Source organism: Acinetobacter sp. V116_7 (assembly GCF_056735735.1).
Genome location: NZ_JBWZIF010000023.1, coordinates 1 through 57671 on the forward strand (window position 1 = coordinate 1; position 57671 = coordinate 57671).

The 57671-nt window shown below is 39.3% G+C and carries 50 protein-coding genes and 2 pseudogenes (1 of these 52 running past the window's edge); 21 read left to right on the forward strand and 31 right to left on the reverse strand.

All coding sequences use genetic code 11. From position 1 onward, the window contains the following. The 4 genes from AC1PJP_RS09500 to AC1PJP_RS09515 all read right to left on the reverse strand — a co-directional run. On the reverse strand, window positions 1-3189 hold a 3189-nt coding region (locus AC1PJP_RS09500), incomplete at its 3' end, for an Ig-like domain-containing protein (protein WP_479766886.1). Window positions 3190-3645: 456 nt separating this feature from the next. Then, window positions 3646-5148 carry a cation:proton antiporter gene (locus tag AC1PJP_RS09505; protein WP_004789435.1) on the reverse strand — a complete coding sequence of 501 codons (1503 nt, stop codon included), beginning with the start codon at window positions 5146-5148 and terminating at the stop codon, window positions 3646-3648. A gap of 239 nt (window positions 5149-5387) precedes the next feature. Then, window positions 5388-6287: a KPN_02809 family neutral zinc metallopeptidase gene (ypfJ, locus tag AC1PJP_RS09510; protein ID WP_005310083.1), complete on the reverse strand. Its 900-nt coding sequence runs from the start codon at window positions 6285-6287 to the stop codon at window positions 5388-5390. A gap of 26 nt (window positions 6288-6313) precedes the next feature. Next, window positions 6314-7243: a DUF808 domain-containing protein gene (locus AC1PJP_RS09515; RefSeq protein ID WP_013196985.1), complete on the reverse strand. Its 930-nt coding sequence runs from the start codon at window positions 7241-7243 to the stop codon at window positions 6314-6316. A gap of 207 nt (window positions 7244-7450) precedes the next feature. Between AC1PJP_RS09515 and trpS the strand changes: the two genes are divergently transcribed. Together trpS and AC1PJP_RS09525 are read left to right on the forward strand one after the other, a co-directional pair. Next, window positions 7451-8464 carry a tryptophan--tRNA ligase gene (gene trpS / locus AC1PJP_RS09520; RefSeq protein ID WP_004789430.1) on the forward strand — a complete coding sequence of 338 codons (1014 nt, stop codon included), beginning with the start codon at window positions 7451-7453 and terminating at the stop codon, window positions 8462-8464. Window positions 8465-8807: 343 nt separating this feature from the next. Next, a pseudogene (locus AC1PJP_RS09525) lies at window positions 8808-8969 on the forward strand (flotillin domain-containing protein); the annotation flags it as partial. A 276-nt stretch (window positions 8970-9245) separates the two neighbouring features. On the opposite strand, the gene AC1PJP_RS09530 reads toward AC1PJP_RS09525, so the two are convergent. From AC1PJP_RS09530 to sdhC, 11 genes are all read right to left on the reverse strand, one after another. Further along, window positions 9246-9977 (reverse strand): hypothetical protein, encoded by a 732-nt coding sequence (locus AC1PJP_RS09530; RefSeq protein ID WP_479766887.1) that lies wholly within the window; start codon window positions 9975-9977, stop codon window positions 9246-9248. A gap of 377 nt (window positions 9978-10354) precedes the next feature. Continuing rightward, entirely contained in the window at window positions 10355-11245 is an 891-nt protein-coding gene (gene sucD / locus AC1PJP_RS09535; protein WP_003655479.1) for a succinate--CoA ligase subunit alpha, read from the reverse strand. Between the two features lie 14 nt (window positions 11246-11259). Continuing rightward, window positions 11260-12426: an ADP-forming succinate--CoA ligase subunit beta gene (sucC, locus tag AC1PJP_RS09540; protein WP_003655470.1), complete on the reverse strand. Its 1167-nt coding sequence runs from the start codon at window positions 12424-12426 to the stop codon at window positions 11260-11262. A 147-nt stretch (window positions 12427-12573) separates the two neighbouring features. Further along, the gene (gene lpdA, locus AC1PJP_RS09545) at window positions 12574-14007 is read right to left on the reverse strand and encodes a dihydrolipoyl dehydrogenase (protein WP_005310073.1); all 1434 of its coding nucleotides are present in this window, start codon (window positions 14005-14007) and stop codon (window positions 12574-12576) included. Window positions 14008-14068: 61 nt separating this feature from the next. Further along, entirely contained in the window at window positions 14069-15259 is a 1191-nt protein-coding gene (gene odhB, locus AC1PJP_RS09550) for a 2-oxoglutarate dehydrogenase complex dihydrolipoyllysine-residue succinyltransferase (protein ID WP_004789424.1), read from the reverse strand. Beyond that, on the reverse strand, window positions 15259-18099 hold the full coding sequence (locus tag AC1PJP_RS09555) for a 2-oxoglutarate dehydrogenase E1 component (RefSeq protein ID WP_479766908.1): 2841 nt from the start codon (window positions 18097-18099) through the stop codon (window positions 15259-15261). The genes odhB and AC1PJP_RS09555 overlap by 1 nt, the downstream gene beginning before the upstream one ends. 157 nt (window positions 18100-18256) lie before the next feature. Beyond that, a complete protein-coding gene (locus AC1PJP_RS09560; protein ID WP_002116082.1) occupies window positions 18257-18385 on the reverse strand; it encodes a hypothetical protein in 129 nt (42 codons plus the stop codon). A 283-nt stretch (window positions 18386-18668) separates the two neighbouring features. Next, entirely contained in the window at window positions 18669-19379 is a 711-nt protein-coding gene (locus AC1PJP_RS09565) for a succinate dehydrogenase iron-sulfur subunit (protein WP_005310066.1), read from the reverse strand. A gap of 14 nt (window positions 19380-19393) precedes the next feature. Beyond that, on the reverse strand, window positions 19394-21229 hold the full coding sequence (gene sdhA / locus AC1PJP_RS09570) for a succinate dehydrogenase flavoprotein subunit (RefSeq protein WP_199988263.1): 1836 nt from the start codon (window positions 21227-21229) through the stop codon (window positions 19394-19396). Between the two features lie 12 nt (window positions 21230-21241). Then, window positions 21242-21607 carry a succinate dehydrogenase, hydrophobic membrane anchor protein gene (gene sdhD / locus AC1PJP_RS09575; RefSeq protein ID WP_003655454.1) on the reverse strand — a complete coding sequence of 122 codons (366 nt, stop codon included), beginning with the start codon at window positions 21605-21607 and terminating at the stop codon, window positions 21242-21244. Next, complete coding sequence (sdhC, locus tag AC1PJP_RS09580) at window positions 21607-22008, reverse strand: succinate dehydrogenase, cytochrome b556 subunit (protein WP_081399112.1); 402 nt, start codon at window positions 22006-22008, stop codon at window positions 21607-21609. The genes sdhD and sdhC overlap by 1 nt, the downstream gene beginning before the upstream one ends. A gap of 497 nt (window positions 22009-22505) precedes the next feature. Between sdhC and AC1PJP_RS09585 the strand changes: the two are divergent. Beyond that, window positions 22506-22586: pseudogene (locus AC1PJP_RS09585) on the forward strand (hypothetical protein); the annotation flags it as partial. 364 nt (window positions 22587-22950) lie between these two features. Beyond that, window positions 22951-24225, forward strand: coding sequence for a citrate synthase (gene gltA / locus AC1PJP_RS09590; protein WP_004789414.1), 1275 nt, complete (start codon window positions 22951-22953; stop codon window positions 24223-24225). A gap of 80 nt (window positions 24226-24305) precedes the next feature. On the opposite strand, the gene AC1PJP_RS09595 is transcribed toward gltA, so the two are convergent. Next, a complete protein-coding gene (locus AC1PJP_RS09595; protein ID WP_199988262.1) occupies window positions 24306-24791 on the reverse strand; it encodes a DUF1289 domain-containing protein in 486 nt (161 codons plus the stop codon). A gap of 111 nt (window positions 24792-24902) precedes the next feature. On the opposite strand from AC1PJP_RS09595, the gene trhO reads away from it, so the two are divergent. Continuing rightward, the gene (gene trhO, locus AC1PJP_RS09600; RefSeq protein WP_049838014.1) at window positions 24903-25835 is read left to right on the forward strand and encodes an oxygen-dependent tRNA uridine(34) hydroxylase TrhO; all 933 of its coding nucleotides are present in this window, start codon (window positions 24903-24905) and stop codon (window positions 25833-25835) included. A 296-nt stretch (window positions 25836-26131) separates the two neighbouring features. On the opposite strand, the gene AC1PJP_RS09605 is transcribed toward trhO, so the two are convergent. Further along, window positions 26132-26656, reverse strand: a complete 525-nt coding sequence (locus tag AC1PJP_RS09605) for a YecA/YgfB family protein (RefSeq protein WP_004789407.1) — start codon at window positions 26654-26656, stop codon at window positions 26132-26134. Window positions 26657-26730: 74 nt separating this feature from the next. Continuing rightward, the gene (locus tag AC1PJP_RS09610; RefSeq protein ID WP_002116495.1) at window positions 26731-26937 is read right to left on the reverse strand and encodes a PA3496 family putative envelope integrity protein; all 207 of its coding nucleotides are present in this window, start codon (window positions 26935-26937) and stop codon (window positions 26731-26733) included. Window positions 26938-27295: 358 nt separating this feature from the next. Here AC1PJP_RS09610 and rpoD point away from each other — a divergent pair, with 358 nt between their 5' ends. The 6 genes from rpoD to AC1PJP_RS09640 all read left to right on the forward strand — a co-directional run bounded on the left by rpoD (window position 27296) and on the right by AC1PJP_RS09640 (window position 33876). Next, the gene (rpoD, locus tag AC1PJP_RS09615) at window positions 27296-29179 is read left to right on the forward strand and encodes an RNA polymerase sigma factor RpoD (protein ID WP_005310050.1); all 1884 of its coding nucleotides are present in this window, start codon (window positions 27296-27298) and stop codon (window positions 29177-29179) included. A 97-nt stretch (window positions 29180-29276) separates the two neighbouring features. Next, on the forward strand, window positions 29277-29564 hold the full coding sequence (locus tag AC1PJP_RS09620; RefSeq protein WP_002116017.1) for a YbeD family protein: 288 nt from the start codon (window positions 29277-29279) through the stop codon (window positions 29562-29564). Window positions 29565-29769: 205 nt separating this feature from the next. After that, on the forward strand, window positions 29770-30423 hold the full coding sequence (gene lipB / locus AC1PJP_RS09625) for a lipoyl(octanoyl) transferase LipB (protein WP_199988261.1): 654 nt from the start codon (window positions 29770-29772) through the stop codon (window positions 30421-30423). An 81-nt stretch (window positions 30424-30504) separates the two neighbouring features. Continuing rightward, a complete protein-coding gene (locus AC1PJP_RS09630) occupies window positions 30505-31038 on the forward strand; it encodes a hypothetical protein (RefSeq protein WP_004789401.1) in 534 nt (177 codons plus the stop codon). A 1-nt stretch (window position 31039) separates the two neighbouring features. Further along, window positions 31040-32224, forward strand: coding sequence for an iron-containing alcohol dehydrogenase (locus AC1PJP_RS09635; RefSeq protein WP_199988260.1), 1185 nt, complete (start codon window positions 31040-31042; stop codon window positions 32222-32224). A 266-nt stretch (window positions 32225-32490) separates the two neighbouring features. Beyond that, window positions 32491-33876, forward strand: coding sequence for an APC family permease (locus AC1PJP_RS09640; RefSeq protein ID WP_013196978.1), 1386 nt, complete (start codon window positions 32491-32493; stop codon window positions 33874-33876). Window positions 33877-33913: 37 nt separating this feature from the next. Here the strand turns inward: AC1PJP_RS09640 and AC1PJP_RS09645 are convergent, their stop codons facing one another. Further along, window positions 33914-34474: a flavodoxin family protein gene (locus tag AC1PJP_RS09645; protein WP_016143322.1), complete on the reverse strand. Its 561-nt coding sequence runs from the start codon at window positions 34472-34474 to the stop codon at window positions 33914-33916. A gap of 116 nt (window positions 34475-34590) precedes the next feature. Between AC1PJP_RS09645 and AC1PJP_RS09650 the strand changes: the two genes are divergently transcribed. Continuing rightward, complete coding sequence (locus AC1PJP_RS09650) at window positions 34591-34971, forward strand: winged helix-turn-helix transcriptional regulator (protein WP_013196976.1); 381 nt, start codon at window positions 34591-34593, stop codon at window positions 34969-34971. Window positions 34972-35042: 71 nt separating this feature from the next. Here AC1PJP_RS09650 and AC1PJP_RS09655 read toward each other — a convergent pair whose 3' ends face one another. From AC1PJP_RS09655 to AC1PJP_RS09665, 3 genes are all read right to left on the reverse strand, one after another. Next, complete coding sequence (locus AC1PJP_RS09655; protein ID WP_013196975.1) at window positions 35043-35675, reverse strand: hypothetical protein; 633 nt, start codon at window positions 35673-35675, stop codon at window positions 35043-35045. A gap of 16 nt (window positions 35676-35691) precedes the next feature. Further along, the gene (locus AC1PJP_RS09660; RefSeq protein WP_013196974.1) at window positions 35692-36501 is read right to left on the reverse strand and encodes a DUF6502 family protein; all 810 of its coding nucleotides are present in this window, start codon (window positions 36499-36501) and stop codon (window positions 35692-35694) included. 85 nt (window positions 36502-36586) lie between these two features. Beyond that, window positions 36587-37777, reverse strand: a complete 1191-nt coding sequence (locus tag AC1PJP_RS09665) for a cupin-like domain-containing protein (RefSeq protein ID WP_199988259.1) — start codon at window positions 37775-37777, stop codon at window positions 36587-36589. A 101-nt stretch (window positions 37778-37878) separates the two neighbouring features. On the opposite strand from AC1PJP_RS09665, the gene AC1PJP_RS09670 reads away from it, so the two are divergent. Further along, a complete protein-coding gene (locus AC1PJP_RS09670) occupies window positions 37879-39420 on the forward strand; it encodes a PT dipeptide repeat lipoprotein (protein ID WP_479766888.1) in 1542 nt (513 codons plus the stop codon). Window positions 39421-39479: 59 nt separating this feature from the next. Here AC1PJP_RS09670 and AC1PJP_RS09675 read toward each other — a convergent pair whose 3' ends face one another. The 7 genes from AC1PJP_RS09675 to rplU all read right to left on the reverse strand — a co-directional run bounded on the left by AC1PJP_RS09675 (window position 39480) and on the right by rplU (window position 45268). Continuing rightward, a complete protein-coding gene (locus AC1PJP_RS09675; protein WP_002116042.1) occupies window positions 39480-39953 on the reverse strand; it encodes a tRNA (cytidine(34)-2'-O)-methyltransferase in 474 nt (157 codons plus the stop codon). 43 nt (window positions 39954-39996) lie between these two features. Next, entirely contained in the window at window positions 39997-41370 is a 1374-nt protein-coding gene (cysG, locus tag AC1PJP_RS09680) for a siroheme synthase CysG (protein ID WP_199987534.1), read from the reverse strand. Between the two features lie 67 nt (window positions 41371-41437). Continuing rightward, window positions 41438-42709 (reverse strand): serine--tRNA ligase, encoded by a 1272-nt coding sequence (serS, locus tag AC1PJP_RS09685; RefSeq protein WP_013196969.1) that lies wholly within the window; start codon window positions 42707-42709, stop codon window positions 41438-41440. A gap of 118 nt (window positions 42710-42827) precedes the next feature. Next, window positions 42828-43628, reverse strand: coding sequence for an RsiV family protein (locus AC1PJP_RS09690; RefSeq protein WP_199987533.1), 801 nt, complete (start codon window positions 43626-43628; stop codon window positions 42828-42830). Window positions 43629-43744: 116 nt separating this feature from the next. Next, window positions 43745-44440, reverse strand: a complete 696-nt coding sequence (gene lolA / locus AC1PJP_RS09695) for an outer membrane lipoprotein periplasmic chaperone LolA (protein ID WP_005310008.1) — start codon at window positions 44438-44440, stop codon at window positions 43745-43747. Window positions 44441-44680: 240 nt separating this feature from the next. After that, window positions 44681-44938, reverse strand: coding sequence for a 50S ribosomal protein L27 (gene rpmA / locus AC1PJP_RS09700; protein ID WP_002116037.1), 258 nt, complete (start codon window positions 44936-44938; stop codon window positions 44681-44683). Window positions 44939-44956: 18 nt separating this feature from the next. After that, on the reverse strand, window positions 44957-45268 hold the full coding sequence (rplU, locus tag AC1PJP_RS09705; RefSeq protein WP_004639133.1) for a 50S ribosomal protein L21: 312 nt from the start codon (window positions 45266-45268) through the stop codon (window positions 44957-44959). Between the two features lie 443 nt (window positions 45269-45711). Between rplU and sdsA the strand changes: the two genes are divergently transcribed. The 8 genes from sdsA (at window position 45712) to AC1PJP_RS09745 (ending at window position 56390) form a co-directional block, all read left to right on the forward strand. After that, window positions 45712-46689, forward strand: coding sequence for an All-trans-nonaprenyl-diphosphate synthase (gene sdsA / locus AC1PJP_RS09710; protein ID WP_005310003.1), 978 nt, complete (start codon window positions 45712-45714; stop codon window positions 46687-46689). 14 nt (window positions 46690-46703) lie between these two features. Next, window positions 46704-48764, forward strand: a complete 2061-nt coding sequence (locus AC1PJP_RS09715) for a site-specific recombinase (protein WP_199987541.1) — start codon at window positions 46704-46706, stop codon at window positions 48762-48764. Window positions 48765-48947: 183 nt separating this feature from the next. Beyond that, window positions 48948-49574, forward strand: a complete 627-nt coding sequence (locus AC1PJP_RS09720; RefSeq protein WP_199987532.1) for a phosphatase PAP2 family protein — start codon at window positions 48948-48950, stop codon at window positions 49572-49574. 23 nt (window positions 49575-49597) lie between these two features. Then, complete coding sequence (gene adeI, locus AC1PJP_RS09725; RefSeq protein ID WP_199987531.1) at window positions 49598-50845, forward strand: multidrug efflux RND transporter periplasmic adaptor subunit AdeI; 1248 nt, start codon at window positions 49598-49600, stop codon at window positions 50843-50845. A gap of 12 nt (window positions 50846-50857) precedes the next feature. Next, the gene (gene adeJ / locus AC1PJP_RS09730; protein ID WP_005309992.1) at window positions 50858-54034 is read left to right on the forward strand and encodes a multidrug efflux RND transporter permease subunit AdeJ; all 3177 of its coding nucleotides are present in this window, start codon (window positions 50858-50860) and stop codon (window positions 54032-54034) included. After that, a complete protein-coding gene (adeK, locus tag AC1PJP_RS09735) occupies window positions 54034-55488 on the forward strand; it encodes a multidrug efflux RND transporter outer membrane channel subunit AdeK (protein ID WP_049838025.1) in 1455 nt (484 codons plus the stop codon). Before adeJ ends, adeK begins: the two co-directional genes overlap by 1 nt. A 109-nt stretch (window positions 55489-55597) precedes the next feature. Beyond that, window positions 55598-55948: a YbjQ family protein gene (locus tag AC1PJP_RS09740; RefSeq protein ID WP_004789368.1), complete on the forward strand. Its 351-nt coding sequence runs from the start codon at window positions 55598-55600 to the stop codon at window positions 55946-55948. 7 nt (window positions 55949-55955) lie between these two features. Continuing rightward, window positions 55956-56390 (forward strand): YbjQ family protein, encoded by a 435-nt coding sequence (locus tag AC1PJP_RS09745; protein ID WP_416697487.1) that lies wholly within the window; start codon window positions 55956-55958, stop codon window positions 56388-56390. Here AC1PJP_RS09745 and AC1PJP_RS09750 read toward each other — a convergent pair. Further along, on the reverse strand, window positions 56387-56821 hold the full coding sequence (locus AC1PJP_RS09750) for a nuclear transport factor 2 family protein (protein WP_004789364.1): 435 nt from the start codon (window positions 56819-56821) through the stop codon (window positions 56387-56389). The genes AC1PJP_RS09745 and AC1PJP_RS09750 overlap by 4 nt on opposite strands. A gap of 54 nt (window positions 56822-56875) precedes the next feature. Next, window positions 56876-57671, reverse strand: the 3' portion of a protein-coding gene (locus AC1PJP_RS09755) for an SDR family NAD(P)-dependent oxidoreductase (RefSeq protein WP_013196962.1). The gene runs 11 nt beyond the window's last position; 796 of the gene's 807 nt are visible here — the last part of the coding sequence; the start codon falls outside the window, past its right edge; it ends in the stop codon at window positions 56876-56878.

Genomic DNA, 57671 nt, shown 5'->3' on the forward strand with positions numbered 1-57671 from the left:
TGGACCGTCTGTTAATACAGGCAGTGTATTGTCTGCAAGGGTCCAGGTACCGTCACCATTGTTGGTCGCTGGATAGTCTGTGCCATCAACATTCACCACCACAGTCGCAGTCGGATCGTTCACTGTACCGGTTAACTCAGGTGTACTGTCATTGGTCAATACATCGTTAAGTGCTACTGTCGGCGCAACCGCATCAACCACAGCTGTTGCTGGGCCTGATGTATTGCCAGCAGGATCTTGTGTTACTGCTGTTACCGTATCGCCATCATTTAAGCCTGGGTTTGGCACAGTCCAAGTACCATCCGGTCCTGCTACAACACTTGCTGTACTACCGTCAGGATAAGTCACTGTTACTGTTGAACCAGGTTCTGCTGTACCTGTAATTGGGTCTGTCCCGTTAACCGGGTCGATCACTGGTGCTGCTGGAGCAGCTGTATCAACTGTCACGACAGCTGTATCACTACCCACATTGCCTGCTGCATCTGTTGCAGTCACGGTAATGGTATGTGGGCCATCGGTTAATGCAGGCAGTGTATTGTCTGCAAGCGTCCAGGTGCCGTCACCATTGTTGACTGCCGGATAGTCTGTGCCATCAACATTCACCACCACAGTCGCAGTCGGATCGTTCACTGTACCGGTTAACTCAGGTGTACTGTCATTGGTCAATACATCGTTAAGTGCTACTGTCGGCGCAACCGCATCAACCACAGCTGTTGCTGGGCCTGATGTATTGCCAGCAGGATCTTCTGTTACTGCTGTTACCGTATCGCCATCATTTAAGCCTGGGTTTGGCACAGTCCAAGTACCATCCGGTCCTGCTACAACACTTGCTGTACTACCATCAGGATAAGTCACTGTTACTGTTGAACCAGGCTCTGCTGTACCCGTAATCGGGTCTGTCCCATTCACCGGGTCAATCACTGGCACATTCGGTGCAGTGGTATCTACTGTATAAATTTGTGTATCGTTAACTGTGCTGCTATTACCTGCTGCATCAGTGAAGGTTACTTTGGCATCAATGGTTTTATCTGCATCAGCAACTAAACCACTACCTGGTACACTTACAGTCCATGTACCTGCTGCACTGTCTACAGTTGCAGTATAGGTTTGACCATTAATAACAACAGTAACGACTGTATTCGTCGCATCTGCCGGAACATTTTTCAAGACACCTGTAATGGTGACATTACCGGATGCCTCTGAGGCATTAATCACGTTGTCAGATGTTACCGAATCAATCGCAAAATTTACTGATCCTGTATTTGGTGCTGCAGTATCCACTGTCACGACAGCAGTATCGCTACCCACGTTGCCTGCTGCATCTGTCGCAGTCACGGTAATGGTATGTGGACCGTCTGTTAATACAGGCAGTGTATTGTCTGCAAGGGTCCAGGTGCCGTCACCATTGTTGGTCGCTGGATAGTTCACACCATCTACTGTCACCACCACAGTCGCAGTCGGATCGTTCACTGTACCAGTGAGGGCTGGTGTACTGTCATTGGTTAATAGATCATTAAGAGCGACTGTCGGTGCAAGCGCATCCACAACACCTGTTGCAGGTCCTGATGTATTGCCTGCAGGATCTGTTGTAACTGCCGTTACCGTGTCACCATTATTTAAGCCTGGGTTCGGCACAGTCCAACTACCATCCGGTCCTGCTACAACGCTTGCTGTACTACCGTCAGGATAAGTCACTGTTACTGTTGAACCAGGTTCTGCTGTACCTGTAATCGGGTCTGTCCCGTTAACCGGGTCAATCACTGGCACATTCGGTGCAGTGGTATCCACTGTCACGACAGCAGTATCGCTACCCACGTTGCCTGCTGCATCTGTCGCAGTCACGGTAATGGTATGTGGACCGTCAGTTAATACAGGCAAGGTATTGTCTGCAAGCGTCCAGGTACCGTCACCATTGTTGGTCGCTGGATAGTTCACACCATCCACTGTCACCACAACGGTTGCAGTTGGGTCACTTACCGTACCTGTTAAAGGCGGTGTACTGTCATTAGTTAATAGATCATTAAGAGCGACTGTCGGTGCAACTGTATCAACAATAGCAGTCCCTGGTCCGGAAGTATTGCCAGCAGGATCTGTTGCTACTGCTGTTACCGTGTCTCCATCTTTAAGATCACCTGGATTATCTACTGACCATGTACCATCTGGTCCCGCAACCACAGTTGTACTCGTTCCATCAGGATAAGTCACCGTTACTGTTGAACCAGGTTCTGCTGTACCCGTAATTGGGTCTGTCCCATTCACAGGGTCAATTACTGGTGCATTTGGCGCTGTGGTATCTACTGTATAAGTTTGCGTATCTTTAACAGTGCTGCTATTACCTGCTGCATCTGTAAACGTTACAGTAGCATCAATAGTTTGATCTGGATCTGCTTTTAAACCACTACCCGGTACACTTACACTCCATGTACCCGCATCCTTATTTACTATCGCATTATAAGTCACACCATTGATTACAACGGTCACAACAGTATTTGCTGCATCTGCTGGAATGTTTTTCAAAATACCAGTAATCGTGACATTACCTGCTGCTTCTGAGGCATTAAGTACATTATCAGATGTAACTGAATTAACAGAGAAAGTTACCCCATCTGTATTTGGTGGAGTAGTATCGGTAGGTGTTGAAGAGTCATTATTACTATCATGGTTCGATGCTGCTGCGATAATACCACCCGCAACTAATGGGATAGCCCACAGCCATGGGTTTATGCCGCCATCGTGATAAAGCAATGGTTCAATTGAAGAAATAGGCTGATAAATGACATCAGACACCAACTCTTGTGGTGCCTCTGCTGGTAAAGCAGCTGGTAAATCTTCAGCTACGAGTGCTTGTGGCTCAACATCACTGTCGGCATCCGCGTCTGCGTCCGCGTCCGCGTCTGCATCATTTTCAGCATCTTTGAATTTTGCCCAGATTAACTGTCCATTTTCGTCTTGAAAAACAAGGCTGTTATCTTTAGGCTCAGCTGTTCCACTAAAAAAACCTTCAATAACAATTGTCTCGCCATTTTTAAGGCGAATGACTGCATTGGTTCCCTCCCTATTCACTACCAATACATCACTGGCAGCCACTTTTACCAATACAACCGATGCTTCTGTAAGCGATGCGGAAGTTCCCTTGATGGTTGACAAGGTGTCGTGACTATCCTTGGCAATAATTTGTATTTCAGGCATATCTGTATTCCTTTTATATTATTGATTTAAATGATTTTTTGTATAATTCTTTTTACTTAATGTTTTCAAGTTTTTGACCTACAACTTAAAAACATTAAGTAATGTGATCATTTTTACATTAACCACTTTAAAATAAAAAAAACAAATACTAAAGTACCTAAAGAAAAAATTTTAATTAATAGAAATTATATATAAGTCTTCTTTGAGTTTATCTTGTGTTAATTTAATGGAAAATTTCTTTAAATGTTTTATATATAAAACAAATTTCTTTTTTTATATTTACCATTTGTTGAAATGTCATTTAATTAAAATATTCATATAACAATTATTAATATCTTAATAAAATAAAATATATTATTAATGATATATATAGAAAAAAAAGGCTTTAGGTAATATTTCACTATTACACTAAAACCTAATTTATAAATCTTTTATAAAATTTAAAACCGCAAATATTTAGAAATTATCCGGGCTCTCAAATCGTTTTACTTCTTGTAACTTATTTGGGTCATGCATCGTTGCAATTCCATCTTCAGTTTTTTGATCAACCAGAATATCCGGGTTAAAAACGGTAATTGTTTCTCTACCTAGAGCATCCTCACCAACAATATATTGAAAGCCTCTTCGATTCATCTTATGACACAATCGTTGATAGAGACCTTTTAAGCCTTCGGTTTCTTCATTCGGATTGTAATAGAAAGCATTCATCACAGCTGGTAAACCCAGACCACATACAATGCCTGATAACAACACACTAATAAAAGTATAGCCAATCAGGATACTGCTATAAGGACTTAATGCAGGAATATTGGCAACCGCCAAAATCAATGCAAGTGAAATCCCCCCTCGCACCCCACCCCAAGATAAAATGGTTAAACTACCATTATAACTTTTCATTTTCCGCATATTCGGGAAAAAGGCGAAAGCCATGAAGTTGGCTGCAAAGCGAGAGATATGTAGGATAAAGAACGCAACAATACCGCCTAAAATTAGGCTAAAGTTTAAATCTAGAATAAATAACTCTAGACCAATTAAAGTAAACAGAAATGAGTTGATGATTCCTTCTACGGTATGCCAAAAATGATTAACTTCTTGAATCTCTCGCTCTTCTCGTATTTCTTTCCATTTGTTCCCAACAATTAAACCACCTATTACACAGGCAATCGGTGCTGATGCATGGGCAAACAAAGCCACTAAATATGCTCCACTCGCAAGCAAAGCTGTTGTCAAAATCAGGGACTCCATTTCGTGTTTACCACGTAATAGACGCAACACCCCTACCCCAAATGCCCAACCAATCCCGACTGCAACAACAATTTCATAGAGTAGAGCTTCTAGTGTCGCCATCAACGAGAAATGTTCACCCTGTAAAACATTAAGCAAAGTCATAAACAATGCAATACACATTGCATCATTAAAGAGTGACTCACCTTCCAGCTTAACGATCAAATGATGCGGTGCACGAATCGAACTAAGTACACCTTTAATACCAATAGGGTCTGTTGCCCCTAAAGCTGCACCTAAAAGTAAAAGCACCAGAATTGGCACATGATATCCAACCAGTAATTGGAACCCGTAGAGCAATCCACCAAATAAAACGGCGCAAATGACTAATGCAATGGTGGCCAAAATACTAATTTGCTTCCAGTAACTTTTTAAATCAGAAATTTTAAATTTAAGTGCTGAAGAAGTTAAAATAAAACAAATGACACCATTAATTAAAAAATCATAAAAATCGATATGGCGCACGGCTTCTTCAATATTATGAATATTAATGGTAATAAACTGGTTACCGTTTAGTAGGCTTGCGCCCCATTGCAAAATAAAGACAAAAATTGCTGAGACCAGCGGCACACCAATAGCCTGAGGAAAACCTAAAATGCGCTTATTGAAGATCGTGGTTGCGATTGATAGCGCAAAAACCACTGTGAATGCTTGTAGTAGAAAAAAATTACCCATGAATACCCTTCTTCTGGGTCAACGACCAAATAAGAGAAACTTTGTTAGATCGACCAAACTTAATAAAAAACTGGCATGAAGAATGCCACAATCATAAAAACAGAAATTAGGACACAAGTTTAACGAATTGATTGAACAATCTATCACTCTGTTAAATTTCTTAACATTATTTATAGTTATGATCTAAAAAAACGGATGAGCTTCTTAAATATGTTTAACAAGACTCATCCTAGAAAAGATTAAACTGGATTGTTAAAAGTATCGCATTGGTTAATATCGCCAGTTTTTAAACCAACCTGAAACCAGTGCATTCGCTGTTCACTACTACCATGCGTAAAGCTATCTGGAACAACCTGACCAGTTGAGCGTTTCTGTAAATAATCATCTCCAATTTTTTGAGCAGCATCCATCGCTTCTTCAATATCACCTTGCTCTAAAAATTGAGTACGTTGCTGATTATGACTCGCCCAAATACCCGCTAAACAATCAGCTTGCAATTCTTGGCGAACGGATAATTGATTACCTTCTCTTTGACTCGCTTGTGCACGGGCTTGTTGAACTTGTGAGGAAATACCAAGCAAGGTTTGAACATGGTGCCCTACCTCATGTGCAACCACATAAGCTTGAGCAAAATCGCCTGCCTGATCTTGTCTTGAAAGTTCAGTTTGGTTTTGCTCACCAGAAATTCCCATTTGCTGACGCATATCTTTAAAGAATTCTGTATCGATATAAACCTTTTGGTCTGCTGGACAATAAAATGGTCCCATTGCAGATTGAGCAGTACCGCATCCAGATTGAATCATTCCACTAAATAGCACCAATCTTGGTGGCGTATATGTTTTACCTAACTGTTTAAATATAGGAGTCCACGTATCCTCTGTATCAGCCAAAACAGTTCCAACAAAATCAGAGGCTTCTTTTTGCTCGGGTGTTAAACTTTCTGGTGCAGTTGCATTTGACTGCTGTGATGCAGTGACTTGCTGAGTTGCCTGATAAGCTTGTTGTGGATCAACCCCAAAAAACTTCCACGCAACAAATGCAACAACCAAACCAATAATGCTGATACCACCTGCTCTAACACCGCCACCACCTCGACGGTCTTCCACATTGGTACTAATTCGACGACCTTTCCAGCGCATAATTTCCCTCTTATTTTAGAATGGCATCATGAACCCGATGCTTTTTTTGGCCACATTTTTTGTATTAAACTCACAATTAATAGAACAATTGCACCTGCAACCAGTCCTATTCCAAAATTAATCAGTGTCGGTGTTAAAGCACCAATAATATTGCCTACTGCTGGTATCGTTTCTACATGGTCCACTGTGTTTTCAGTTAAGTGATGAAGTAGTGGAATCGTATGATTAATAATTCCGCCACCAACTAAGAACATTGCAATGGTGCCTACGATTGAAAGTAGTTTCATTAAAATAGGTGCAAAAGCTAATAAACCTCGACCTATAGTTTGCTTGAATGAGGTAGTTTGCTTAGTTAAATATAATCCCAAATCATCAATCTTAACAATCATGCCAACTAAGCCATAAACACCAATTGTCATAACAATAGCAATAATACTAAGTACGCTTACCTTAGTCATTAAACTGGCTGTAGCTACGGTACCTAAAGAAATAACAACAATTTCAGCTGATAAAATAAAATCTGTTCGAACAGCTCCTTTTACTTTTTCTTTTTCAAAATTTGCTAAATCTAATTCTTCACTATCAAATTCTGCTTTTGCTTCTTCTGATGTAGATGGTTTTTTATGCATAATGGTATGAAGAACTTTCTCCACCCCCTCATAACACAAAAATAAACCTCCCAACATTAATAGCGGATTAATCAGCCAAGGCGCAACCACACTAATCAACAAAGCCAAAGGAACTAAAATAAGTTTATTAACAAATGAGCCTTTAGCCACTTTCCAAACAATAGGTATTTCACGATCTGCACGCACACCTGTAACTTGTTGCGCATTTAAAGCCAAATCATCGCCTAAAACACCAGCAGTTTTCTTTGCTGCCATTTTGCTCATTAAAGCAACATCATCTAAAATTGTTGCAATATCATCTAGTAATAAAAGTAAGCCACTTGCCATTTCTTATCCAAGTTTGTATTTATTAGGCTATTGTAAGATGATTTTTTTCAATTTCTGTAATTTTACTGAATAAATTCACAATATTATTTTAAGAAAAGTTTAACCAATCGCTGACGAATTTTTTTTATTTCCCGTACAATAATGCCAATCTTTTATATTGCAGGGCTTACTACCCCTGATTAAGCCAATAAGACAGTGGAATAAATAATGAGTAATGTTGATCAGCGTCCAATTATTTTGACAGGCGACCGCCCAACCGGACAACTTCATCTTGGGCATTTTGTCGGTTCTTTGCGTTCTCGTGTAGGTTTACAGGATAGCCATCATCAACATCTCTTGTTAGCAGATGCACAAGCCCTAACAGACAATGCAGATAACCCAGATAAAGTCCGTCGCAATATTTTGGAAGTTGCTCTAGATTATTTAGCTGTAGGCATTGATCCAACAAAAACCACGATTTGCGTACAATCATGCTTACCAGCATTGAATGAGCTTACTATGCTCTATCTTAACTTCGTGACGGTTGCACGCTTAGAGCGTAACCCGACCATTAAGTCTGAGATTCAAATGCGCGGTTTTGAGCGTGACATTCCGGCTGGTTTCCTCTGCTACCCTGTTGCACAAGCGGCAGACATTACTGCTTTTAAAGCGACTGTGGTTCCAGTGGGTGAAGATCAAATTCCAATGATTGAACAAACCAATGAAATCGTACGTCGAGTAAACCGTCAGATTGGCCAAGACCTTTTACCTGAATGTAAAGCTTTGCTTTCAAATATGGCACGCTTACCTGGTTTTGATGGCAAGGCAAAAATGTCTAAATCATTAGGTAATACCATTGTTTTAAATGCGTCTGATAAAGACATTAAAAAAGCTGTAAATGCGATGTATACCGACCCAAATCATCTTCGCATTGAAGATCCAGGTCAGGTTGAAGGAAATATTGTATTTACTTACTTAGATGCATTTGATCCAAATAAAGAAGAAGTTGAAGAGTTAAAAGCACACTATCGTCGCGGTGGTTTAGGTGATGGAACTGTTAAGAAACGCCTTGAAGGTGTTTTGAAGGAATTAATCAGCCCTATCCGTGAACGTCGTGAAGAACTAGCTAAAGATCCTGACTACATTATGGATGTTTTACGTCAAGGTACAGATAAGTGTCGTCTTATTACTCAACAAACCTTAGATGAAGTTAAAGATGGTTTAGGATTATTTAAATTCTAATTCCTTTGAAATCTAAAAGCCCTTAGGGGCTTTTTTTATGCTTATTTTATTCATAGCATAATTTTTTAGAATTACTAATGTATTGACGACTATTCACATGCTTTTACCCTATTAACTTGAAGTAACACTTATTAACGCTAATAGCGATGAAGAATTTCTTAACTATCTCTATTATTCATCATGTAGGTTACATGATATGAACCTCACGACATTTCTCCTTAAACCGAAACTGTTTTTACAGATTCGTTGTTCTACGCAATGATCACCCCAATCATTGCGTATTTTTTTGCCTATAATAATGTTGGCAATTTAGGTTGAAATTCAACCGAATTATAATAATGCTTCTGTTGAAAATTCTCAAACTTCTTTGTCTGATCAAGTGGTGAATAGCGCGCTACGCTATCGCTCACAAGCGCCTTTGATTGATAACTTAATGAATGGATTGGGCTTACAAGGTAGTGATGGCAATGGTTTGACTCAAGGGTTGAAACCAAAAGCTAAGTAAGGGTGATACACTCTGTTTAGTACTCCTATTTCAATGTAGACCGAAATGCTAAATGTCCGATCTACAATTTTCATCTTCCGTTTCACCCATTCCTATGGTGAAAATGAGTAATTAGATACCAAGTTCAGTATAAAGTTAGTAAAATATCAAATAGGGCATCTCTACCCTTGAATTAAATCACGCATTGAAAAAGTATAACGAAACAGATGCCCAACGTTTAATAAGAGAGGTGCTGACTACTAGCGACCTCTCTTATTAAACGTAAGGGAATAAGCTTTATGGACTAGAAGCTGGTAGTAAAGAAATTTGTTTAAGAGACTCGCGTTTTGCCCCAAGTTCGCGAAGCTTTTCCATAAAACTAGATTCTTTTATTGGTAGACCATCAATGATTTTCCCTACTTCAGCGTTGATGATAGCAGCAACAATCAATCCACCGATTGCTCCCCCTGCAGCGCCAGCTCCTGCGGCTTGACCGTAGCTCACATTTCCTGAGGAAAAGTTCTTATCAATTATGGCGCCAGTAGCACCTCCTACTGCGCCAGCTGTGGTAAAGGATACTAGACTAACCTTATGGGATGCAGATTCTTTAGTATAAGCTAGAGTATTACACGTCACATTGTCAGATGGAACTTCAACAGGTACTGCCTTTGTTGTGAAGTAGCGATAAATTTTGACTGGCTCCTTAGGGTCTTTTGGTAAGTAAAAGCCACCGTCAGTTGCTGCAGGTTGTCCTGGTATTGATGGATAGCCTGGGCTTCGAATTGAAATACTACCAGGTGCCCCTCGAAAGAATGTGCCCTTTTCATCTATCTTTTCTGACCAATATGGCCCTCTTTCTAGACGGGTGGTCCACTCCACATTGAGTGGACCATAGAGCCCTGTAGTTGAAAGAGGCTCTTTGAGGAAAATACAAGTAAGTTCAACTGGTGTCTGTAACTTTTCTGGATTTGTGGCACACCCCGAAATTAAAGTGCAAAAGAGAATCACACTAGATATTTTCACATACATGACGATTGCCTTTGTCATTGATATTTTTTGTAAGGATACAACTAGTCTACTAGATTTTTTTTAGTAGACTAAGTCCATGAATACTCCAATTATATTTCCCAGTAAAAAACCAATATCTCCATTGGGGTTTTAAGATTAAAATCTAATGAATGAGGCTAAACATTTCTCTTTAAAAGGGAATATTTATAAGCAATTGAATATTAAATTATTCATGAAAATTAGTATTAGTCATAAGGCTCTTCTTTTTCATCTTAAAGAATAAAAATAGACAATATATGGAATTTAAATATCATTCAGAAAAATTAATATCATTTCATTTTAATAAAAAACCCCAATGTCTCCATTGGGGTTTTTTTTAAAGATCAAAATCTAACGAATTAAGCTAAACCTTTCTCTTTTAAAACTTGCAACATGGTTGAACCAAGTTCAGCTGGGCTACGAGTGTAAGCCATTCCCGCGCGTTCAAATGCAGCGAATTTCTCTTCAGCAGTACCTTGACCACCAGAAATGATCGCACCAGCGTGACCCATACGCTTACCTTTAGGTGCAGTTACACCAGCAATGTAACCTACTACAGGCTTAGTCACGTTAGATTTGATGAATTCAGCAGCTTCTTCTTCCGCTGTACCACCGATCTCACCGATCATGATGATTGCATCAGTATCTGGATCGTCTTGGAACAATTGAAGAGCTTCGATTTGGTTCATACCTGGGATTGGGTCACCACCAATACCGATACAAGTAGACTGACCTAAACCAAGCTTAGTTGTTTGAGCAACAGCTTCATAAGTCAATGTACCTGAACGCGAGATGATACCAATACGACCTGGTTGGTGAATGTGACCAGGCATAATACCAATCTTACATTCACCTGGAGTGATCACGCCTGGGCAGTTAGGACCAACTAAACGAGTACCGTTACCGTTAGTTTCTAAGTAGCGTTTTGCTTTAAGCATGTCGATTGTTGGAACACCTTCAGTGATCACAACGATTAGGCCAACACCTGAATCAACCGCTTCAACGATAGAATCTAAAACGAATGGAGCTGGTACATAAATTACAGATGCATCTGCATTTGTTTCACGTACAGCTTCTTTCATTGTGTTGAATACTGGTAGGTCAAGGTGAGTAGTACCACCTTTACCTGGAGTAACACCACCAACAACTTTTGTACCGTAGTCTAAAGCTTGTGCAGAGTGGAAAGTACCGTTTTTACCAGTAAAACCTTGTACCAATACTTTAGTGTCTTTATTAATTAATACGCTCATGATTGATACTCCCCTTACGCTTTAACTGCAGCTACAACTTTTTCTGCGGCATCAGACAAGCCGTTCGCAGAAATTAATTTCAAACCAGATTCATCAAGTAATTTAGCACCTAACTCAGCGTTGTTACCTTCTAAACGAACAACAACTGGAACAGTTACGTTTACTTCTTGAACCGCTGCAATAATCGCTTCAGCAATCATGTCACAACGTACGATACCACCGAAGATGTTAATTAAAACACCTTGTACAGATGTATCAGCAAGGATAATTTTGAACGCTTCGATTACGCGCTCTTTAGTTGCACCGCCACCAACGTCAAGGAAGTTTGCAGGCTGGCCACCATAAAGTTTAATGATGTCCATAGTTGCCATTGCAAGACCAGCACCGTTAACCATACAACCGATGTTACCTTCTAAAGCAACATAGTTAAGATCAAATTCAGATGCTTTTAATTCACGCTCATTCTCTTGAGATTTGTCACGTAAAGCAGCAACTTTAGGTAAACGGTAAAGCGCATTAGAGTCGATACCAACTTTTGCATCTACACATAAAATATCGCCATTTTCACGAACTGAAAGTGGGTTAATTTCGAATAATGCAAAGTCATTTTCTACAAATGCTTGGTAAGCAGCAGCCATAATTTTAACAAATTGGCTGATTTGCTTGTCTTTCAAACCTAAAGCAAACGCAACTTCGCGCGCTTGGAATGGTTGTAAGCCAACTAATGGATCAACTTCAACTTTGATAATTTTTTCTGGAGTTTCTTCTGCAACTTTCTCGATTTCTACACCACCTTCTGTAGAAGCCATGAAAGTAATACGACGGCTAGAACGGTCTACAACCGCGCCCAAGTAAAGCTCACGCTCAACTGGGTATACGTCTTCAGCAACAATAATGCTGTTTACTGGTTGACCATTTGCATCTGTTTGATACGTTACAAGACGAGTACCAATAATGTTATTTGCAAACTCGATAACATCTTCTTTAGATTTTGCAACTTTAACGCCACCAGCCTTACCACGACCACCAGCATGAACTTGCGCTTTCATTACAGCGAATTTACCACCAAGCTGTTCGAATGCAGCAACTGCTTCGTCTGCATTGGTTGCCAAGATACCTTCTTGTACCGGCATACCATATTCTTTCAATAACGCTTTAGCTTGATACTCATGTAAGTTCATTTAGTTACCTACTTAACTTTGTTTGTTGTCTTCAATTTGCGCAACATTCTCATGTTGTATATGCAAATTGCTGTCTACCTCTATCACCTTGATGTTTTTTTAATCACACCATCAAATGTGAAAAAGAGCGGAGAACCGCTCTTTATTTTATTTACGCTTACGTTGAATCGCGTGAATTGCACGACCATCTACAGCAAGTGCAGCTTCATGAACAACTTCAGAGAATGTTGGATGACCAAATGTCATTAACTGAAGATCTTCAACAGAAGATACAAATTCAAGAGCGATCATACCTTGGTGTACGATATCAGATGCAGCAGGTCCAATGACATGCATACCTAATAAACGGTCAGTTTTTGCATCAGCAACAAACTTAACAAAACCAGCACCTTCACCCGCTGCTAAAGCACGACCATTTACAGCAAAACCGAATTGACCAGTTTTAACTTCATGACCTTTTTCTTTAGCTTGTTCTTCAGTTAAACCAACCCATGCCGCTTCCGGATGTGTATAGATAACAGAAATGATCGTGTCGTAGTTCACTTGAGCTGCATGACCGTGGATACGTTCAACAGCCATTACACCTTCTTCCATTGCTTTATGAGCAAGCATTGGACCGCGAACCAAGTCACCAATCGCATATACACCTTCTACAGAAGTTGCACAGTAATCGTTTACTTCAACTAGACCACGTTCAGTCAATTTAATGCCTGAATCATCAGCTAATAAACCTTCTGCATAAGCTTTACGGCCTACACAAACGATTAATTTGTCAAAAGTCTGAGTTTTTTCTTCGCCACCTTGAGTGTATTTAACAGTCACTTCACGACCATTAACTTCAGTACCAGCAACTTTAGCGCCAATACGAATATCAAGACCTTGCTTAGTTAAAAGTTTTTGGTAGTCTTTTGCCAAAGCTTTATCAGCCATTGGTAAAAATGCATCCATTGCTTCAAATACAACAACTTCAGCACCAAGACGACGCCAAACTGAACCAAGTTCTAAACCGATTACACCAGCACCAATAACACCTAAACGTTTAGGTACTTCTGGGAAGTTTAATGCGCCAGTTGAATCAACAATAATATCTTGATCTACAGGAGCTACTGGAATATTTACAGGTACAGAACCAGACGCAAGAATTACATATTTAGGTTCTAAAACTTGAGTCTCACCTTCGTGTGAAACAAACTCAACTTTTTTACCAGCAAGTAATTTACCAGTACCTTTTAACCACTCAATACCATTGCCTTTAAGCAATTGATCGATACCACCAGTTAATTGGTCAACAATTTTGTCTTTACGAGCAAGAAGCTTAGCAAGATCAAAATTCACTTCACCTGTAGTAATACCGTGATCAGCTAAATGATGCACTGTATCTTCATAACGATGTGAAGAGTCAAGTAATGCTTTAGAAGGGATACAACCTACGTTTAAGCATGTACCACCTAAAGATGGCTTACCGTTGTGAATACGTTTTTCGATACAAGCGACTTTAAAACCTAGTTGAGCAGCACGAATTGCAGCTTCATAACCACCAGGACCACCGCCAATAACAACAAGATCAAATTGTTGAGACATTGTTTATCTCCATGGTCCGAGATAGAGGATCACTCTATCTCGGTAATATTATTCGAAGAAATTAAAGATCAAGGATGAGTTTAGCTGGCTCTTCTAACAATTCTTTGATTGCTACCAAGAAACCTACTGCTTCTTTACCATCGATCATACGGTGGTCATAAGAAAGTGCTAAATACATCATTGGCAAGATTTCAACTTGACCATTTACAGCCATAGGACGCTCTTGGATTTTGTGCATACCCAAGATACCAGTTTGGGGCTGATTCAAAATTGGAGTTGAAAGTAATGAACCGAAAGTACCACCGTTAGTAATAGTGAAAGTACCGCCAGTCATTTCTTCGATAGATAATTTACCGTCACGTGCTTTAGCAGCATAAGCACCAATACCAGCTTCAACTTCTGCGTAGCTCATACGATCAGTATCACGTAATACTGGTACAACAAGACCACGATCAGAAGATACTGCAACACCGATGTCATAGTAACCGTGATAAACAATATCGTCGCCATCAATTGACGCATTTACCGCAGGATAGCGTTTAAGTGCTTCAGTTACAGCTTTAACAAAGAATGACATGAAGCCCAAACGAGCGCCATGGCGTTTTTCAAACGCATCTTTATATTGCTTACGCAATTCCATGATTGGCTTCATGTTAACTTCGTTAAATGTAGTTAACATTGCAGTTTCTTGAGTTGCAGAAAGAAGACGCTCAGCTACACGCTTACGTAAACGAGTCATTGGAACGCGTTTTTCGATGCGCTCACCAACAGCTACGCTTAACGGAGTAACGTTAGCAGCTGGTTTAGCTTGATGGTTTGCTACATCTTCTTTAGTGATACGACCACCGCGACCAGTACCTTGTACGTCAGCAGCAGCAATACCTGTTTCAGACAAAGCTTTACGAACTGCAGGAGCTTGACCAGATACAGCTTCAGTGCGCTCAACAACAGGAGCTGCACCAGCTTGAGTTTGAGCAACTTCTTGCTCTACTGCAGGAGCAGCTGCCGCACCAGCACCAGCTTCAAACTGAGCAATCACTTCGTCAGAAAGAACTGTATCGCCTTCACCTTTAATGATTGCAACTAAGCTACCATCTGCAGGAGCAACCACTTCTAAAACAACTTTGTCGGTTTCAATATCACAGATCACTTCGTCACGTGATACAGGTTCACCCACCTTTTTGTGCCAAGTTGCGATGGTTCCATCTGCAACAGACTCTGGGAATACCGGTGCTTTAATTTCGGTTGCCATTATTGAGAATCTCCTGATTGTTCAGCTTCGATTGCCAATGCATCATTAATTAGCTGAGCTTGTTGTTTTGCATGCAAGTACGGTGAGCCACAAGCTGGTGCAGCAGAAGCTTCACGACCTGCAAAACTGATACGGATTTGTTTGCCAGATTTTAAGATATCGTCGTATAAACGCGGTGCGATAAATAACCAAGCGCCTTGGTTCTTCGGCTCTTCTTGTGCCCAAACAAGTTCTTTCACGTTTGGATATGCAGCTAAGATTTCCGCAAGACGTTGTTCTGGGTATGGATATAACTGTTCAATACGTACAATTGCGACGTTAGTTAAGTTTTGTTCACGACGTTTTTCGAGTAAGTCGTAATAAACTTTACCACCACAAAGTACAAGACGAGTTACATCTGACTTGTTAATTTGGTCGATTTCGTCAATTACAGTTTGGAATGAACCATTTGCAAGCTCTTCTAAAGTAGAAGTAGCAAGTTTATGACGAAGTAAAGATTTCGGTGACATTACGATCAATGGCTTACGAATTGGGCGTACAGCTTGACGACGTAATGCATGGAAAATCTGTGCAGGTGTCGTTGGAGTGATCACTTGCATGTTATCTTCAGCACATAACTGTAAGAAACGTTCTAAACGAGCTGATGAATGCTCTGGACCTTGACCTTCGAAACCGTGTGGTAACAACATTGTTAAACCACAAACTCGTTCCCACTTAGTCTCGCCAGAAGCAATGAACTGGTCAATTACAACCTGAGCACAGTTTACGAAGTCACCAAATTGTGCTTCCCAAATAATTAAGCTCTTAGGAATTGTAGTTGCATAACCATATTCAAATGCAAGAACCGCTTCTTCAGATAATAAAGAATCGTAAATTGCAAAACGAGGCTGGTTTTCTTTAACGTGACAAAGTGGAATATACGTTGAACCATCTACCTGATTATGCAATTTTGCATGACGGTGCGAGAATGTACCACGCCCAACGTCTTCACCAGTAATACGAACAAGGTAATCTTCATCGATCAAGGTTGCGTAAGCTAAAGTTTCAGCAGCACCCCAGTTCAATGCAGTTTCACCAGTTTGCATTTTCACACGGTCTTCAATTACTTTTTGCACTTGACGCTGCATAACAAATCCTTCCGGAAGTTTGCTCATGCCCTCGCCTAATTCTTTTAAGCGATTTAAGTCAAATGAAGTATCCCAATCGTCTGTATAGTCATGGCCTAAATAAGGTGTCCAATCAACAAACATTTTTGTATTTGGTTCAAGCACTAAAGCGTTTGCCACATGGTTTCCGGCTTCTAAATCTGCACGGTAATCTTCAACCATTTGGTCTGCTTCAGCACGATCAATTATTTTGTTTTGAACAAGTTGATCTGCATAGAGTGTACGAGTTGTTGCTTTTTTAGCAATCACTTGATACATCAATGGTTGTGTACCAGACGGCTCATCTGCTTCGTTATGACCACGACGACGGTAACAGAACAAGTCAAGTACTACGTCTTTACGGAATTCGTGACGGAAATCATGTGCTAATTGAGTAGCAAAGATTACTGCTTCAGGATCATCGCCATTTACATGGAAAATTGGCGTCTGAATCATTTTTGCAACGTCAGTACAATATTCAGTAGAACGCGCATCACGTGGATCAGAAGTTGTAAAACCAACTTGGTTGTTCACGATAATGTGTACAGTACCACCAACCGTATAGCCACGAGTTTGTGACATCTGGAAGGTTTCCATGTTCACACCTTGACCTGCAAATGCAGCATCACCGTGAACAATCACTGGTAATACATCATCACCGCCGATGTCTCTACGACGCACTTGACGTGCACGCACAGAACCTTCAACTACAGGACCAACGATTTCCAAGTGAGATGGGTTAAATGCTAATGCCAAGTGAACTTCGCCACCAGGAGTCATTACATTACTTGAGAAACCTTGATGGTATTTAACGTCGCCAGAACCTTTCTTATGAATAGCTTTACCTTCAAACTCGCCAAACAAGTCTGCAGGGTTTTTACCCATAATATTAACAAGAAGGTTTAAACGGCCACGGTGTGGCATACCAATAACAACTTCTTTACAACCAACAGCACCAGCACGTTGAATGATTTCATTCACCATAGGAATAAAAGATTCACCACCTTCTACACCAAAGCGCTTAGCACCAACGTATTTATTGCCTAGGTATTTTTCAAGTCCTTCTGCAGCCGTTAAACGCTCCAGGAACCCTTTCTTTTGATCATTTGTAAAATTAAGCTGACCACGAACACTTTCAAGACGTTGTTGAATCCAACGCTTTTCTTTTGTGTCCACGATATGCATATATTCAACACCGATTGAACCACAATAGATTGCTTCCATTGCTTCAATCATTTCAGCAAGCGTCGCTTCGCTCTTACCGATCTCAAGATTACCGGTATTGAATACTGTGTCTAGATCTGATTTGGTTAAACCGTGAGCTGAAAGCTCTAAATCTGGAATCTCTTCACGCTTAGCAAGACCTAATGGATCTAACTTAGCTTTTTGATGTCCGCGATTACGATAAGCAGCAATAAGTTGTAAAACGCCAATTTGACGACGTTCATGCTCAGTACTTACCGTACTTTGTACAACAGGTTGAACACGATTAGCATTACGTCCTAGTAATAGGAATTGCTCACGCACAGCGCCGTGTGGTTGGTCACCCTTTGGATATTTATCGAAATATTGGCGCCAGTCCTCAGCTACAGAGGTTGGGGAAGACAGGTACTGCTCGTAAAGTTCTTCAATATACGCTGCACTATCAGCGGAAAGTTCAGTGTCAAGACGCAATGCGTCAGCAACTTCTTGCATTTGTGGACCCATTTCCTATTGCAAAAAATATTACAGGCTGCCTTTTAAGCACACCCATGATGCATAATGCCAAATTGGTAAAAAAGGCATTACTTACCCAACAGGTCTTTACGACCATGGGGCGTCATACTACCTAGAGAGGAAACTCCATAGGTAATTAATGAATCACAACACCCTCAATGGCATCATCACTCACCTTATACTCGATTAAAACCGAGCAATTTTTTGCAAATCTTTTTAGAAAAATTAACTTTAAAATTAACTTTTCTAAAATGACTTTAACCATAAAAATTAAGCACAGATCTAAGATTGTGCTACTTAAATTAATTTCACTAGTATACGCTTTTTTCACCTATAACTTTGTGGCAAATCGTATCATGTTCTTAACGAACGATTGATTTTTTTGACACATACCACCTATAAATTGGCGAAATACATATGCGATTTTATCTTTTAATATATGGTGCAATATATAAAAACCTCATCTTTTTCGACCAAAGTCTAAAGTTTACATTATAAAGTTAAAAAAAAACGCACATCAAGGATGTGCGTTCTCTATTTGTGCAGAATTAACCCGCTTGATCTAATAGCATATTACGGATGTGACCGATTGCTTTTGTAGGGTTTAGACCTTTAGGACATACTGACACACAGTTCATGATACCTTTACAACGGAACAAACTGAATGGATCGTCAAGACGAGCCAAACGGTCTGCAGTTGCAGTATCACGAGAATCGATAATAAAACGGTATGCATTCAACAAAGCTGAAGGACCCAAGAACTTGTCAGGGTTCCACCAGAATGATGGACATGAAGTTGAACAACATGCACAAAGAATACATTCATACAAACCGTTTAAGTGTTCACGCTCTTCAGGAGATTGTAAACGCTCTTTAGGTGGAGCTGGCTGGTTATTGATCAAGAATGGCTGAATCTTGTCATATTGATCATAGAATTGGTTCATATCAACAACCAAATCTTTAACTACCGGCAAACCTGGTAATGGACGAATTACGATTTTCTCTGGTAAATCATTTAGGTTTTCTAGACAAGCCAAACCATTTTTACCATTGATATTCACACCATCCGAACCACAAATACCTTCACGGCAAGAGCGACGGAATGTTAACGTTTCGTCTTGAACTTTCAATGCAAGCAATGCATCAAGCAACATACGGTGCTTATCAGTCAATTCAAGCTTGAAAGTTTGCATGTACGGCGCTTTATCCTTATCAGGATCATAGCGGTAGATTTCGAATGTACGAGTACCTCTACTCATCTTTATACTCCCGATTAGAATGTACGTGGTGCTGGCGGAATTGCATCAACAGTCAACGGTTTGAAGCGCACTGGCTTATATTCCAAACGGTTATCTGATGAATACCATAACGTATGTTTCATCCACTCATCATCACGGCGACCGTATGAATAAGTTGGGTGATCAGCTGGTAATTCATAATCAACTACAGTATGTGCACCACGACACTCTTTACGCGCAGCAGCTGAAATTAGAGTTGCTTTTGCAACTTCATACAAGTTTTCAACCTCAAGCGCTTCAACACGTGCAGTGTTAAATACTCTAGATTTATCTTTTAAGTGGATATTACGCACACGTGGCTCAAGAGCAAGGATCTCTTTTACACCCTTATCAAGCAATGCTTGAGTACGGAATACACCAGCGTGATCTTGAACGATATCACGAATTGCATCAGCAACTTCTTGAGCATTTTCACCAGAAGTTGACTCATCCAACTTACGTACGCGAGCGAGTGTTTGCCCTAATACATCTGTTGGAAGAGGTGCATATTCATCACCATGATGCTTAGTTACGTAATCGATAATGTGCTCACCAGCAGCCTTACCAAATACAACCAAGTCAAGAAGTGAGTTAGTACCTAAACGGTTTGCACCATGTACTGATACACAAGAACATTCGCCAATTGCATAGAAACCTTTTACAGGTTTAGTGTAGTTGTCTGTACCCGCTTCAGGTAAGCACACTTGACCATGCATATTCGTAGGAATACCACCCATTTGATAATGGATTGTTGGTACTACAGGAATCGCTTCTTTTGTAATGTCAACGTTCGCGAATTTTTTACCAATCTCAAATACAGATGGTAAACGCTTCATGATTGTATCAGCGCCCAAGTGAGTCATATCAAGTAAGATATAATCACCTTTTGGACCACAACCACGACCTTCTTTAATTTCTTGGTCCATAGAGCGTGAAACGAAGTCACGTGGAGCCAAGTCTTTTAAAGTCGGTGCATAACGTTCCATGAACGGTTCGCCGTCTTTATTACGAAGGATTGCACCTTCACCACGACAACCTTCAGTCAACAATACACCAGCGCCCGCAACACCCGTTGGGTGGAATTGCCAGAATTCCATATCTTGCAATGGAATACCAGCACGAGCAGCCATACCAAGACCGTCACCAGTGTTGATATAAGCATTTGTTGATGCACGGTAAACACGACCAGCACCACCAGTAGCAAATAATGTCGCTTTTGCTTGGAATACTGAAATGTTACCAGTTTCTTGGTCAATTGCTGTTACACCAAGAACATCACCAGCTTCGTTACGAATCAAATCAAGAGCGATCCACTCAACGAAGAATTGAGTACCCATTTTCACGTTGCTTTGATAAAGCGTGTGCAATAATGCATGACCTGTACGGTCCGCAGCAGCACAAGCACGTGGAACTGGTTTATCACCATAGTTAGCAGAGTGACCACCGAACGGACGTTGGTAAATTGTACCATCAGCGTTACGGTCAAACGGCATACCCATGTGTTCAAGTTCATATACAACTTTTGGTGCTTCACGACACATAAATTCAATTGCGTCTTGGTCACCTAACCAGTCAGAACCTTTTACTGTATCGTAAAAATGGAAATGCCAGTTATCTTCTTGCATATTACCTAACGACGCACCGATACCACCTTGAGCAGCTACAGTGTGCGAACGTGTTGGGAAAACTTTAGTGAGTACTGCAACTTTCAAACCTGCTTGAGCAAGTTGGTAAGATGCACGCATACCAGAACCACCACCACCAACGATAACTGCATCGAAAGTGAGGTTTTGAATATTTGAATAATCTTCTTTAGGGGTTATCGCGCCCATGATGTCTTCCTATCAATTCGCCCAGAAAATCTGGATACCCCAGATTGCGTACACAAACACTGCAATAATGACAGCCGTCGTCAGTACAAGGCGTAAACCTTTCGCTGAAGGACCCATTTGACGAGTAGTGACATAGTCAGTAAAAACTTGCCACATACCAATCCATGCGTGTGCGATAAGCGATAAAATTGCCAATAAAGAGAAAATCTTCATTGGTAATGTCATCATGAAACCAGCCCATTGTTGATAGTCAAATCCACCTTTGCAGAGAATCCAACCCAAAAGAACAACAGTATAGGCTGCAAGCACAACCGCACTTACACGCTGGATAAACCAATCACGAGAACCTGAACCAGTTAAACCTGTAGCACTTTTCATTAGAACATAATCCATATAAAGGCTGCGATAATAGCTACCACAGATAAGATCAATGAAATTGTCGCTGCTATACGACCACTTTGCAGTTCTTCAGCAAAACCTAAATCTGCAAGTAAGTGCTTTACTCCAGCAATAAAGTGGAATAACAAGCCGGCTACAAATACCCAAACGATAAAACGTACAAGGATATTTCCAAACACGACATTTTTAACGTAGTCAAATCCTTCTGGTGAAGATAATGATTTATCTAAAATCCATAATAGAACTGGTACTAATAAGAAAACGATGACACCTGATAAACGGTGTAAAATTGATGCAATAGCCACGGGTGAGCGTAAATTTACCGCTAACACCTGACCCATGGACAAATTGACAGGTCTGTTGCTTTTCACAGCGGGCATCCTGTAGGTAGAAACTCCGACCGGAGTTTGTTGAATTAATTCCAAGGAAAGCTGGCATTGTTAGGCAAGCACAGCTCATGCCTAACCTATAAACGACACTGAATTATAAAACGCGAAGTATCAAAATACAAACAATCCACTTTACCATTTAAGCAAAAAACAATTAAATAAGAATCATTAACAATGATATCACCCTGTTAACCCTATTAAAATCGCATGTAGAGTTCCATCATGTTATTGTTTAAAATAACTTTTTATTTAATTTTATTTTTTCTGCAATTTCTTTTAAATAAGCAAATTTTAGACTAAAGATAAAGTCATAAATTCATCATATAAATAGAAAAATGTTAGTAACTGCTCATATTTTCAATAAAAGCTACAATTCAACTAAGTGAAGTTAGTTGGATTCAATACAAATCAGTCAATCTAAAATACATTTGAGAAAGCAATTTTTATTGAAAATAAAATTTTTAATTATTTTAAAGCTGTTCAATTAGCTATTTTTTATACAATTAAACTTAAAAAAACATCAACATTCTTTGTTACAACTAAATAAAAATAGAGTTTTTTTTGATTAGCAATTTTAAATTAGGCCATGAGTTTTATGATTTTTTTAATTGGATTGGCATTTTCTACCGACTTACCATTCCTAATCTTAATTTAAAAATTTGCTTACAATTGTACTCATACTTCATTTTTTTTCTGCACGTTCTTGTTGAATTGACTTATTATACCATCCCGATGCAGTGATTTTACTGACTTTTTTGCTCGGGTCTTGATGACTAACTCTCTGTGAGAACGTTATTTTTTATCCATAAGTATAATTGACAAAATTTCAGTACTCACTAATCTTATAGCAAATTTTGACACCGTCTGATTCGCACATGAGAACATTAGGATTTCGAGTCAGATCAACATTCACCAGGACAGGAGATCTATTGAATGTCTGAAGCAAATGGCAAAAAAGCCGTATTACATCTTGATGGCAAAGAAATTGGTTTACCAATCTACAGTGGCACTTTAGGTCCAGATGTAATTGATGTCAGCAGCATATTGAAAGAAGGTCATTTTACTTTCGATCCTGGTTTTATGGCGACAGCTGCATGCGAGTCTAAAATTACGTTCATTGATGGTGACAAAGGTATTTTATTACACCGCGGTTACCCAATCGACCAGTTAGCAACTCAAGCAGACTATCTTGAAACTTGTTATTTATTATTAAATGGCGAGCTCCCAACTGCTGAACAAAAAACAGAATTTGATGCCAAAGTTCGTGCTCATACTATGGTTCACGACCAAGTTAGCCGTTTCTTCAATGGTTTCCGTCGTGATGCTCACCCTATGGCGATCATGGTTGGTGTTGTTGGCGCATTATCTGCGTTTTATCACAACAACCTCGACATTGAAGACATCAATCACCGTGAAATCACTGCGATTCGTCTAATTGCAAAAATTCCAACGCTTGCTGCTTGGAGTTACAAATACACAGTAGGTCAACCATTCATCTATCCACGTAATGACTTAAATTACGCGGAAAACTTCTTACACATGATGTTTGCTACTCCTGCTGACCGTGATTACAAAGTAAATCCTGTTCTTGCTCGTGCAATGGATCGTATCTTCACGCTTCACGCTGATCACGAACAAAATGCTTCGACATCTACAGTACGTCTTGCTGGTTCTACTGGTGCAAACCCATACGCATGTATCTCTTCAGGTATTTCTGCGCTTTGGGGACCTGCTCACGGTGGTGCAAACGAAGCTGTTCTTAAGATGCTTGATGAAATCGGCAGTGTAGAAAACGTTGCTGAGTTCATGGAAAAAGTAAAACGTAAAGAAGTTAAACTCATGGGCTTCGGTCACCGTGTGTACAAAAACTTCGACCCACGTGCTAAAGTCATGAAACAAACTTGTGACGAAGTTCTTGAAGCATTAAATATCAATGATCCTCAATTAGCGCTTGCTATGGAACTTGAACGTATTGCATTGAACGACCCGTACTTTGTTGAACGTAAACTTTACCCTAACGTAGACTTCTACTCAGGTATCATCCTTAAAGCGATTGGTATCCCAACAGAAATGTTTACAGTAATCTTTGCTCTTGCACGTACAGTAGGTTGGATCAGCCACTGGTTAGAAATGCACAGCGCACCATACAAAATCGGTCGTCCTCGTCAGCTTTACACTGGCCCGACTCAGCGCGACATCAAACGTTAATATTCGAAAGAAAATTAATGATAAAAAAGCTGCCTTCTGGCAGCTTTTTTATTGTGGTATTTTCAATTCAATTTAAAAACTTATTCTTCATCAAACACACTTAATAAATGATGACTAATTCCATCAGCTCTTAACCAAGCCAACTCATAACTCGCTTTAGCCAAAGCTAGAACACGTCTTTCAAATTCAACCCATATTGTTTTGACTTGAGGTTCTAAAATACCCAAACCACTTTCTGTTGCTAGATGCTTATTTTTTTCACATATTTTCAAAGCATGATAAAGCTTGCGACCTTTACTCGCCCCTTCCATCAACCGAACACGCTTACTTAAAATAAATCCCTCTACATGCTGTAAGTTCGCATGAGGCAACATAGGTACTAGAATTTGATTCAACTGATCATCTAAGCGCTTCCACACAGCCAAGCGTTGCTCTGCTGTATATGTATTCCATTGAATCACTTCATGGTTAAAACGGCGACAACCACGGCAAACCTGATCACCAAAAACTGTTGAACAACGCCCTGCACATGGGGTGAGAGAGAGCATTCGATGATCATTACTCAAAACAAACTCCTTAAATAAACCATATACTTTTTATGGTTTTCTCGCTTATTACACATTTTCGCGCTAAAATATGCGCCTTAAATTTATATCTTAATACATTTGGAGTTTTCCATGAACGCTACTGTAGAACAGCTTGCACCTGTAGAACAGCAAGCGACCGCGGGTTGGGTTGTTGCAGCACTATATCAATTTAAAGAAGTTCAAGATCCTGCAGATCTTCAGCAACGTCTATTAGACTTAGTGAAAACAATTAACCTTTGTGGAACTCTGATTGTAGCAGGTGAAGGAATTAATGGTACTGTTGCGGGCGATCGTGTAGCAATTGATAGTCTCTATCAATTTTTGCTTAATGAAGGTTTTGCTTCTATGGAATACAAAGAATCCCATAGCTCTGACAAACCTTTCCGTAAAATGAAAATTAAACTTAAAGAAGAGATTGTGACTTTAGGTGTTGAAGTTAAACCCCGCGACTTAGTGGGCCACTACCTCGATCCAAAAGAGTGGAATGATTTAATTGCACGTGATGATGTAATTTTAATCGACACACGTAATGACTATGAATATAAGGCGGGCACTTTTAAAGGTGCAATCGACCCTAAAACTGAGACATTCCGCGAGTTCCCAGAATATGTCAAAAAAGAGCTAGAGCAACATAAAGATAAAAAAATTGCGATGTTCTGTACAGGCGGTATTCGCTGTGAAAAATCAACATCTTTACTTCTTCAAGAAGGCTTCCAAGAGGTTTATCACCTCAAAGGCGGTATCCTTAAATACTTAGAAGAAACCCCTGCCGATGAAAGTTTATGGGAAGGCGAATGTTTCGTATTTGACGGACGTACTGCTGTAACTCATGGCGTTGAGGAAGGCGTAAATATTAAATGTCATGCTTGTGGTTGGCCATTAACTCCAGAAGAGTCAGCTTTAACAAGTTATGAACATGGTGTTTCATGCGTGTATTGCATCGATAAGACAACTGAAAAACAAAAAGCTGGTTTCCGTATGCGCCAGTCTCAAATTGCAGCTGCAAAGCGTAAACGTTTATAATTTTTAATGAAAAGGCATTTAGTTTTCTAAATGCCTTTTTTATAGAAATACTAAATAATAAAAATATTTTGTCTACATAGCCCTTCAAAAACCGATTCATTCACTAAAAGCTAGTTTTAGAACTTTCAACATCAAGCTCCACCAGATTATGAAAACAACTCATTCAACATCCTGATTAAAGCTCCAAATTTAAGATAAACCTTAAAAAAAGACTGCTTCATTCTTTAAACAATTAAAAAAGCCAAATAATAAAAAACGCCCTAGAAAGGACGTTATTTATTATTTCTTCTAATAAATTAATTTGGAGTATGATACATCAAGTATAATTCATTCAAATTATCTGGAATTTCTTCTGCCAGTTCATCCATTAACTGTCCATTACGACGGAAAGATTCCATCTGCGGATCTTCTTCATCAATTCCACTAAATACCATCATTGGTAAAGTTAAATCAATTAATTGTTCTTCATGTTCAGGGGCAAACCATGCCTCTTCATTTAAGAACATTGCATCAACAAATCCCACACTCCAGTCGCCTAAGCTAGATTCAACATCAGCTTCTTCAATTTCAAATGGAAATACAATTCCATTCTCATTTGCTAAGTCTTGTCGAATTGACTCTAACCACGCCTTGATTTGCTGAATAATTTCAGCAGGAACCTTTTTATGGTTATTATCAAACAGCTCATCTAACCAACGGTCAAACTGAGGGCCTACTGCAATTGCACACAGAAAACCATGAGTTGCAGCGAAATCTAGACCATACTCATTGTGGTCTCCATCTAGATATTCACTTAATTGGTCTAAATCTAACGCACTCATTGTGTTACCTGACTATAAAAAAGAAATCTACGATAGCATAGCATTTAAGCTGACGATGCCCTATTCAGATTTGATTAGTCTTCATCATCAAGATCATCATCGTCTAAATCATAATCAAAATCTTTCAACTCACGCTCTAAACGGCGTTGAGCCAATAGATCATCAATTAATCTACGTTTTTCTAATGATTCTTTCGCAGTGATTTTGCCTGATGACTCATCAAAACCGACATCATCATCATCACCGTAGTTATCATCTAGTTCAAAATCTGTAGAAGACACTAAAACTACCTCTAATGAAAAAATGTGAATGGGTCTAGGCGCTATTTATCTCTCTTACAGAATCATGTCAAGTTTTATTTATATTTTTTTCATTAAACTGCATATTTGTACTTTTTTTCACCCGAAAAATTGTGTATTTATAAAACTCAACTATTTTTTTGATCAAGAAAAAATTCTATGATCTTTTCGATGATTTAAGCTTGAAAAAAATGATTTTAGCCCAATATTCAAAAAACAGACGTGAATTCAAAGATATTTTTTATTTAACGGTTACCGATCAAACCCAAAACATTTCAAGCAAATTGTGCTATCATGCACGGTTTTTCACTGCCACAGATTCAACGAAGAGTAAGCAAAGATGAGCGATATGCATTCCCCTACTTCTCAAGTAGCGGCTCTGATTAGCCGAGGCAAAGAACAAGGTTACTTAACTTACGCTGAGGTTAACGATCATCTGCCGGACTCGATTACTGAAAGCGAACAGATTGAAGACATTATTCAAATGCTTCAAGACGTTGGTATTCCTGTACACGAGCGTGCACCTGAATCTGACGATACCATGTTCGGTGAGTCAACTGACACAGCCGATGAAGTTGCTGAAGAAGAAGCTGCTGCCGTACTTGCATCGGTTGAAAATGAGCCTGGACGTACGACAGATCCTGTACGTATGTACATGCGTGAAATGGGTACAGTTGAACTGTTAACCCGTGAAGGTGAAATCAGCATTGCAAAACGTATTGAAGAAGGGATCCGTGATGTCCTTAACTCAATTGCGTACTGGCCAAATGCTGTTGAAGTTGTATTAAAAGAATATAATGATTTCTTGACTGGCGAACGTCGCCTTGCCGATATTTTATCTGGCTATCTTGATCCGGAAACTGACGAAGATATTCCTGAAGTTCTAGAAGAAGAAACTGAACTTGAAGAAGATGATGCGCCAGCTACACCAGCAAAAGAAGTTAAGCTTGACGATGACGAAGAAGATGAAGAGTCAGAAAGCGACGATGATTCTGAAGGTGAGTCTGGTCCAGACCCTGAAGTTGCAAAGATTCGTTTTAATGAACTTGAATCTGCATGGACTAAAACAAAAGGTATTATTGAGAAACATGGCCGTAACAGCCCTGAAGCAGACGAAGCTTTAGAAGCGTTAGCTACTGTGTTCATGATGTTTAAATTTACACCACGTTTATTCGATATCATTTCTGAAATGATTCGTGGCACACACGAACAAATTCGTGCCAATGAACGTGAAATCATGCGTTATGCAGTACGTCGTGGCCGTATGGACCGTACTCAATTCCGTACATCTTTCCCTAAGCAAGAATCTAATCCAGCTTGGTTAGATGAACAGATTGCTAAAGCTCCTGCTGAAATCAAGGCGCATTTAGAAAAAGTTCGTCCGGATGTTTTAGCATTCCAGCAAAAAATTGCAGATATTGAGAAAGAACTTAGTTTAAGCGTTGCTGAAATTAAAGATATTTCTAAGCGTATGGCGATTGGTGAAGCGAAAGCACGCCGTGCTAAGAAAGAAATGGTAGAAGCCAACCTTCGTTTGGTAATTTCGATTGCGAAGAAATATACCAACCGTGGTTTACAGTTCCTTGACTTGATTCAAGAAGGGAACATTGGTTTGATGAAAGCGGTAGACAAGTTTGAATATCGTCGTGGTTATAAATTCTCGACTTATGCAACTTGGTGGATTCGTCAGGCGATTACCCGTTCGATTGCCGATCAGGCTCGTACAATTCGTATTCCTGTACATATGATTGAAACGATTAACAAGATCAACCGCGTATCTCGTCAATTGTTACAAGAAATGGGCCGTGAACCAACACCTGAAGAATTAGGTGAACGTTTAGAAATGGACGAAGTTAAGGTTCGTAAGGTACTTAAGATTGCCAAAGAACCGATTTCAATGGAAACACCTATTGGTGATGATGAAGATTCGCATCTTGGTGATTTCATTGAAGATCAAAACATCACTTCTCCAATTGATGCTGCGACTTCAGAAGGCTTAAAAGAAGCAACACGCGAAGTATTGGAAAACTTAACTGAACGTGAAGCAAAAGTATTGAAGATGCGTTTTGGTATTGATATGCCAACCGATCACACACTAGAAGAAGTGGGCAAGCAGTTTGACGTAACACGTGAACGTATTCGTCAGATTGAAGCGAAAGCATTGCGTAAATTACGCCACCCTTCCCGTTCTGAACACTTACGTTCTTTCTTGGAAAATGACTAAGTTTTGAAGGCTTGAAATTTCAAAACCAAGCCCCATTTAATAGAAAGAGCTATAAACGCCTGCGATAATGCAGGCGTTTCAAATCATGAGGTAACTTATGTTAGACCGCACTCCATCTCGCGAACTACAAGAACATCTTTGGGTATTTCCGATGGATTATCCAATTAAACTTATTGGCGATGCGGGTGAAGAATTACGTGTTGCTGTAGTCGACATTTTGGTGAAACATTTCCCAGACTTCGACCACTCAACATTAAAAGTTCAAGAATCTCGCACCGGCAAGTATCATTCTTTAACAGCACAATTGCGCTTTGAAGAATTAGAACAAGTTCATGCACTTTATGCTGACTTAGCTGCTTGCCCGCAGATTAGAACTGCGCTTTAATTTTAAGTTCTTCAATCAATACCACAGTCAGACACTCTTACTGTGGTATTTTTTTGAGAAATTTTTAAGCTATCAAACAGTGAAAAAACAATACAAATATTTAGAAACCCTATTATAAAATCCTTTAAAATTACAGGGTTTTCGGCTTCTATCTTACAGATATTAACTGGGTGCCGCAGAAACCAACTTATAGGAAAATATTGTGATGAGCCTTGATAAACCTAACTTGATCATTCGCCAATGGAACGATTTACAAGATTATCAAAGCAAGTTTGAAACCATGAAACTCTTAACAAACGAGCGTGATCAAGATACGCCTGATGAGTTATGGTTACTTCAACATCATAATGTCTTAACACAAGGTCAAGCTGGTAAACCAGAACACATCCTAATTTCATCAAATATTCCAGTCGTACAAACTGATCGTGGCGGGCAAGTGACTTGGCATGGGCCAGGTCAACTGGTTGCTTACTTTATGTTTGACCTTAATCGTCTAAAATGGAACGTACGTACATTGGTTAGTTTTGCTGAACAATTCATGATAGATGTTTTAAAAAAATATGGAATTGAAGCTTATGCCAAGCCCGATGCACCTGGAGTATATGTAGATGGTCGTAAGATTGGTTCTTTAGGTTTTAAAATTCGTCGTGGTCGTAGTTATCATGGATTAGCATTAAACTTGGACTGTGCCTTAGATGGATTCCAGACCATCAACCCTTGCGGCTATGCAGGCTTAGAAATGGTACGTATACAAGATTTAGTGACTCCTTATCCATCATTTGGTCAACTTTGTCAGGACTTTATTGAGTATATTAATGGTACTGGGTACTTTAATGACCCTAAAGTCAAATATGAATAAATCGCTTTGCGATGAAATAAAAATGGATTAGAGTAATTACTCTAAATTTGCTTTCGCATAATTTTAACAAGGGATACGCGAGTGATTTCGACAAAAGCGGTAAAGCCGACTCTGCAACTTGCCTACGTTAAGCTCATGATGGATGTTATTGGTCGTGGCTTGGTCATGGCAAGTCAAGTGGACACTGAAATACAAGAGGAAGTATCTAAATTTCCTGTTCACTTTGTACTTTCAATGAATGTTTTCCCGAATGGACCAGCATTTTTTGCTCGAGTTACAGAAGACAAACAGTTAGAACTACTTCAAAGAGCTGAAAGAAAACCAGACTTAACGATTACATTCAAACACGTGACTCATGCCTTTTTGGTATTTTCTTTTCAAGAAAGTACTGCTCAAGCATTTGCCAATGACCGCATGATTGCCGATGGTGATGTATCTGCTGCTATCCGCTTAGTACGTTGCCTAAATAAAATGGAAGCTCTTATTTTACCTAAATTGGTTGCTTCACTAGCAGTCAAAGAATACCCAACCGAACTTAGTCTAAAAGAAAAATTCAACGAGGCTGCAAATATTTACCTAAAAGTAGCCAAGTCCTATTTCAAGCGGAGCGCATAACATGGCCAAACCATATTACGAATTCTTTTGTCCTGTAAAAGTCATTGCTGGTAATGCTGCGCTAGAACATATTCCGTTTGAGCTTGCAACTTTGGGTGCAAAACGCCCTCTTATCATTACAGATAAGGGTGTACGAGCAAATGGCTTATTAAATCCGATTGAAGCTGCATTTAGTACAACTGATGCTGTCATTGGTCATGTTTTTGATGATGTTCCACCCGACTCAAGTTTAGAGGTCGTTCGTCTTGCAGCAGAAGCTTATCGAGCAAACAAATGTGATGCGATTATTGCTGTTGGTGGTGGCTCAGTCATAGACACGTCTAAAGCAACTAATATTTTAGTTTCTGAAGGTGGAAATGACTTATTGCAATATGCAGGTGCTCACAACCTACCGAAGCCATTAAAACCATTTTTTGTGATTCCAACAACTTCTGGCACTGGTTCTGAAGTAACAATGGTTGCCGTGGTTTCAGATACTCAAAAGAATGTTAAGTTAGCATTTGCTTCTTATTATTTAATGCCACATGCAGCGATTTTGGATCCGCGCATGACGCTTACATTACCGCCTCATTTAACTGCAATGACTGGTATGGATGCATTAACGCATTGTGTTGAAGCCTATACATGTATGGCTGCTAATCCATTGAGCGATGCTTATGCAAGTGCCGGAATTAAAAAGATTAGTGAAAATCTCTTTAATGTCTTAGAAAACCCAAATGACTCACAAGGCCGCTTAGAGTTAGCTCAAGCTTCCACAATGGCCGGTATTGCATTTTCTAATTCAATGGTCGGCTTAGTTCACTCTTTAGGGCATGCTTTAGGTGCTGTTGCTCACCTACCCCACGGTCTATGCATGAATTTATTCTTACCTTATGTACTTGAATATAATAAACAAGTAAATGGTCAGAAAATTGGTGAGTTACTATTACCGCTTGCTGGTGCAGATATTTATGCACAAACTCCAGCAAGCCAGCGCGCAGATAGAGCAATTACGACTATCTTAGCAATGCGTGATCGCCTATTTACTTTAACAAAGTTACCACGCACTTTACGTGAAACAGGCAAAGTAACTGAGGCACAGCTTGATGAAGTTGCAGAAAAAGCACTAAATGATGGCTCAATTATTTATAACCCGAAAGAAGCAAGCTTAAAAGATATCCGAGATATCTTAGAAAAAGCTTGGTAATTCGATAAGTTAAACTCCAAGAAACTACATAAAGGTCTGATTTATATATTGAATCAGACCTTTTTTATCACTAAGCATTTTTATTGATTATTTTATTTGAAACATATGGCAAAAAAATTGCTAAAAAATAGATGAAAGTACTGACAATTTATATCAATTTAGGATAGATTGGCGCACTTTATCTTTTTCTGTAGGGGGGATCGTTCGTCTCAAACGATCCTTAACACCAAGCTGATCCTTGATCAACGATTATGAGGATAACGCCGTTGACAAATTTATCTGGGACTAAACCAACAGGCAAGCTTCAAAAGAATCTTGTACTTTGGCATATTGTTATTATTGGTTTAGCTTACATTCAACCATTAACGTTATTTGATACTTTTGGTTTAGTGTCAGAACGAAGTGGTGGTCATGTACCAACTTCCTACATTTTTGCATTAGTCGCAATCTTATTAACATCGATCAGTTATGGACATATGATTAAGCGCTACCCTTCTTCTGGGTCGGCTTATACGTATGCTCAAAAATCAATTCACCCTAATGTTGGCTTTATGGTGGGTTGGTCTTCTTGGTTAGACTATCTATTGTCACCGCTTGTTAATATTATCTTGGCAGATATTTATCTAAGAGCTCTTTTTCCAGAAGTAAATAACTGGTTATGGGTGATTGGTTTAACAACGCTCATGACTGTTATTAATTTATTTGGTGCACGGTTCGTTGCACGTTTTAACAGTACGATTGTTGTTATTCAGCTTGGCGTAATTTTTTATTTTGTTTATCAAGTATATATCTTACTTACTCAAGGTGTATATGCAGATGGAACTTTAAATCCAGATAAAGCGGCATTGTGGTCATTAACTCCGTTTTGGAACGATATGACATCTGTCAGTTCTTTAATTGCTGGCGCGACTGTACTCTGCTTCTCTTTTACCGGATTTGATGCTTTATCTTCTCTTGCTGAAGAAACAAAAGATGCAGAAAAAACGCTACCAAAAGCTATTTTTTCTACAGCATTACTTGCAGGTATTATTTTCATTGTAAGTACTTACTTTATCCAATTATATTTCCCAAGCAACCCAAACACTTACTTCAATCCGTTAGATGAATCACAACCTGTGATGGTCGCTGCGATTGGTAGTTTGATGTTTAAAACTTTGGTTTTATATTTTGCTGTAGTCGCTGTGATGGCATCAGGTATTTCTGCACATGCGGGTGTATCACGCTTAATGTATGTGATGGGACGAGATGGAGTTATCAACAAGAAATTATTTGGTCATATCAGTCCAAAATTGCACACTCCAACTTACAATATTCTTATTGTTGGCGTGGTTGCTTTATCTGCTGGTTTTCTAGATCTTGAACATATTGTTAACTTGATTAGTTTTGGTGCTTTAACTGCTTTTAGTTTTGTTAACTTCTCTGTAGTTTCTCGCTATGCATTAAGAGATGGCAAGAATAAAACGCTTAAAGACATCATTAATTATATTGCTATACCAACGCTTGGTTTTGCCAGTGTGTTTATGATGTGGTTAGAGATTGATAAGCTTGCCTTACAAATTGGCTTAGCTTGGGCCGTTATTGGTGTAGGTTATCTTGCCTATAAAACCAAAGGCTTTAAATATAATGCTCCACAGCATAATGAACATGAGTAATAAAAAAGGCGCTTAAAGCGCCTTTTTTATGGTCAAATTAACCAAAAATTTTATTTACAATGCTTTGTACACGTTGAGCATAAAGTTTTGCTGTTTCAAGATCACCTGTTGGAACCTCTTCCACACTTGCATCAGAAGGCGATTGAACTAAAAGCCCAACTGAGCCGCCTAAGTTGTTTACATCTTCACGTGTTGCATCTTTCGTATTTGCTGGCAATAAACCAAGACTCACCCAAATGCCACCATGCTGTGATGCTAAAGTTTGCAGTTGAATAAGAGTTACTTGCTTATCACCATTTAAGCTCGCACTGTTTGTAAAACCTGCAAATACTTTATCTTGCCAACCACGTGTAAACCACACTTTTGAAGTTGCATCAGCAAACTTTTTAAACTGCCATGGCGCTGTACCCATATAAGTAGGCGCACCAAAAACAATCCCCTTCGCATCATTTAATGTCTGCCAATCTTGATCAGTAATATTTCCCTCTTGATCAATTTGGATGAGCTGAGCATTAATTTCGTTTGCAAACGTTTCAGCCACGACTTTAGTGTGGCCATAACCAGAGAAATATACAACCGCGATATTAGAGTTAGACATGGGAGCAAACCTTTGTTTTATTAAATTCCACTTTATGATATATTTTAGAAACTAGGTGTCAATTAGTTACTAGTTGGTAACTAGGGTAATTTTTCAAGAAATTATAGGTAAATGGTATGAATGAATGTCTAAAATATAATATTTTTCAACAACATTGCCCTGCTCGTTTATTTTTTGAAAAAATTGCAGATAAATGGGTTTTATTGATTTTAAATGTTCTTGAGGAAGAAACTCAGCACTTCAATTTGCTCAAAAAGAATATTCAAGGTATCTCCCCTAAAGTCTTATCACAGAAGTTAAAAATGCTGGAGAGAGACGGTTTTATTGAGCGTAAAATTCAGAATACATCCCCAATTCGTGTTGATTACTCACTTACCGCTTTAGGGCAAAATGTAGCTTCAATGGCATTCCAATTAAAGGAATGGGCCGAAACCAATATTGAGCAAGTTTTAGCAGCTCAAATGACTTATGATGAAAAAGTGCTAGAGCAAGCTTAACCCAAGAATCCTTTAAAATTTTATTGAACTTGATCGATTAGGCTTTTTTCTTAGCTTAAAAGCCGCTCAACTTAATTAATTTTAATCGGTTCAGGTGGCACACTTATTTTAAATTGAATAGTTAAAGGTTCGCATTGTTTTAACTCCTGCTCATTTTTCAAATAGATGCTTTCTAGACCATATTTCCAAGTACCATTCATGACTTCAAATGCAGGATAATTGACAATGAAAGTTTTGGTTTCATTAGGCTGATATTCGTAAGTTTGAGTCTCTTTACACTCATTTTCTGGATAAGAACGTTTAGTATTTCCAAATAAATAGAGTTCTAAAGGCACATAACATGCAGGTTGTCGTTCTTGTATTTTCTCTAATCCCTTATTAGTTTGAGTAATCTGCAATGCAATTGTGCCATTTAAAGTTAACTGCTGTGCATATTTAAAAACTGTTTCTTTTTCGATGGGTTCACGCGTTACATTATTCAGGAACTGTAATTTACGATGCAAGCCATTACAGTCATCTTCAACAGGCGCAGGTAACCAGATTTCATTATCTTTTGAGTCACCTTTCTCACCATCGGCAGGTGTTTCATAATCACCTGGTTTACCGGGTTTAGTCGGATTTCCCGATCCACCTAAACTGGCACCACCCGCGAATAAATCCTCTCCACAAGCAGTCAAAAGACCACCCATCAAAATGAAACTCATGGATATTATTAATTTTTTATAAGTTATTTTCATCATATTGATAAGCTCCGAAACGGAAAATTTTGGTTGCACCCTCTTTTCCTTCATCGAGTGCACAACGTTCAATGGCTAACTTGAGTACTTGTAATGATAGATCTTCCCACAAGCGTAAACTTGCTTCTTTAAGTAAAGTGATCGATTCATCTGTTAGTTCATCAGCAAAAATTGCTTGTTCTAAATAGGGTTCTTTTTCTGGTTGAAATAAATTATGAACTCCAGCAGCTAAATGTGCCTCTAAGTTATTCGTTAATAATTTTCGAACTTCGAATTGCTCAACATCAGGCATAAAACTACGCTGCTGCAACACCACAAGGCCATCTTGTTCTTTCACAATGTTCAGACGCTCAAGTTCATTCAAAATAGATCTTGGGTGTTTTTCAGTTGAAACTTTCTTTACCAAACTTTCAAAGCTAATCTGATCTTCGCTAATAAAAGGAATTTTTTCTGCCAATCCCTCTGCAAGCCACAAGCCAATCACCCGAGCAGGAACACTTACGGGCTCTGCTACTTTTGCTTCTGTTAAAGGCTGCCCAGCCTGCATCGCCTTTTTAAAGGCATTCACATCTTTGCGATGTAACCCTGAAAGTAAACTGACCGCTGAATCAGTTGGCTTTTGTTCTATACGCTCTAGCTCAGTTAAAGCCTGTTGATAGAAAACAGGTTTCAAAGCAGTCACAAAGTCGTTATATCCCACTCCTGAACGAATTAACCATTGCGTCAGGTATTCCATTAACATTAATACCTGCTTCTGATTAAGTTCTGCATTGTTCGTTTGGAGTGTGGTCATAGGGTAACAATTTTCCTTCATATTTGAAAAACAGTATGGGCCGAGCAATTGTCACACTGAACGGTTTAAGATGCAATTTTCATTCTTAGACCTCTTTTGGAAACCGATCAACATAATGATTTGGCGCATTAAAATGGGTAAAAGAAATACTGATTGAGACATCTAAACTTTCTACACTATGCCACCAACCAATTGGTATAAACAAAGCTTCCCCAGCATTCAAAATACATTCCACTGGAGTGATTGATCTTGCCAAAGGATATTTTTCAAAATCAATTTTTTTTGCATTACTTAATTCGCTAAACACCCAATGATCGTTATATAGATGAGGAACTTGCAAGGCAGGAATTAAAGTTACTTTTTTGCGTCCATAAATTTGAACTAACATATTATTCGTTAAATCATGATGTAATGGCGTAAATGTTCCTTTAGGTCCAAACCATAAAAAACTACGCTCATCTTTTAAAGCCAAGTCACAATAACCTTCTGCAAAATCACCTATATCTAAAAATAGTTCTTGAAGCATCTGATGGCTGTTGGTCGCATTATTTGCAGTCATATAAAAATCATTACTGGCATCAACTGACATAACTTTTGATACAAACTCTGACATCTTCATTTTCTGTTTGAGTAATGGAGAATGTCTTTCAAACTGTTCATCTAAATTTCTATTCATCTGAACTTCAACTGAATGATGGCCAATTTTAGAAGCAAAATATTGCGGAGACCATTTATGCAAAGCTGGCCAATGTTCTATTCCTTCTTTTAAAATCACAGGGCGATGTTGACTATAGTAATCTTTTATAAAGCTAGAGAACTGTGGAGCAGTAATTGAAGGAATTTCTTCACTATAGCCAGAGTTTAGCTGTGCCAATTGATCTACAGTTTCTATTAACCATTCACGTTTTTTAAGTTGATGATGCTTTTTCTTCAAAATCTTATATAACTGATTATTTTCTAAATTATTTAAATACTCTTTTACTTTTAAACCATCATGCCCCTGCTCTATTAATATTTTTATAATTTCCGCAGACGTGACCTTATTTAAAACTTGTTCAATTATCCACTCTTGATCATGATCCGATAAAATCTGAAATTTCAAATCATTCATTTCAAATCTTGGCTCAAATCCATTTGCTTTTAATACATCGACTAATTGTTCAATTCCACACCCTTTTTCTAAATTTTCTTCAAGCCAGTTTTTCCATTCTAATGGCAACTGGTCAAACCATTTTTGGCTTTGTTCGAATATTTCAATTTGATTATAAGCTGCCATGTTGAACCTTTTTTCAAATTTGATCTTTACAACTGCATTATAATTGATCTATTTTAAAAATGTTAAATTTTCACATTTTTAATAAAAAAAGGGTTCATGTGATGAATAACATAGTAAAAGGAAGCAGCATTGCTTTGATTTTTATAGCTTTAAGTGGGTGCGGGTCTGACGATAATGATTCGACACCGACACCGACACCGACACCGACACCAACACCAACACCAACACCAACACCAACACCAACACCAACACCAACACCAACACCAACACCAACAAGTGTAGCGGATCGCTTTGTTGGAAGTTGGTTAGCGGGCAAAGGAGGTTGTATTAACGGTTCTGCTCTAAAAATGAACATTATTAAGGTTTCTGATAACAGTGTTCGATTTGCCAGTGAAACAGTACGTTATGAGAATGAATCAAACTGCACAGGTAACATCGTTGCAAGTTACCGCCAAGCTGAAGATTTTAGTCTGGTTTCAAATATTGGAGCACCTCAGACAATACAAACCTCAAGCTATAATAAAGTAGATTGGCAGCTTGTTGTAGCTGGAGAATTGGAGCAAAAACAATCTGCTATTTTAGGTTTTAAAAATGCAAATCAATTCTGCCTAGTCCCTACGAATGAACCAAATGCGATACATAATTATTTGCAGCAAGCAAACTTTGATCTCATGAATACTTGCTTCACAAAAACAACTCCACCAGCAAGCATGCAAAAGCCGACACAAGTATTGGCAACAGCAAGTTATAGACTAGCGGACAATAAAGAATCTTGGGCAGATCTATTAACCCAACTTAATGATCAAGGACGCCAAGGCTACGCCCTTCTCACACCATCAGTCAGTTTGGATAATCCTAATAGTAGCTTTGCCCTATATAAAAATTTATATGTCAAAAACAATAAAACCACTGATACATACACCTATAAAACAGTTGATGTTAAAACTAATTCAGTGGCAAACCGTTATTTACTATGGGTAAATGAGTTAAATAAACAAGGTAGCTTAGGCTATATATATAAACTTTCATTTGGAGAAGTAACTTCGAATACAGATAAATATTTATTTGTTAAAAATGATAAGAAACCAGCAACATATTCTTATTCTAATCGCTTCTTAACCAACACTTCTCGCACGAGTATTTTGAATGCCTTCAATGAACTTGGTGCACAAGGTTGTAAGCTAATTTACGCAAACTCAGAATTCACCAATAACGGCACAACGAATGGAACCTTCTATGTACCTACTTGTGTAAATAGCAGTACACATAACGGAACCTATGCGTATCGTTATTTTGAAGTTCCACAACATATTCCGTTTAACAAGGAAGATGCAATAAAACTTGAAAAACTTCTTAAAGAGCAGGCAGCTGAAGGTTATAGATTGGTGGATGCGAACAATAATCTAGGCTTCTTTAATATTGATGGTTATCTATTTGAGCGTGATAGTGAAAATACAGGGCCTATTGAATATAAAGTATTTATTGAAGATGCTGCATCCGAAACAGATGAGCCATATCTCGTTGAAAATCGAATTCAAGACCAAGGTAAATTAGGTTGGTTCTTTGCAGTTCGACTTGGATCGGTCTATACCAACTCACCAACAAATTATGATTTAGCAAGTGGTGTAATTTTCCCTAAATAAGACATCTAAAACAAATAAGGCCACAACTGTGGCCTTATTCTTACTTAAAATTAGATAACTTATCCTAAGTTTTTAAAGCCCTGCTGACGCCATGCTTCATAAACAATCACGGCGGTTGCATTAGATAAATTTAAACTTCTTGAGTTTTCGGCCATTGGCAAACGGATCCACTGTTCTTGTGGAAACATTAAGCGGACATGCTCAGGCAAACCACGTGTTTCTGGCCCCATCAGTAAAGCCACAGGTCGATTCAAATCGACTGTATGTGGAGTCGCTGAGCCTTTAGTGGTGAGTGGAAAAACATGCTCAACACCTTTAGCTTTTAAGTCTGCAAGGCATAGTTCAATGTTGTCCCAAATCTGCATACGCGCCCATTCATGATAATCAAGACCTGCTCGTTTGAGCTTTTTATCATCTAATTCAAAACCTAGTGGCTTGACTAAATGTAGCTGTGCGCCCGTATTAGCACATAAACGAATGATATTGCCTGTATTGGCAGGAATTTCAGGCTCGTATAGGACAACATGAATCACAAATTTTCTCGACTTTAATAACCAGCAATAAATTCAGATAAATTTATTGCCATTTTAACTGTTCACGTAAATTCACCACTTCACCAATAATGGTTAAAGTCGGTGCTACGATATGATGTTCAGACACTTTAGTTGCAATATCAGCTAATGTTCCAACAATAACTTTCTGTTCTGGTGTGGTTCCTTTAGATATTAAAGCTACAGGCATATCAGCACGTTGACCATGAGCAATAAGTTGCTCACAAATGCGTTCTAAACCAACTAACCCCATATAGAGGACTAAAGTTTGATTTTCATAAACTAGTTCATTCCAAGGGAGTTCAGGTGAACCTTCCTTTAAATGCCCAGTCAAGAAACGTACACTTTGTGCATAGTCACGATGAGTTAATGGAATTCCTGCATAAGCTGAACAACCAGATGCTGCTGTTATTCCTGGCACAACTTGGAAAGTGACATTTGCCTCAACTAGCTCTTGAATCTCTTCACCACCACGCCCAAAGATAAACGGATCACCACCTTTTAGACGACAAACACGCTTTCCTTTTTGAGCATATTCAACCAGTAAAGCATTGATACCATCTTGAGGAACAGAGTGATTTGAACGGGCTTTACCTACATAAACTTTGGTCGCATCGCGACGGCAAAGTTCTAAGATCGGTGCAGACACCAAACGATCATAAATCACGACATCTGCTTGCTGCATAAGACGCAATGCTTTTAATGTCAGTAGTTCAGGATCACCTGGCCCAGCCCCCACCAAATAAACTTCACCTTTAGGTGCAGTCCATTCTGTTAAGGCTTGCTGAATCAAATCATTTGCAACTTCTAAATTGTCATTAAAAACTTGTTCTTTTAATGGGCTAGCATATAAGTTTTCCCAAAAGATTCGACGCTCATCTGGGTTACTAATCTTTTCTTTTACTTGCTTACGCCATTGACCAGAAAACTCAGCAAGTTTCCCCATGCCATGTGGAACAATCGTTTCTATTTGAGTACGAAGTTGTCTAGATAAAACAGGTGATGCGCCATTTGAGGCAACAGAAATGATCAATGGAGAACGATCAATAATTGCTGGAACCATAAAACGGCAGTGTGGAATATCATCGACACTATTTACCAGTAAATTACGCACTTCACATTGCTCAAAAACAGCTTTGTTCACTTGCGCATCATTAGTCGCAGCAATGACTAATCTATAAGGTGTATTTAAAAAAATTTCGGCAAAGGTCTCAGCAAAATACTGTCCTCCACTCGCCTGAACCAACTCTAAAAGCTGATCTTCAATTGCTGGAGCAATAATATCAATTACGGCTCCAGCTTTGGCTAAAAGATTTGCTTTGCGCAAAGCAATATGCCCACCACCCACAATCAGACAACGTTGCTGTTGCAACTTTAAAGAGATTGGAAAAATATCCACCTTAAACCTCTACATTAATCATCTGATTTGGGTTAAGCAAAAACCGTGCACAATTTAGATGCAAAGCTTAGTCAATAAAGGTTAAACCACCCATATATGGGCGTAATACTTCTGGAATCTCGATAGAACCATCTTCACGCTGGTAATTTTCCATTACAGCAAGCAAAGTACGTCCAACTGCAAGACCTGAACCATTTAGTGTGTGCACTAATTCAGTCTTCTTTTGATCCATTCTGTAGCGTGCTTTCATGCGGCGTGCCTGAAAATCACCCATATTAGAGCAGCTTGAGATTTCACGGTAAGTATTTTGGCTTGGAACCCAAACTTCTAAGTCGTAAGTTTTAGTCGCACCGAAGCCCATATCTCCACCACAGAGCAAAATTTTGCGGTATGGCAAACCAAGTGCCTGCAAAATGCCCTCAGCATGTGCAGTAAGATCTTCAAGTGCCTGCATAGAAGTTTCAGGTTTAACGATTTGCACCATCTCAACTTTATCAAACTGATGCTGACGAATTAAACCACGGGTATCGCGACCATAAGAACCAGCTTCACTGCGGAAACACGGTGTATGCGCTGCATATTTTAATGGCAAGCGTTCGGTATCAATAATCTCATCACGAACAAAGTTAGTAACAGGAACTTCTGCTGTAGGGATGAGGTAATATTCTTTTTCACCTTGAAGTTTGAACAAATCTTCTTCAAATTTTGGTAACTGACCAGTACCACGAAGTGAATCAGCATTTACCAAATAAGGCACATAAGCTTCTGTATAACCATTCTTTAAAGTATGGGTATCAAGCATGAACTGTGTTAAAGCACGTTGTAGACGCGCTAAAGAACCTTTCAACACACTAAAACGTGAACCAGTCAATTTAGTCGCAGTTTCAAACTCTAAACCGCCCATCCACTCACCTAAGTCAGTATGATCTTTGATTTCAAAATCAAACTGACGAGGCGTACCCCATTTTGAAATTTCAACGTTATCATCTTCATCTTTACCAGCAGGAACAGACTCATCTGGTAAGTTAGGGATGCTAAGCGCTTTTTGTTCAATCTCGTTTTGGAGCTCTGATAAAGCTACTTCAGCAGCTTTGATTTCATCACCAATCGCTTGCATACGCGCCATGATTTCAGAAGCATCACCACCGGATTTTTTAATCTGACCCACTTGTTTTGCACCGGCATTACGTTCTGCCTGCAATTTTTCAGTTTTTGATTGCAAGTCTTTACGGCGAGTTTCTAAAGAAGCCCATTCTTGAACATCTAATTGAACACCACGTTTTGCCAAAGCTGCATTAACAGCTTCAATATTATTTCTGAGTAACTTAGGGTCGATCATAATCAATCATAATATGGGTAAAAAACTGGCTATAGTGTAAGGCCTTCACACTAAAAAATATAGTGATCATCTTCATAACGAATAGCTTTCACACAATTGTTAGAATAGATCACCTATTTTAGAACTTATACTTTGGCACACTCGGTAAATACTCAGGTTTAATGAATTTACTCGCTTCAAAATATGGTAGCGTTAATTCAGACATCCCTTCAGCATAAGAAGCCAACTCATAAATTGGATAGACAAAGACAATCCCATTTGCGCCATAGTAGAAATTATCACTTAATTGCAGCTTTTCACGGCTAATATTGTGCTCTTGAAGCCAATTTGTATTTGCATTAAAAAGTGCATCAACTAATTGTTTTTCGACATCTGGCTGAATGAGTTCGGCAACAGTAATATGTTTTTTATTTAATAAATCAAAAGTCACGAACTCTTGATGTGACATACCATGTGCTGCACCAACAGAATACGAATAGGTCTGTAATGCAAAGGTTGCAAGATTATAATTTTGTCCTAAATAGCGAACATAAATTGCACTTTGACTCGAACGAGGCTCGCCTTCAGGCACTTCAACTGGCTGATCAGCCAAATTTGCAAAAGCATTCGGATCTGCTTTCTTTATTCGATTAGTGAAGTAATCATTAATCCACTTCTGATTGGTTTGTACTGTTTGAAAGTCATACTCAGTACAACCATCTTCTAAACAAACTTTTGATTTTGGCAATTTTACTGGGATTACTTTTGCCTGAATTACAGGAACACCAGCCTCTTTAGTTTCTTTAACTTTTGCAGTCGAAGCAGCCTGCTCTTCTTTGGCTGTCGACTTTGGTTGGCAACCACTCACAATTGCCATTGCAGCCATTAATGGAAGAATACAAATAATTTTTTTATCGTAAAGTCGCATAATAACCCCCATGAATTTACCTCTATCACTATACAAAGCGTCCGATCGAGATGGGGTTAAAAAATGTATCTATCTCTCTTATATACAAAAAGCTACCGTGAAAGGTAGCTTTTTTGAAGAGGCTTTAATTATTGATCAATAATGTCTGTGCCTTTTGGTGGCGTAAAGTTAAAGACAGATGCTGGAATTGAAGCATTTACTTTCACGTTCTTAAAGCGCACATAGGTGGTCTGACCTAATGAGTCTTGTAACACCATAAGCGTAGGGGCTTTATTTGCTCCAAAACTAATTGTTAAGCTTTGGAAAGCACCATCTTCTTTTTTAGGGAATAATGTGAAATAAAGTTTTGATTTATCGGGTTGCGTTACACGATAAGATTTCATGATTTGATTGGTATTACCAGAAAGTAATAATGCTGGTGTATCTGCAACCTGATCATCTAAGCTTTGGCGGACCGCTTGTTGTAAATCTGGATCATAGATCCAAACTGTTTTTCCGCTCGTTACAATAGTTTGTTTAGCAGGACTTACTGTTTCCCAATAAAATTTCCCCGGACGCTCAACTTTCATTGAGCCTTTGAATGTCTGGTTCATATGCTGTGCACTTAAACTCTTTTTCTGTGCCACAGTTTTTGTATTGGCTTTAGTTGTTTGTTCAAAGTCGGCAGTCAAACGCTGTAAACCTGATAACTGATTAACCAGGTTCCCAATTGCCTGTTGCTCCGGTGCTGCTACAGGCGCAGCAAACACTGTAGTACTCATTACAGGAGCAAGCACTGACGCGCTGAGTGTAATAGCACACATAGTTTTACGAAGCATATTCATGTCATCACCTTTTTAGTTGCTGTAAGACAACTTGCCATCTTCCAAAGTTATGAAACTTAGCAAGCTCTTAATTCAAGACTCATATTAACCGACAAACTCTGTGCTAATCATTGAGAAAATAAGATATTTTGTTATGTTATTCATGTTGTTTGTAGAATTTCATTCATCATGATGAAGATACACCAGATTAAATTCCATAAAAAAAGCCCACAAAATGTGGGCTTTTTTTGAAGCTAAAACTTATACAGTTTCAACTTTTACGTAGCGACGGCCAAATTGACCTTTCACTTCGAATTTTACTACGCCGTCAGCAGTAGCAAATAAAGTATGGTCACGGCCCATACCAACATTTGCACCAGCGTGGAACTCAGTACCACGTTGACGAACGATGATGTTACCAGCAGTTACAGCTTGACCGCCGTAAACTTTAACACCTAACATTTTTGGGTTTGAATCACGACCGTTCTTCGTCGATCCACCGGCTTTTTTAGTTGCCATGTCTCTTACTCCTCGTGATTAGCCTGAAATACCAGTAATTTTCAACTCAGTGAACCATTGACGGTGACCTTGTTGTTTACGGTAGTGTTTACGACGACGCATTTTGATAATGCGGATTTTGTCGTGACGACCATGGCCAACCACTTCTGCAGTTACTTTAGCGCCAGCTACAACTGGAGCACCGATTTGAATGCTGTCACCGTTTACAACCATTAATACATCATCAAATGTAATAGTCGCACCAGATTCAGCTTTCAATAATTCAACTTTAAGGGTTTCACCCTCAACTACACGGTGCTGTTTACCACCGCTTTGGATTACTGCGTACATAATGTACTCCAATTAGCCCGTGTCGTCGTGCCGATAAGGGATATATCGATCTTAAAACGCTCGCCACTGGGGTTATATAAGGCGACAGATTTTAAGTGAAATTTGATCAAACGACAAGTATTTTCTATTTATCAGTGGCTCCTATTCCCCTCTTTTTACAAAATCAACAGACAGCTTCGATTGGAATTTAGCAGTTTTCATTGATTCTGAATGAAAATTAAAATACAGTTCCAGACACAAATTGCGACAAGAACAAGTTGTATTAATGCTGATGTCATTAAATTTATTGTTTTGCCGGAAATATCATGTTTTGCTTAAATAAAGAACAAAGAACGCATAAAGACAATAGAAATGATTAATATCAGCCACTTGTTTACCTGTGCAACACACCTTTAATTGTTACACTAACGCCACTTATCTACCAATACGGGGTTTTTCTTCATATGGTCATCGATTTCAAGCAAGACATTCTTGCGCCTGTTGCCTCAGACTTTGCTGCGATGGATCACTTGATTAATGAAGGAATTAGCTCAAAAGTCGGTTTAGTCATGTCTGTCAGCAAACATGTGGTTGAAGCTGGCGGAAAGCGTATGCGTCCGATTATGTGTTTACTGGCGGCTCGCGCTTGTGGTTTAGACAACATGCAAAATGCACAACGTCTGGCTGCAATCATTGAAATGTTGCATACCGCGACATTGGTTCATGATGATGTGGTAGATGAATCTGGGCTTCGTCGTGGTCGACCTACAGCAAATGCGACATGGAACAATCAAACAGCCGTATTAGTCGGTGACTTCCTGATTGCCCGTGCGTTTGATTTACTGGTCGATTTAAATAACATGACTTTATTGAAAGACTTTTCAACAGGTACATGTGAAATTGCTGAAGGTGAAGTATTACAACTTCAATCACAGCATCAACCAGATACAACCGAAGAAACATATTTAAAAATTATTCATGGTAAAACGTCTCGCCTGTTTGAGTTGGCTACAGAAGGCGCTGCTATTCTGGCTGGACAAGAAGCATATCGTGAACCATTAAGATTGTTTGCCGGTCATTTTGGTAATGCATTCCAAATTATTGATGATATTTTAGACTACACTTCAGATGCTGAAACATTAGGTAAAAATATTGGTGATGATTTAATGGAAGGTAAGCCAACTTTACCGTTAATTTCTGCATTAGCACACTCAACAGGTGAAGAGCATGCGATTATTCGTCGCAGCATTGCAACTGGTGGAGTGGACCAATTATCTCAGGTCATAGAAATTGTACAGAAGTCTGGTGCTTTAGATTATTGTCACCAACGTGCCCAAGAAGAAACAGAAGCAGCACTGCAAGCTTTATCAAACCTACCTGATACACCGTATCGTCAGGCTTTGATTAACTTAACTCAGCTTGCGTTACATCGAATACAATAGATATTATTTTGCCTATGCATATAAATTTTTCAGATCTTTTTTTAAAAATACAGAAACAGCTTGAGGATTCTCAAGCTGTCGTTGACGAAAATCTACTTATTGAGTTAGTCAATGCTATTCGTCCATCCGATCCTCAAAATACGGATGAGATAAAGCAAAAAATACAGGCTTTCATTGAAAGCCTATTACGCACACCTACAGCACCCTTCCTGCTACAAACTTTTTTATTACGTCTAATTAATCGCTATAAACAAGTCAGCTTATATGCCGATAGCGGAATTTTGTCTTTAGATGGTTTTTGGAACCAGCTAGGACAAAGGCTCGGAGCACATTTTTTACCGTTAATTGAAGATGCAAGCCAACTCAAAATATTAATTGGTAGAATTTTCTATTTAGAAAGTGACAAAATTTGGCTCAATAATATTGATGAGGAAGATTGGGCAAATCTATTTGGTCTTATTGGACAAAGCCAAAGTAATGTAGATGAAAAGCTTGTCATTCAAAGTGAAATGATTAAAGCAATTACCGTTTTATCTTATCGTATAAGTGGAATTGGTCTTTACCCCGAATTTATTAATGCTCAACCGGAATTAACTGAATATGAATCACCATTTTTAGTTCAAAACCGTGAAATTGTTGAATTTATCGAGAAGTACAAAAAACAAGAACTTTTTGAACATGAAATTGCGGTGACCTCCCCTCCAGATGCTTCACAAGCATTTGTTATGCTGGAACAGTGTCGGGATGTCGTTTTAAAAATTCGCCGTGCTACCAAAAGAATTGGGGTCAGCTTAAGTTTGACTTACTTATTGTCATTGCTTGAGCAGTGCCTTGATCGCATTGAATTACTGCTTTATTTGGTTGTAGATAACACTAAAGGAAAATATGTCTCTTTAGGACATCTGATTTCCGATTTAACCAAGGCGCACTATAGTGAAAAAAGTGTTCGCTCTTTATTAAGTACAACAAGTGAACTTATTGCCTTTCAAGTGACTGAAAATGCCAGTCGAACAGGTGAGCATTATGTAAGTACTGACACCAAAGGCTTTTGGGGCATGTATAAAGCTGCTGCTGGGGCGGGCGTCATTATTGCCTGTATGGCATCTTTAAAAATTCTTGCAGCAAGAATGACAATGGCTCCGCTCATGCAGGCCTTTACTTTCAGTATGAATTATTCTCTAGGATTCATTCTGATTCATGTATTGCATTTCACAGTTGCAACCAAACAACCTGCAATGACAGCTGCGGCCCTCGCAGCCACTGTGCAACAGCGTAAAGGCTCTAAAACAGCTCAAATTGCAGAGTTAGCAGCCCTGATTATTAATATTATTCGAACACAATTCATTGCTATTTTAGGCAATATTTCAATTGCGATTCCTACTGCCGCACTCATTACTTTTGCTTGGCAGTTCTATCTTGATGAGCCTTTATTAACTCATACTAAAGCAACGTATTTGTTGCACAGCTTAAACCCCTTCACTTCATTAGCAGTTCCACATGCAGCGATTGCCGGAGTGTGTTTATTTTTGTCGGGTCTCATTGCTGGATACTTCGATAACCTGGCTGTTTACCGAAAAGTCGGTCCACGCCTAAGAGCGCATCACCGCTTAGCAAACTGGTTTGGGCAAGATCGCCTCAACCGTTTTGCTGAATATATTGAGCGTAACTTAGGAGCTTTAGCGGGTAACTTCTTATTCGGGATTATGTTAGGAAGCATGGGTACCATAGGGTTTATTTTAGGTTTACCTTTAGATATCCGTCATATTGCCTTTGCTTCGGCTAACTTTATTCAAGGTTTAATGACCATTAACGGCAGTCCAGACATCGGATTGATTATCGTGTCCTTTCTAGGTGTGTTATGTATTGGTCTCACTAACTTATTCGTTAGTTTCACCTTAACGATTATTGTGGCTCTACGTGCACGTCGTGTTCGCTTCGAACAATGGAAACCTTTAGCCAAACTCGTTATGACCCATTTTCTGACTCGCCCAAGCGATTTTTTCTGGCCCCCAAAACAGCCGCTAGAACTTGAAGAAAATACGACTACAAATAATGGAAAAAAGATAGAACATTAAGAATTTTGCTTTGTACACAAAATGTGAATTCCGTCAATTTTGTTGTGATTGTTTTTCCAAATGTTAAAAATTTTTCAAAATGAATTTACGATGATCTATCAGGCTTGAAAAAAAGTGTACTGGCAAGTACACTTTTAACGGCTTTCAGTAGTGGACACTGCTTGAATAAGCAAAGGTATTTATATGCCCTATTTGTTGCTTTTTATTGGTTGTATTTTTTTAGGATTAGGTGTTCTTGGTCTTTTTGTACCAAGACTTCAGTCTTTGGATCTTCTCAGCGTTCAAATATTGAGTGAATATCGTTCAGATTATCTTAACTCTATTACGATCTTCCTAGCACGGATAGGCGGTATGCCTTTTGTACTTTTTTTATCCTTTCTGGTGTGTATATATCAGGCATGGTATAAAAAATATATTACTGTTATTTTCATTAGCGTGGGAGTTCTTGGCAGTATCACCATGGGTTGGCTGCTCAAGTGGTGTGTTGATCGCCCAAGACCCCCACAGGTATATCATATTGTCGAAAGTTACGGTGCATCGTTCCCAAGTGCACACAGTGTTTATGCATCAACACTGGCTTGTCTGGCAATGATAATGTTATGCCATAAGCCCAGCATTAACTCTCCTTATATCATTTTGATTTCTTGCCTTTGGTTTATCTGCATGGGGCTTTCAAGAATATATGCTGGAGTTCATTTTCCAACAGATGTACTCGCCGGTTGGGGCATAGGTTTTATTTGGATTGCACTGCTTTGGCTCTGGTTATTACAAACACAAAGTAGGTTAAGTAAAAAACAAATATATTTTTAGATTTTATCTAACGAGGTGGAACAATGATGTCGGCTAAGCTTTGGGCTCCTGCCCTTACTGCTTGCGCATTAGCAACAAGTATCGCACTTGTTGGTTGTGGCAAAGGCTCCGATGAGAAACAGCAAGCTGCTGCTGCTCAGAAAATGCCGCCTGCTGAGGTAGGTGTTATTGTTGCTCAACCACAAAGTGTTGAACAAAGCGTTGAGCTTTCTGGCCGTACTTCAGCATATCAAATTTCTGAAGTTCGTCCTCAAACAAGTGGTGTAATTTTAAAACGCTTGTTTGCTGAAGGAAGTTATGTACGTGAAGGTCAGGCTCTTTATGAACTGGACTCTCGAACAAACCGTGCAACGCTTGAAAATGCAAAAGCATCTCTTTTACAACAACAGGCAAATCTAGCTTCATTACGTACCAAGCTAAACCGTTATAAGCAACTTGTTTCGAGTAATGCTGTATCTAAACAAGAATATGACGACTTACTTGGTCAGGTTAATGTTGCTGAAGCACAAGTTTCTGCTGCAAAAGCTCAAGTAACGAATGCAAATGTAGATCTTGGTTATTCTACAATTCGCTCACCAATTTCTGGTCAGTCTGGACGTTCTTCTGTAACAGCTGGTGCTTTAGTTACGGCAAACCAAACTGATCCTTTAGTGACGATTCAACAGTTAGATCCAATCTATGTTGATATTAACCAGTCTAGTGCCGAGTTATTACGTTTACGCCAACAACTCAGCAAAGGCAGTTTAAACAACAGTAACAACACGAAAGTGAAGTTGAAGCTTGAAGATGGTTCGACTTATCCAATCGAAGGACAACTTGCTTTCTCTGATGCTTCTGTAAATCAGGATACAGGAACGATTACTTTACGTGCCGTATTCTCGAACCCGAACCATCTGTTACTTCCGGGTATGTATACAACTGCGCAGATTGTTCAAGGTGTAGTTCCAAATGCTTATCTGATCCCTCAAGCCGCAATTACGCGTTTACCAACAGGTCAAGCTGTAGCAATGCTTGTTAATGCTAAAGGCGCTGTTGAGAGTCGTCCTGTTGAAACCTCTGGTGTTCAAGGACAAAACTGGATTGTGACTAATGGTCTCAAAGCTGGTGAAAAAGTGATTGTTGATGGTGTTGCCAAAGTTAAAGAAGGGCAAGAAGTGTCAGCAAAACCTTACCAAGCTCAACCAGCGAATCCTCAAGGTGTAGCTCCAAATGCTACAAAACCGGCTCAATCAGGTAAACCTCAAGCAGAACAGAAAGCATCTAATGCATAAGGGGTAGATTGAATGGCACAATTTTTTATTCATCGCCCCATTTTTGCGTGGGTGATTGCATTAGTCATTATGTTGGCGGGTATTCTCACGCTAACTAAAATGCCTATTGCACAGTATCCGACGATTGCACCACCGACAGTTACAATTGCTGCAACTTATCCTGGTGCATCGGCTGAGACTGTTGAAAATACTGTAACCCAGATCATTGAACAACAAATGAATGGTCTAGATGGTTTACGTTATATTTCATCTAACAGTGCGGGTAACGGTCAAGCATCTATTCAATTAAACTTTGAACAAGGTATTGATCCTGATATTGCACAGGTTCAGGTTCAAAACAAACTGCAATCTGCAACTGCTCTTTTGCCTGAAGACGTTCAACGCCAAGGTGTGACGGTTACTAAATCTGGTGCAAGCTTCTTGCAAGTTATTGCATTCTATTCACCAGACAATACCTTGTCAGACTCAGACATTAAAGATTACGTAAACTCGTCAATTAAAGAACCACTTAGCCGTGTTGCTGGTGTTGGTGAGGTACAAGTCTTTGGTGGTTCGTACGCAATGCGTATCTGGCTCGACCCTGCAAAACTCACCAACTATCAGTTAACACCAAGTGATATTGCGACTGCTTTACAAGCGCAAAACTCACAAGTTGCTGTAGGTCAGTTAGGTGGTGCACCAGCGGTTCAAGGTCAAGTGCTTAACGCAACAGTAAATGCGCAAAGCTTGTTACAAACACCTGAACAATTTAAAAATATCTTCTTAAAGAACACAGCATCAGGTGCTGAGGTTCGTTTAAAAGATGTTGCTCGTGTAGAGTTAGGTTCTGATAACTACCAGTTCGATTCGAAGTTTAATGGTAAACCTGCTGGCGGTCTCGCAATTAAAATTGCAACTGGTGCTAACGCACTTGACACCGCTGACGCTGTTGAACACCGTTTAGCTGAATTACGTAAGAACTATCCAACAGGTCTAGCTGATAAACTGGCTTATGACACTACTCCATTTATTCGTCTTTCAATTGAAAGTGTTGTACACACATTAATTGAAGCGGTAATTTTAGTGTTCATTGTTATGTTCTTGTTCTTGCAGAACTGGCGTGCAACGATTATTCCAACACTTGCTGTACCTGTTGTTGTATTAGGTACATTTGCTGTTATTAATATCTTTGGTTTCTCAATTAACACCTTAACCATGTTCGCTATGGTATTGGCAATTGGTCTTCTGGTCGATGACGCCATTGTTGTAGTAGAAAACGTTGAACGTGTGATGAGTGAAGAGCATACCGATCCGGTCACGGCAACTTCACGATCGATGCAACAGATTTCTGGTGCGTTAATTGGTATCACAAGCGTATTGACAGCGGTATTCGTACCAATGGCATTCTTTGGTGGTACAACAGGTGTAATTTACCGTCAATTCTCGATTACCCTTGTAACAGCAATGGTTCTATCGTTAATTGTAGCGTTAACTTTCACCCCTGCACTTTGTGCAACCATTTTAAAACAGCATGATCCTAACAAAGAACCAAGCAATAATATTTTTGCTCGTTTCTTCAGAGGATTTAACAACGGTTTTGACCGCATGTCGCATAGCTACCAAAATGGTGTTAGCCGCATGCTTAAAGGCAAAATCTTCTCTGGCGTACTTTACGCTGTAGTGATTGGCCTACTAGTGTTCTTGTTCCAAAAACTCCCATCTTCATTCTTACCAGAAGAAGATCAGGGTGTGGTCATGACACTTGTTCAATTACCACCAAACGCAACGCTTGACCGTACAGGTAAAGTGATTGACACCATGACAAACTTCTTCATGAATGAAAAAGATACTGTGGAATCTATTTTCACCGTTTCGGGCTTCTCATTCACAGGTGTTGGTCAAAATGCTGGTATTGGCTTCGTTAAATTGAAAGACTGGAGTGAACGTACTTCACCAGAGTCTCAAATCGGTGCGTTAATTCAGCGCGGTATGGCATTAAATATGATCGTCAAAGACGCATCTTACATTATGCCATTACAGCTTCCTGCAATGCCTGAACTTGGTGTAACAGCTGGATTTAACTTGCAACTTAAAGATTCAAGTGGTCAAGGCCATGAGAAACTTATTGCAGCACGTAATACGATTTTAGGTTTGGCTTCACAAGATAAACGCCTTGTAGGGGTACGTCCTAATGGTCAAGAAGATACACCTCAGTATCAAATTGATGTAGATCAGGCTCAAGCTGGTGCTATGGGCGTTAGTATTGCTGACATTAACAACACTATGCGTATTGCATGGGGTGGCTCATACATTAACGACTTCGTTGACCGTGGTCGTGTGAAAAAAGTTTATGTTCAAGGTGATTCGGATAGCCGCATGATGCCTGAAGACTTAAACAAGTGGTATGTACGTAATAGCAAAGGCGAAATGGTACCGTTCTCTGCATTTGCTACAGGCAAATGGACATATGGTTCTCCTCGTCTTGAACGTTATAACGGCGTATCATCGGTTAACATTCAAGGTACACCTGCACCTGGCGTGAGCTCTGGTGACTCTATGAAAGCCATGGAAGAAATTATTGCTAAGTTACCATCTATGGGCTTACAAGGTTTCGACTATGAATGGACAGGTTTATCACTTGAAGAACGTGAGTCTGGTGCTCAAGCTCCATTCTTATATGCGCTTTCATTGTTAATCGTTTTCCTTTGCTTAGCTGCATTGTACGAAAGCTGGTCTATTCCGTTCTCGGTTTTACTTGTAGTACCACTTGGTATTATTGGTGCAATCGTATTGACTTACTTGGGTATGATTATTAAAGGAGATCCAAATCTCTCAAATAACATTTACTTCCAGGTAGCAATGATCGCGGTCATTGGTCTTTCTGCAAAAAATGCGATCTTGATTGTTGAGTTCGCAAAAGAGTTGCAGGAAAAAGGTGAAGACCTACTTGAGGCAACTTTACATGCTTCAAAAATGCGTTTACGTCCAATTATCATGACTACCCTTGCCTTCGGTTTCGGTGTACTTCCACTTGCCCTTTCAACAGGTGCTGGTGCAGGAAGTCAGCACTCAGTCGGTTTCGGTGTACTCGGTGGCGTACTCAGTGCAACGTTCTTAGGTATCTTCTTTATCCCTGTATTCTATGTGTGGATTCGTAGTATCTTTAAGTACAAACCAAAAACCATAAACACTCAGGAGCATAAATCGTGATGCAAAAAGTATGGTCTATTTCAGGTCGTAGCATTGCGGTATCTGCACTTGCGCTTGCTTTGTCAGCTTGTCAAAGCATGCGCGGCCCAGAACCAGTCGTGAAAACCGATATTCCAGAAAGCTATGCATATAACAGCGCTTCTGGTACGTCTATTGCTGAACAGGGTTACAAACAGTTCTTTGCTGACTCTCGTTTGCTCGGAGTGATTGATTTGGCGCTTGCCAACAACCGCGACTTACGTACAGCAACGCTCAATATTGAACGTGCCCAACAGCAATATCGAATTACGCAAAACAACCAGCTTCCAACAATCGGAGCAAGTGGTAGTGCAATTCGTCAGGTTTCTCAAAGCCGTGATCCGAATAACCCCTACTCTACTTATCAAGTAGGTTTGGGTGTAACTGCCTATGAACTCGATTTTTGGGGCCGTGTACGTAGCTTAAAAGATGCTGCACTAGATAGTTATCTTTCAACGCAAAGTGCACGTGATTCGACTCAAATCAGTCTGATCAGCCAAGTTGCTCAAGCATGGTTAAACTATTCTTTCGCGACAGCGAATTTAAGACTTGCAGAGCAAACGCTTAAAGCACAACAAGACTCTTACAATCTCAACAAAAAACGTTTTGATGTGGGCATCGACAGTGAAGTTCCACTACGTCAGGCACAGATTTCTGTAGAAACTGCGCGTAATGATGTAGCGAACTACAAAACACAGATTGCTCAAGCACAAAACTTGTTGAACTTGTTAGTGGGCCAATCAGTTCCACAAAACTTGTTGCCAAACCAACCTGTAAAACGCATTACTCAACAAAATGTATATACAGCTGGTTTACCGAGTGACTTGCTTAACAACCGTCCAGATGTAAAAGCTGCCGAATATAACTTAAGCGCTGCTGGTGCGAATATTGGTGCTGCAAAAGCACGTTTATTCCCAACAATTAGCTTAACGGGTTCTGCGGGTTATGCATCAACTGACTTAAGTGATCTATTTAAGTCTGGTGGTTTTGTTTGGTCAATTGGTCCAAGCTTAGACTTACCAATCTTTGACTGGGGTACACGTAAAGCCAATGTGAAAATTTCTGAAACCGATCAGAAAATTGCATTGTCTGATTATGAAAAATCAGTTCAGTCTGCGTTCCGCGAAGTTAATGATGCGCTTGCAACTCGTGCCAATATTGGTGAGCGTTTAACAGCTCAACAACGTCTAGTAGAAGCAACTAACCGCAACTACACTCTGTCAAATGCCCGCTTCCGTGCTGGTATTGACAGTTACTTGACAGTTCTTGATGCACAGCGTTCATCTTATTCAGCAGAACAAGGTTTATTGTTGCTTCAACAAGCTAACTTAAATAACCAAATCGAGTTATATAAAACTCTAGGCGGTGGTTTAAAAGCAAATACTTCAGATACAGTGGTTAATCAACCATCAAGTGCTGAACTTAAAAAGCAATAAGTTTTAAATAACTTAATTTATAAAAGCTCACTTCGGTGGGCTTTTTTATTGCATCTGATGTGAATATTTTTTATCTTGAAACCTTAAGAATTTAGATTGATAAAAAACAATGTTACTGAGTAATTTAGAAAGTGTTCCGGGCCACCAGATTGTAAAGCAACTTGATGTTGTTTATGGAAGTACCGTCCGTAGTAAGCATGTTGGCCGTGATTTGATGGCAAGTTTAAAAAATATTGTAGGTGGTGAACTTACAGGCTATACCGAATTATTAGAAGAATCCCGCCAAGAAGCCATGGATCGCATGATTGCCAAAGCTCAGCAACTTGGTGCGAATGCAATTGTTGGTATTCGGTTTTCAACTTCAAATATTGCCCAAGGTGCTTCTGAATTATTCGTATATGGTACGGCTGTGGTTGTTCAACCTCAAGCGCCCCATCTACCAGATCCATTTAGTGCATAGGTAGAAAATGGAAAATCTTATTTTTCAGCTTGTTATTTTTCTAATTCTTTTCAGTATTGGTTGGGGTTTTGGGCGCCATATTGAACGAAAACATTTGAATGAACTTCTAGAAAAAGAGCAACGACTGGCCCATATCCGAATTAATACCAATCGTTTTGCAACGAGTGATCAGCTAGGTCATTTTATTAGTAGTAATGTCGTAATTTCTCATGACTACTTTAAATACGTATTGGCATCCATTAAGAATGTTTTGGGTGGAAGACTTACCAGTTATGAAAGTGTAGTTGAGCGTGCTCGCCGTGAAGCCATTGTTCGCTTAAAACAACAAGCCCATACCGCAGGAGCTAACCATATTATGGGAGTTCGGCTGAGTACAACCGAACTTGGTATGCAAGGTGGCATGGTTGAAGTATTTGCTTATGGTACAGCAGTAAAAGACTAGCACTGCCCCATAGCAGAAAAATGAATGCGCGGATTGCCAATATTTTTAGTTAAGTGTTGGCAAATTCCGGTAATTTTCCAACTCTCTTGTTGTTTTGCCAAAGTAAAATAATAACGACCAAACGAATGAAAATAATCATTTTCCGAAAAACGATAAATTTGATAATTACATTCTAACCATGCTTGATCTTGTTCAATACGAATCAGAGGATTACTCAAATTGTGCTGTAGCCGTAAATGCGATAAAGCTTGTTGCCGAGAACCTTTATATTCATGACAAGACACGACACATAAAGGCTCTCCCCTAAACTGGAAATAGTCCACCTCAAGTTGATCTGCCAATAACTCATCAAAAGCGTCCCAATTTTTCTGGTCAAAGACCAATTGAAAACGCGTAATGACGTCTAAAATACGGTGATAATCTTGATCCATGGTGAACCTTCTATGCGGGTTTTTCCATCAATTTAGCACGGCAAAATCACTTTTTTATTTTACTTTTGTTTTCCGAATCATTTTATAAAGAAGTTTTGGTGACATCCGAGAAACCATCACACCCAGTTTTTCTTTTGCTCCACCAACAACAATATATTCTTGCCCCTGCATTAATGCTTTTACAGATTGCTCTGCAAATACATCTGCCTCTAAACCATTCTCGATAGCCTCATCTTGATGACCTTGAGGTTGCCCAGCACCATTTAGCGCATTGAAAGAAACGTTAGTTTTTACGAAGCCTGGGAAAATAACTGAAACTTCAACACCTTGATCGGAAACTTCAGCACGTAAACTATTTGCCCACATGTGAATTGCCGCCTTAGCAGCAGAGTAGCTTGCACGGTACTGAGTGCCTAATAAACCCGCTACACTCGACACAAATACAACTCGACCAGACTTTTGTTTTAGCATGGTCGGCAGCACAGTTTTGGTTAATGCCACTTGAGAGAAATAGTCGACTTCCATAATGGCCCGTTCAGTTGCCATTGTCGTGTCTTTAATTAAAGCACGTTGGCTTAAGCCAGCATTATTGATAAGCCAGTCAATTCGCCCTTTCGCTTTTAAAATCTGCTTATAAGCTTCGTTTACTTGTTTTTCATCAGTAATATCGGCAACCACGGACACATGACGGTCAGCGTTTAATAAGCCAACCCGAACTTCTTCTAATTCTTCAAAACGACGCGAGGTCAAAATCACTTCGGCCCCTTGCAAAGCCAACTCACCTGCTAAGGCCTTACCCAGACCAGAAGATGCTCCCGTAATCCATACCACTTTATTTTGCAAAGTATCA

Coding starts and splice junctions, on each gene's coding strand:
- AC1PJP_RS09505 (WP_004789435.1), bottom strand. CDS start 5,148: ATGGGTAATTTTTTTCTACTACAAGCATTCACAGTGGTTTTTGCGCTA.
- ypfJ (WP_005310083.1), bottom strand. CDS start 6,287: ATGCGCTGGAAAGGTCGTCGAATTAGTACCAATGTGGAAGACCGTCGA.
- AC1PJP_RS09515 (WP_013196985.1), bottom strand. CDS start 7,243: ATGGCAAGTGGCTTACTTTTATTACTAGATGATATTGCAACAATTTTA.
- trpS (WP_004789430.1), top strand. CDS start 7,451: ATGAGTAATGTTGATCAGCGTCCAATTATTTTGACAGGCGACCGCCCA.
- AC1PJP_RS09530 (WP_479766887.1), bottom strand. CDS start 9,977: ATGTATGTGAAAATATCTAGTGTGATTCTCTTTTGCACTTTAATTTCG.
- sucD (WP_003655479.1), bottom strand. CDS start 11,245: ATGAGCGTATTAATTAATAAAGACACTAAAGTATTGGTACAAGGTTTT.
- sucC (WP_003655470.1), bottom strand. CDS start 12,426: ATGAACTTACATGAGTATCAAGCTAAAGCGTTATTGAAAGAATATGGT.
- lpdA (WP_005310073.1), bottom strand. CDS start 14,007: ATGTCTCAACAATTTGATCTTGTTGTTATTGGCGGTGGTCCTGGTGGT.
- odhB (WP_004789424.1), bottom strand. CDS start 15,259: ATGGCAACCGAAATTAAAGCACCGGTATTCCCAGAGTCTGTTGCAGAT.
- AC1PJP_RS09555 (WP_479766908.1), bottom strand. CDS start 18,099: ATGCAAGAAGTTGCTGACGCATTGCGTCTTGACACTGAACTTTCCGCT.
- AC1PJP_RS09560 (WP_002116082.1), bottom strand. CDS start 18,385: ATGGTTAAAGTCATTTTAGAAAAGTTAATTTTAAAGTTAATTTTTCTA.
- AC1PJP_RS09565 (WP_005310066.1), bottom strand. CDS start 19,379: ATGAGTAGAGGTACTCGTACATTCGAAATCTACCGCTATGATCCTGAT.
- sdhA (WP_199988263.1), bottom strand. CDS start 21,229: ATGGGCGCGATAACCCCTAAAGAAGATTATTCAAATATTCAAAACCTC.
- sdhD (WP_003655454.1), bottom strand. CDS start 21,607: ATGAAAAGTGCTACAGGTTTAACTGGTTCAGGTTCTCGTGATTGGTTT.
- sdhC (WP_081399112.1), bottom strand. CDS start 22,008: ATGCCCGCTGTGAAAAGCAACAGACCTGTCAATTTGTCCATGGGTCAG.
- gltA (WP_004789414.1), top strand. CDS start 22,951: ATGTCTGAAGCAAATGGCAAAAAAGCCGTATTACATCTTGATGGCAAA.
- trhO (WP_049838014.1), top strand. CDS start 24,903: ATGAACGCTACTGTAGAACAGCTTGCACCTGTAGAACAGCAAGCGACC.
- AC1PJP_RS09605 (WP_004789407.1), bottom strand. CDS start 26,656: ATGAGTGCGTTAGATTTAGACCAATTAAGTGAATATCTAGATGGAGAC.
- rpoD (WP_005310050.1), top strand. CDS start 27,296: ATGAGCGATATGCATTCCCCTACTTCTCAAGTAGCGGCTCTGATTAGC.
- AC1PJP_RS09620 (WP_002116017.1), top strand. CDS start 29,277: ATGTTAGACCGCACTCCATCTCGCGAACTACAAGAACATCTTTGGGTA.
- lipB (WP_199988261.1), top strand. CDS start 29,770: ATGAGCCTTGATAAACCTAACTTGATCATTCGCCAATGGAACGATTTA.
- AC1PJP_RS09635 (WP_199988260.1), top strand. CDS start 31,040: ATGGCCAAACCATATTACGAATTCTTTTGTCCTGTAAAAGTCATTGCT.
- AC1PJP_RS09645 (WP_016143322.1), bottom strand. CDS start 34,474: ATGTCTAACTCTAATATCGCGGTTGTATATTTCTCTGGTTATGGCCAC.
- AC1PJP_RS09650 (WP_013196976.1), top strand. CDS start 34,591: ATGAATGAATGTCTAAAATATAATATTTTTCAACAACATTGCCCTGCT.
- AC1PJP_RS09655 (WP_013196975.1), bottom strand. CDS start 35,675: ATGAGTTTCATTTTGATGGGTGGTCTTTTGACTGCTTGTGGAGAGGAT.
- AC1PJP_RS09660 (WP_013196974.1), bottom strand. CDS start 36,501: ATGACCACACTCCAAACGAACAATGCAGAACTTAATCAGAAGCAGGTA.
- AC1PJP_RS09665 (WP_199988259.1), bottom strand. CDS start 37,777: ATGGCAGCTTATAATCAAATTGAAATATTCGAACAAAGCCAAAAATGG.
- AC1PJP_RS09670 (WP_479766888.1), top strand. CDS start 37,879: ATGAATAACATAGTAAAAGGAAGCAGCATTGCTTTGATTTTTATAGCT.
- serS (WP_013196969.1), bottom strand. CDS start 42,709: ATGATCGACCCTAAGTTACTCAGAAATAATATTGAAGCTGTTAATGCA.
- AC1PJP_RS09690 (WP_199987533.1), bottom strand. CDS start 43,628: ATGGGGGTTATTATGCGACTTTACGATAAAAAAATTATTTGTATTCTT.
- lolA (WP_005310008.1), bottom strand. CDS start 44,440: ATGAATATGCTTCGTAAAACTATGTGTGCTATTACACTCAGCGCGTCA.
- rpmA (WP_002116037.1), bottom strand. CDS start 44,938: ATGGCAACTAAAAAAGCCGGTGGATCGACGAAGAACGGTCGTGATTCA.
- rplU (WP_004639133.1), bottom strand. CDS start 45,268: ATGTACGCAGTAATCCAAAGCGGTGGTAAACAGCACCGTGTAGTTGAG.
- sdsA (WP_005310003.1), top strand. CDS start 45,712: ATGGTCATCGATTTCAAGCAAGACATTCTTGCGCCTGTTGCCTCAGAC.
- AC1PJP_RS09715 (WP_199987541.1), top strand. CDS start 46,704: ATGCATATAAATTTTTCAGATCTTTTTTTAAAAATACAGAAACAGCTT.
- AC1PJP_RS09720 (WP_199987532.1), top strand. CDS start 48,948: ATGCCCTATTTGTTGCTTTTTATTGGTTGTATTTTTTTAGGATTAGGT.
- adeI (WP_199987531.1), top strand. CDS start 49,598: ATGATGTCGGCTAAGCTTTGGGCTCCTGCCCTTACTGCTTGCGCATTA.
- adeJ (WP_005309992.1), top strand. CDS start 50,858: ATGGCACAATTTTTTATTCATCGCCCCATTTTTGCGTGGGTGATTGCA.
- adeK (WP_049838025.1), top strand. CDS start 54,034: ATGCAAAAAGTATGGTCTATTTCAGGTCGTAGCATTGCGGTATCTGCA.
- AC1PJP_RS09740 (WP_004789368.1), top strand. CDS start 55,598: ATGTTACTGAGTAATTTAGAAAGTGTTCCGGGCCACCAGATTGTAAAG.
- AC1PJP_RS09745 (WP_416697487.1), top strand. CDS start 55,956: ATGGAAAATCTTATTTTTCAGCTTGTTATTTTTCTAATTCTTTTCAGT.
- AC1PJP_RS09750 (WP_004789364.1), bottom strand. CDS start 56,821: ATGGATCAAGATTATCACCGTATTTTAGACGTCATTACGCGTTTTCAA.